Source organism: Paenibacillus sp. AGC31 (assembly GCF_057334655.1).
Window position 1 is genome coordinate 1 of sequence record NZ_JBHFJH010000005.1, and the last position, 57,671, is coordinate 57,671.

Consider the following 57,671-nt stretch of genomic DNA (forward strand, 5'->3'; position numbering starts at 1 on the left):
TTAACTCTCGTTTTAGAGACTCTCCTGAATGTTTGCCTCGTGTATCTTGTAAGCCTATAGCCCCTTGCTCGTTGTAACTGGCTCTCCATCGGTCGGCTGCGGCTTTGACCCGAGTCATTCCAATGATCTGAACGTCAAATCCACAAGTCTCAAAGATCTCTCTAGGCAGCCTTTCTTGCTGATTTAATGTAATAAAGAGTTGTTTGAACTCGTCCGTATAAGTGATTCCCTTGGTCGAAACAGACTTCACATAGGGATTTGTAGCAAGTTGCTCTAGTTCGCTTGTTGTAAATGTTTTCTTACTCATTAATCGTTCTCCGTCCTTGTCTCGTACATGGTATATAACAAAAATACCCCATAGAGAGACTTTTTTAAAGTATCTACTCTATAGGGTACAGTTTAACGAAGGGAGTAGCCTTTTTTACTGCCCAGTTATTGGGATAAACGCCATGTTGCCGAACGATATTTTTGTCAAGGAATGAAAATGGATGAATTATATTTGTTATAAAAATCCAAAATAGGCATATAGAGGTGTGCATATTGCATAAAGGCAGTTCCTCTGATATTATTTAGACATCTAATATTTAATTGTGTAGATTTTAGATGTCTAAATAATATATTCTCTTCAAGGCAAAATTGACAGCTGAATTAGATTCATCCAAATAAATCAATACGTTAGGAGCAATTCACATGGGAAAATTAGATAATAAAGTAGCCATTATTACTGGCGGAGCCTCGGGAATCGGGGAGGGCATGGTTGATCTTTTTGCGCAGGAAGGCGCCATCGTCATTGCAGCAGACATTAATGAGGAAGCACTGGAGAAAGCAAGCCAAAAAGAGAATGTGTACGGAATGAAGTTGAATGTATCTTCGGATGAGGATTGGCAGGCACTGGCGAAAGTAGTGAATGAACGTTTTGGTAAAATTGACATTCTGGTCAACAATGCAGGCATTTCTTCGGAGAAGCCATTTGAGGAAATCAATGCACAGGATTGGGAGAAAATGCTCTCCATTAATGGCTTCGGCCCATTCGCTGGCATGAAACATGTCACTCCTTATATGGCAGCCCAGAAGAAAGGTTCCATCGTCAATATCTCATCATACACCGCTTTGATTGGACAAGGCTTTAACCATTACTCGGCATCCAAAGGCGCAGTACGTGCATTATCCAAAGCCGCTGCAACCACCTTCGGACGTCAAGGTATTCGGGTGAATGCTCTTTTTCCTGGGATCATCGAAACACCAATGACCCAATCCTTGAACACCTCAAAAGAACTGCTTGAACGATTAATTCAGGCAACGCCTTTGCAGCGTCTGGGTCAGGCTATCGATATAGCCAAAGCCGCGTTGTTCTTGGCGTCGGATGATTCTTCGTACATTACAGGATCTGAACTGGTGATCGATGGTGGCTACTCAGCCCAATAGCGTGTAAAATGATGACAGCCCTTAAGTTGAATTAGGGCTGTTGTTTATTTTTTCGAGGAGGATCTAATGGAAGAACAGAACATTTTTGAGCTTATACACAACATGGATAATTTCACCAATAAATTGATCATACAATGGAATAAATCATTCAATGAGGACCTGGGTGTCTCTCATGTGCTTGTACTCAGCCATCTCCATCAAAATGGAAAAAGCCGACCTTCGGATATTGCAAAAATCTTAGGGTTCACTCCGCCTACACTCAGTTATTTATCTGACAAGATGGTAGCCAAGGAACTAGTTGTTAGAATGGTAGATGAGGCGGACCGTCGCATTATTTATTTGAACATTACAGATAAAGGTGCCGAAGTCCTCGGAAGAGCAATATTGGAGGGCCAGAAGCTGCGTAAGAATTTGTTCGAGAAATTAAACGAAGCGGATCGAGCGCAATTAGTCCATATTTTTGAGAAGATGAATCGGGAAGATTGATCAATAGCCTGGAAGGGAGACAGAAGGTGATATGGAGGAACCGCTCAAAGTATATAACACCGCAGTAGAAGCTTTTCTTGAAGTAATCGGGGGAAAGTGGAAGCCTGTTATTCTATTCCATCTTACCTTTGGCAAGAAACGTAATGGTGAGCTGATGAAACTGATCCCTGCGATCACCCAGAAAGTGCTGACCCAGCAACTTGGTGAATTAACGGAGGCGGGAGTTATTGCCCGTATTTCCCATCACCAGGTCCCACCTAAAGTGGAATATGAGTTAACAGCGTATGGATGGAGTCTTAAAGAGATTCTTCATCTGATGTGTAGGTGGGGCGATATACACGTGGAGAATGTATATGGTGATCGAGGAAAAATTCTGTTTAAGCCACCAACTACTGACCGTTGAATGACTTAAAATAAGCCGATTCTGCAATTCAGGAATCGGCTTATTATGCATTTTATTTACTTTACGGAAGGATCTTGCGATCACGTAGATTTCTGAAAATATCCATAAACATAGTCTCAGTGTCAATGAAATCATGGAATCCGAAGCGGCGAGCTTTGGAACCATCTGCGAAGAAATCGTAATCCCACGAGAAGACAAAATCACCAAATGCCCAGGAAGAGACATCATCATAAGGGGTGTTTATCAAATCATACTTTTCAATCATTGAATTCCAAAGATTTTCTTTATCTGCCATCACTGTTGCAAGTGAAAAGGGCAGTGGAGGTGCTGTTTCCAATTCGAAAAACGCAGCGATTTTGGGCCATAGTTCGTTCCAGCGAAACAGATCACCATTGGTGATATTAAATGCCTGATTGGCACATTGCGGATTGGTTGCTGCCCATACGGTTGCATGAGCCAGCAATGTCGCATCAGTCATTTCAAGAAGCGAATGATATGCTCCTGGTTTCCCAGGGAATCGAAGGGGCAAGCCAAGTTCCTTGGAGATAGCAGCATAAACGCCAATAACCATGGCAAGGTTCATTGGATTACCCAGGGCAAATCCACATACAACAGACGGGCGCAGGGCTGACCAGGTCCAGCTGCTTCCGGGTTGCCGATCCTCGAGAAACTGTTGCTGATCGACATTGAATTCAGGGGGCATATGATATGCGTCCGTTTCTTTGGCAGGTGTTTTGAATGGCCCCAGATGTGCACCGTACACTTTATAACCTTGCATTAGGCTAATATGTTGGAGGTTTGGAGCGATCGGTTCGATGGTATTCACGACATTGACGAGCATGGCCAGGTTGGGCTGTACCAATTCGGCCCAAGTTGGGCGATCCTGATACGCGGCGTAGAAAATATGCGTAACGGTCGTTAAATGACTCAGTTTGTCTTGTGTGTCTGTTTCGTTCAGTAAATCAGCTGATATATAACGTAACCCAGGGGCATCTTCCCCTCCGCGGCGAGATGCACCAATGACATTCCATTGTGGAAGTGTCATCAGATAATCAATAAGGTTCCTTCCAATGACGCCTCCAGCACCAATGACAAGTGCGGTGTGACGGGTAACGGATTGTTCGGGTTTCAATGGACATGCTCCTCTCTTCTTCTACTCCTATTGTGGGTCAGAAAAAGAGGGATGAGAAGTACGCACCTCAAAGTCATATACGTACTTTAAAGTAATATATGAGCCTGGTACAGGATATGAGCGTTATAATTGGCACTTTAATGGATGTTAGTTGCCTATAACCACAAGAAGCTGTAAAAGGAACAATCGTCCTTTCACAGCTTAGATGTGTCTGTATATTCGTGCAATAGATCTGTTGTAAATATCGTTTATGCCGGGAACCCGCCACCTGGAGGCGGCCATGCGCCGTAGAAGCGACGCAGCAGAACAATCTCACCCAAATGGTACGAGTTATGGGATGCGATATTGCGCAGAAGTCCTGCCTTGGTTTCACCCGGGAAATAGAGCAGTGGATCATCTAATTGTGCAGACTCTGCAATGGCTGCGGCTTGATCAACCCCATCCAGGAATGCCTGAATATCTGCCTTCCACGTGGCTTCGTCTTGTGGACCCTTCTCTTCAGGCCAGCTCTCACTCACGTTAGCAGGGAGCTGTGGCTTGCGTTCTTCCAAGTGTTCGAGCATGAATTGCTGCCAATAATGCATATGCTTCACCAACTGATAGATCGTATATGGCATAGCATCGTGTGTACGAGCAGCAAGTGTGACATCGATATCGGGTAGAGCACGGGCGATGCGGATATGACCGCGTTCCCCCACTAATGATTTGACAAGGGCTTGCCCAAAGCTTTGATTAGCATCTGACATATGGTACCTTCCTCTCTTCCAAGACCGGATCTGATAACCTGTCTTCTATTTAGTATTATACAATTAAATTGCTGAAAATTAAAAATGGATAACCAAGAACGCTAAATACTTAAAATGCCTATGATATAATAGTGGAAATAAATCTCAAGGCCTCAGGGTCGAGGAGGAAGCTCCTGTGAAAGTGATATTGGTTGACGACGAACGTCTAGCGTTGATAGGCCTTCAAAAATCACTAGAAAAAGAAGTAAGCGGCATTGAAATTATCGCTACATATATGAATCCAACAGAGGCTGTGGCGGGTATTGTGGAGCACCGTCCTGATGTTGTATTTCTGGATATTCATATGCCGGAGATGGATGGTATGGATCTGGGAAGACAGATTCAGGCGGCAACACCGGGCACCGAAATTATATTTGTGACCAGTTACGATCAATATGCGGTGCATGCTTTCGAATTACAGGCTTTGGACTATGTGATGAAGCCCATCCAAAAGGATCGATTGAAGCAGACGGTGAGCCGCGTAAGAGAGAAACTGAGCGTAAAACTCGAGCAGCGGTCAAAGGATACAAACGTACCTTTAATTTGCTGTTTTAATCAGATTCAGTTTAAGCTTCCAGGCAGGGATGTTCAGGTGGCCAAATGGCGTACAAGCAAGGCGCAGGAGCTGTTTGCATACTTGCTTCACCACCGGAACCAGGTCATCCATCGCAGTGTTCTGCTGGAGCTTCTGTGGCCGGGAATGGAAGAGGAGAAGACGACACATCAACTCTACACTGCAATGTATCATGTCCGCCAAACCCTGAAAACTTGCAATATGGATATGATCACGATTCAGAGCGGGCACCTGGAGGCAGGCTATCGACTCGAATTGGGTGAGGCTCAGTTGGATAGTGAGCAGTGGGAACGGGAAATCAGGCAATGGAAAGTCATAGACGCAAGTACCGTTCATGCCTATGAGCAAGCGCTTCATCTATATAAGGGTACCTATCTTGGCAATTATGAATACATGTGGGCTGAACCTGAGCGGGAAAGATTACGCTATCTGTGGCTATATCATATGAGACAACTAAGTCTGTATTACCAGCAGCATGGGCTGGCGGAGAAAGTGGTCGAGAGTACACAACGTATCCAGCATATGCTTCCGGATGAAGAAGAAAGTTATTTTATGCTAATGAAGTTATATGATGAAATGCACAACGATCTCGGTGTGGAGGAGCAGTATCGTCTCTTAACCACCAGAATGGAGCAAGATTTGGAGATACCGATCAGTGAGGACATTACCGAATGGTATCAGGACTGGAAGCTCGGTTTAACCAAAGTCATGAAAAAATAATTAATGAAATTATCTCAAACGAAACGTATGGACCATTACAAATATTTGTTCATCATGCTAATCATTTTTGGAGTGTTAATTGGCATGCGCTCGGTATGGACTGAGCTATTCCACACAGTAGATGAGCATCGCGCCGTTAACGGGGTGCTTGATTTGAGAAATGTGGATCTGGATCAGTCCCCTGTCATGTACTTGAATGGGGAATGGGAACTTTACCCGGATGAGTTGCTGACCCAACAAGATATTGCGAAGAAGAATGGCGGTGCGAAGAGTGTTCAGGTCCCAGGAGACTGGGGGAGTGCTCAGAATCAGGAACAAGAGAGTTCGTACGGTTACGGAACATATCGCTTGCGTATTTTGACAGATCCGCTTCAGACGCCTGTTACCTTCTGGTTCAAGGGAATTCGAAGTTCCTCCGAGATCGAGCTGAATGGAGACGCGGACGGGGGCATGGGTGAGGTCTCCGCGGATAGCAGTACATATATACCCCGAAGCACTTCATATACAGCGACCTATGATCAGGAAGGAACAACCTCTATTGAACTATTGGTCCGTGTAGCCAATTACGACAGCCCGTATATGGGCGGAATTAGCAAACCTGTTCGCTTTGGTTCACAGGCAGCCGTTGATTTTTCGCGTTGGTATTCTATTGGTTTTCAGATGCTCACCTTTCTGGTTCTGCTCCTCCACGGCATGTATGCCTGTATTCTTTACGCATTTAATCGACAGGAACGTTCCTTGCTGGTTGGAGCCGTATTAACTTTATCTGTGGGCATCACGGTTACGATGGGTCATGACAATATATTGATGTTATGGCTTCCAATTAATTATACCTGGGGCATTAAAATTCGATTGATCTCATTGTTGCTGCAAAATGCTTGTATCCTTCTGTTATTCCAGAGATTAACGGTGGTTCATGTACGAAAGGCATGGCTACAGTGGCATGTTGTCATGACCTTGATCTATACGGCCGTGATTGTGGTGGTGCCCATTCATATTACCTATGCCATGATCCATTACAACGTCATTAACCTATTCTTTCTTGTATCCATGATCTGGTTTCTATACATCGTCGGAACGATGATCTTCAGGAAACAGGCGGACCGGGATATTGTTTTTCTGCTGCTTACTGCAGGAGGCATTATATCCAACCTGATATGGAGTGTGGTCGAGACAGCCAAAGATGTGACAACAGTCTATTATCCCATTGACATTATCTTTGCGATTACCGGCTTCTCCGCCTATTGGTTCAAGAAATACTTCAGGAATGTCAGGGAGAATATGAAGCTGAACACAGAACTGCAGAAGGGCGACAAAATTAAAGATCAATTCTTGGCGAATACATCACATGAACTGCGGACCCCGCTGCACGGGATTATTAACATCGCTCACAACGTGATCACCCGAGAGAAAAACCGGTTGGATGAACGGAGCCTGGAGGATATGGAATTGCTGATTACGATCGGTCGACGGATGTCACATCTCCTTGGTGATCTACTGGATGTAGTCCGGCTGAAGGAGCACCGCATTGAGTTACGTCAGGGGCCTCTTTCCATACAGTCGGTTGTGCCCGGCGTAATCGCCATGCTGCAGTTCATGGCAGAACGAAAACCAGTCCGCCTTCATATGGAGATTCCGGAATCGTTCCCTCAGGTCATGGCTGATGAAGAAAGGCTTGTTCAGATTTTGTATAATCTACTGCATAACGCGCTTAAACATACAGAGGAAGGAACGATATCCGTAAGTGCCGAAATTCGTGAAGGACATGCTCTGATTCATGTGACGGATACAGGCATTGGCATGGATGAGGATACACGGATGCGCATTTTCCTCCCGTATGAACAAGGGTCGTATGGAATCAGTGATGGACAAGGCATCGGGCTTGGACTGAACATCTGCAAAGAGCTTGTAGAACTGCACGGCGGGGCACTTACGGTTCGCTCGGAACTTGGAAAGGGCTCGGTATTCAGCTTCGATCTGCCACTCGCGGATGAAGCCGCCGATCAGGGTCAGTCACAACTTCCCCTGATATGGGAACAGGCCGCCGAGATGATGGAAGATGCACCTAGCGGATTCCTGTTACCCCGCCAAGGTATGGGGGACGTGGAAGCCTTGGCGACAGCAGAGATGGCCCCGTTGTTAAAAGAGGGGAGAGCTACCATTCTGGCTGTGGATGATGATCCGGTGAATCTGGATGTGTTGGTCAGCATTCTTTCGACGGAACCATATGATATAACTACAGCAGGTTCGGGTCAGGAAGCGATGGAATTGCTCGGCACACGTCAGTGGGATCTGCTCATTACAGATGTGATGATGCCCAATATGTCCGGATATGAGTTAACCCAGAAGGTGAGGGAACAATTCTCGATGTCTGAGCTTCCTGTGTTGCTGTTGACTGCACGAAGTCAGCCGCCAGATATCTACACAGGGTTTGCATCGGGGGCCAATGATTATGTCACAAAGCCTGTAGATGCGGTGGAACTGAAATATCGGATACGTGCATTGACCATGCTAAATCAGTCTATCCAAGAGCGCCTGCGCATGGAGGCCGCTTATTTACAGGCTCAGATTCAGCCTCACTTCCTGTTTAATACGTTGAATTCACTTATGGTTTTAAGTGATATTGATACAGAGCATATGCGGAAGCTTGGCGATGCTTTTTCATCCTATTTACGGATCAGCTTCAACTATCTCAACACAGGGGAACTGGTGAAATTATCATATGAGCTGGAACTCGTTGAAGCCTATCTTTTTATTGAAAAAACACGATTTGAAGATCGATTGTCGGTGGTATTAAACGTAGAGCCGGACCTTCCGTTGCTTCTCCCGCCGCTATCCATTCAGCCTTTGATTGAAAATGCCGTCAGACACGGACTATTAAGCCGCAATGTAGGCGGTACGTTATGCCTATCCATTACTCGTCATGAGGGTTATACCCGTATTGAGGTGAAGGATAATGGCAAAGGCATCGAACCGGAGAAGGTTGCAGAACTGCTACATGCTACGCCAGGTGGAAAAGGTGGAATAGGCATTGTGAATACAAACCGCAGATTGCTGCAACGGTATGGTCAGGGATTATCGATCGTAAGTGATCCGGGTGAGGGCACGATGGTATCATTTGATATTCCGGATGAGATATAAGGAAAAGGCCGCAGAAGTGAAAACTTCCGGCCTTTTTGTTTTAATTGCGTGTTCATTCCCTAATTTTAATTATTTCTAATGCTTCTTTCATATGTTAGTATATTTAACATTAGAAGCGCGGGTTCCGGCATTGGGCGCTAAACGTTGTTATAGTGGGTGAAGAGATCGATGCGCAATTGGGTCAAAAATGAGAATGTGCAGATGACGGCCATTGCCTTTACCACTGCGGTAGGGGCACAATTCAAGATAAATCCGTTCCGGGAAGATTACTTCCGAATCGGGCTGGGGGTTAGCATCCTTTTATTTCTGCTGATGATCATGCCACACTTGTCTTATGTGAAGACAGGAATCCTGACAGGCATCGCGAATTTGCTGTTTCAGTCAGCAGATCTCATCAATCATGTACAGAGCGTGTCCATACTGGAAAGCATGCGGGACAATCTGGGGGCAGGTGTGTATTATGTGGTCTTTGCCTATGGGCTTAGCAAGTTCAAGCATCGATTCCATGAGATGCAGCCTCTTCTGCTCGGCGGGTTAATCACATGTATCGATTTCTCCTCTAATCTTGTTGAGCTGCTTTTTCGCGGAATGTTAAGCGGGACCAATATCTTTTATATGAAGGAATGGTTGTATCTTCTTGTGGTAGGTGGTCTGCGAAGTTACTTTGTGATTGGGCTATATAACAGCATTGCGGTGAGGCAGATGAGGCTCTTACATGCAGAGCAGGAGAAGCGGATGGAGCAGATGCTGAGTGTGAACTCAGGTCTGTATGGCGAGGTCTTTTACCTGAAGAAAGCGATGAATACGATCGAAGGCATTACAGCTGACAGCTATGATCTATATCGCGATCTCCGGGAGCAGGACATGAATCAATACAGTCAGCGCACCCTGGGCATCGCTCAGCAGATTCATGAAGTGAAGAAGGATTCACAACGCATTCTGGCAGGTCTGCTGAAGCTGTATGATAATGAAAAAGCAGTCAACATGAGCCTGTCTGAAGTGCTGAACTTTGCCAGTAAAGCAAACCGAAAATATAGCGAAATGCTGCATAAGCAGGTCGAGATCGATATTGAGCAACAGTATGATTGTGAGTCTCCGTATTACATTCCTCTTCTCACGGTGATGAATAACCTGATTGCCAATGCGGTAGAAGCGATTGAGCATGATGGGACGATTCGAATTCGTATATATGAGCAGGAAGAAAACGTGCATTTCGTTGTGATGGATTCTGGAAAAGGCGTACCCGAAGCCAAACGGGATATCATCTTTGAACCGGGCTACACAACGAAGTTCAATGAAGTTGGTATTGCCGCGACAGGCATTGGCCTGTCCCATGTACGTGATATCGTTCAGTCGTTGACGGGACAGATCACAGTGGAATCGGCGCCTCTGGGAGTGAGAGGGACTACATTTCGTATAGCTATTCCCAAGATGAATTTAATAAAGGGGGCCGATGTCGATGACACTTTCTATCATGATCGTGGATGATGATGTGGTAAGTCGGAGCATGATGCATGATATCATTGAATCCTGTGGTATCGGCGAGCTTGCGGGCATGGCTGAGGGTGGCATAGAAGGCGCACGGATGATCATGGATCTGCGTCCTGATGTGGTGTTGATTGATCTGCTGATGCCGGATCAGGATGGAATTGAGACGGTAGCGAAGCTGAAGCAATGCGGTTATACCGGTAAATTCATCATGATCTCTCAGGTGGAGAACAAGGAGATGGTAGGGGAGGCCTACCAGAACGGCATTGAATTCTTCATTCATAAACCGATTAATCGGGTGGAAGTGGAGCATGTGCTCAGCAAAGTGAATGACCAGTGGAAGTATGAACGATACGTGCTGGAGATCAAGCAGTCGATGGCTCGATTGAATCTGGTGGAAGCGCCGGCCCCTGCCCAAGGTCGTACGGTGCGAGATGCGGCAAGAAGCATTCTAATGGATCTGGGGATCATCGGAGAAAGTGGTAGCAAGGACATCATTGCGCTCATGGAGTATGCGATTGATCAGAAGCAGGTCGCAGAGTGGCCGCCACTGAAGGAGTCCTATGAAGCGGTGGCCCAGACGTATAAGTCCACGCCCAAAGACGTCGAGAAAGAGAGCAAGGCGATGGAACAGCGCATTCGCAGAACGGTAATTGCCGCGTTAACAAACATGGCCTCGATTGGACTCAACGATTATAGCAACCACAAGTTTGAGCACTATGCTCCCCTGTACTTCGACTTCCAGGATGTTCGAATGAAGATGAGAGCCATGGAAGAAGATCAGGCAGGCGACAAAGGCAAGGTTAATATCAAAAAGTTCCTGCATGTGTTCTATATGGAGACGCTTGAAAAGATGAATAATTGAGGCATCATATGCCTCTGTCTGTTGGAGGATATGAAAACCCGGGAAGGTGACCATCGGCGGTGTCGAGGTCACTTTACCAAAGACGGGCAAGCCGAAGGGGTTATTATTTTAATCCAGAATGACTTCTTTATCTGGTTGTTCAAGAAATTCGAACATGATTTTAATTTGTTCCAGCGTATTTCTTTCCAATGATAATTCAGGTAAAGCGTCGATAGCAAAAAAATCAACTGCGCTGGTTTCTACACCTGTTTCCGCATGCCCTCCCACAATGTCACAGCGGATAAACATCTTATATACGTGATAAGGCTCAGGTGGGTGTCCATGGAATTTTTTGTCCAATACTGCTAACAACCGCATCGGCACAACATCAAAACCGGATTCTTCTTTAATTTCTTTCACAGCTACTTCTGATGGTGATAGGCCGATGTCACTCCATCCCCCTGGTAATGCCCATGCGCCATCTATTTTCTCTCGAACCAAAAGCACTTTGTTTTCCCTGAAAACAACACCGCGAATATCGACTTTAGGCGTTGCGTAACCTGAATCACTTGCAAATGTAAGTGATATTTTCTCTTTGTTAACAGAAGTATAGTTACTTAAGATATCAATACTAATGCGCCTCAATTCCTCATATCGCTCGATATCATAAACATCCTTGGCATAGGTTAAACCTGTTTGTGAGATAGCTTGAATCTGTTTTGCCCATTCTAGCCACTTTGTGTCCATGGACACCTCTTTTCTTCGCAAGTCACGAGATTTAGTTTAGTTAGGAAATAACCCCATTATATCATATGAATTACAGTCTATAACTACTAAGAAAGGACAACTCGAAGTTAATTAATCACGCTAATGATTGAACGCACTCTACGATTATTGCTTTTTATTATAAAACTACGAGATATTATAAAGAAACGATGTTCAGAGGAGGAGAAAGTGAAATGAACATAACCATTGATCAGCAAGGCAATTCCAAGGTCGCCATTATTGAAAGTGATGGCATCGTCATCAACAATGCTCAAGATGCACTGGATTTGATGGCTTCGGTAAGGTATAGCGATGATGCCGATAAACTCATTATCAACAAATCCAACATCACGGAAGAGTTCTTCGAACTGAAAACCAAGCTTGCAGGTGAGATTTTGCAGAAATACGTAAACTATCATGTTAAGCTTGCTATTGTGGGAGATTTCGATGGGCATAACAGCAAGAGCTTGAGAGATTTTATCTATGAGTGCAACAATGGCAAGCATGTTTTCTTTTTGAAAAACAAAGAGGAAGCGCTTCAAAAGTTGCATAATATCAGTTAAGCGTACATCCGAGGCATGTAGAGAGCCTGCTTATAATCTGAGCCAAACGTAGGAGGTTTGCACCGTGATATCTAATGAGAATTTAAAGGTATATGCTCTGCCTGAGATCGGAAATCTTAAAGTGCATGGCAGAACAACTGGAGAGCGATCGCCGTTGACGTTATTTTGGACGGGGAGTGCAGTTGAACTTAATGTACGGGGCTCCGAACTATGGGTTGAGGTAGAGTCGCAGTATGACATGTATGAGTCATGGATCAGCATTCTGATCAACGGTGTTCCGGTGAGCAGACAGATGTTAACGGCGGGAAGGTACTGGGTCTGTGTATTCCGAGGTATGAACGCAGATGTGGTGAAGAATGTACGGATCGTCAAAGATGTTCAAGCGATGAGTGGTGACCCGGGTTGTGCCTTGCAGATTCATGCGTTGAAATCGGATGGAGCGTTCCTGCCTGTGCAGGAACAACCGTACAAGATCGAGTTCATTGGTGACAGTATTACATCTGGCGAAGGTGCGATTGGAGCGAAAGCGGAGGAAGATTGGATTCCGATGTGGTTCAGCGCCATACATAATTATACGTTTATGACAGCAGAGGCATTGAATGCGGAGTATCGGGTCATCTCGCAAAGTGGCTGGGGTGTGCTGACAAGTTGGGATAACAATCCAAAAGGGAACATCCCCGAGTATTACGAAAAGGTCTGTGGCTTGCTTACTGGTGAACGTAACGATGCGCTAGGCGCAGGAGATCAGCATGATTTTAGTTCCTGGCAGCCGGATGTGGTAGTCGTGAATCTGGGTAGCAATGATGGGGGCGCCTTTCAGTCACCTGAGTGGAAAGACCCCGACACGGGCAAGGTGTACAAGCAGCGTTTGAACGAAGATGGTACGTATCATGAAGAAGATCTGGCTGCTTTTGAGAAAGCGGTGGAACAGTTCCTGTTCAAACTTCGGAAAAACAATCCGGATGCACAACTCGTATGGGCTTATGGCATGCTTGGTTTTCCCATGATGCCTGCCATCTACCGCGCGGTTGATGCGTATACAAAGGGGACAGGGGATCGTAAGGTTACGATTATCCAGCTTCCCGATACAACCGAAGAGACGGTAGGGGGGCGCACCCATCCAGGCGAGTTATCTCACCGTAGGACGGCAGAGGTGTTAGCGGAATATGTACGAGGACTGATAGGATAACTTGAAACAGGGTAATGGAAAGACCACTCTTTCATGAAATTTACCCCAATGGTTAGATTGTGTCTAACTTGATGAGGTCCCTTCATCATAAGAATGGTCTTTTCCCTTTCTACTTATCTAGACATTCGAAATTGTGTCCGCTGGGCCGCTGTTCTGTACCTCATAACGAATCGAAATGATCTGTCCGAGCGTCTGGGTCCGGACCATTTTGAATTGGCTGAGCACAGTGCCTGTCGGGAATAAGGGGATGCCTTCGCCAAGAATCTTGGGAATGATGGCGACTTCAATCTCGTCCAGTAATTTTTTTGCTAACACAGCTTGAACCAATATGCCGCCACCCACAATCCACACATCTCCATCGGAAGTTTGTTTTAACCGGGGAATGAGCGTATCTACCGTCTCGGTTGTAAACTGTACATGCGGAGCGGGCGGCTGTTCCGAGCGAGAAAGCACATATGTTAGCCGATCCGCATAGGGAAATTCTTCGGAAAGTGTGAGCACCTCTTCATACGTATAACGTCCCATAACAACGCTACCGATCGTTTCATAAAAGGCAGCATACCCGTTGTCTCCACCATCACCCTCCACATCAAATAACCAATCGACCGAACCATCCAGTCTTGCGATATATCCATCCAAACTCATAGCAATGTACAAAATTGTTTTGTTATCAGACATGTTCATCGCTCCCTTCTACAATGTATGATACACTTTAACTATGACAAAAGTTGACGTAGTTAGGATGTTGAATAAATGAATCATCGGAAACTGGCTATCATGCGCCTGATGGATTCCAGACAGAAGTTCACTGCACGGGAACTGGCAGAACGGTTCGACGTTTCGGTTCGTACGATCCAGCGCGATCTGGATGCATTGCAGGCGCTGGGTTTTCCCTTGTACACAGAAGTTGGCGTGAACGGAGGATATCAGGTGTTGCCCAATCGGATTTTGCCACCCCTTCAACTGACACAGCAGGAGGCATTAGGGCTGTTTATGATGCTGGAATATCTACAGCAAGTACCGGATTTTCCATATGGATCAATGCGTGAGCATCTGGCTGAGCAATACTTCTCTACTTTACCCAAAGATGTACAGGATCTCATTATGCGAATGAGAGAGCATATCACCTTTGTCCAGCACCCCGGTGGGCATTCCGAGCCTTTAACAACAGCGATATTGGGTGCAGCGGTAGAAAAGAGAGAAATGGAATTTATGTATCATGCCCGCAGTGGTCCTAAAAAAGTACAGGTCTTTCCCTATGGCATCTACTATGAGCAGGGACATTGGTACATGCCAGCCCGGAATAAGGATCGTGTATTGTTGTATCGGGTGGATCGCATGCAGCAGTTGGTTGTTATGGAATCAGTGGATAAATCTGTTCCAAGTCTAAAGGCATGGCTAGCTGCCAAAGAAGATAGAGCAAGCGTAGAAGTGGTGCTGCAATTCACGGAATTTGGAGCAAGGATTGCTGCGTCAGATGTGTTGTTCAAGTCAGTTGAAGGCCATGAGTGGCGCGGACTGATTCCGCCTGAAGAGTTTTCTTTTACAGCACGAAAGTTACTCTCCTATGGGCCGGAAGTGAAGGTGGTGTCTCCGCTCGAACTGCAGCAGCAGGTTAGAGGGATGCTGGAACGGAGTTTAAGCCAGTATGGTGGGGGATAAGAGCTTTCAAACGCTGGATATTAGGGTATCAAGGAAGAGATAAGAAAGGTGTGTAGACAAATGAGCGAAGTTTGGACTAAAGACATCATCCCGACTGTATCCGATAAAGTAGTGATTGTGACAGGTTCGAACGGCGGGTTAGGGTATGAAACGGCATTAGCGTTAGCTGAAAAAGGCGCAAAAGTTATCCTTGCAGTTCGTAATATGGAAAAAGGTGAAAAGGCAACTAATAAAATAAAGTCGTCTGTGCATGTAGCTGGAGAGGTAATCGTTATGCAGCTCGACCTTAGCGATTTAGCTAGTATCCGTAAGTTCGCAGCCGCTTTTCTTGAGCAATACGATTCTTTGTCCATTCTCGTTAATAATGCAGGAATTATGAACCCTCCTTTCCAGTTGACGAAAGATGGCTTTGAATTACAGTTTGGTAGTAATCATCTAGGCCATTTTGCGCTTACGGGTCTACTATTGCCTCGATTGATCTCTACTCCGAAATCGAGAGTTGTCACTGTAAGTAGTATGGCAGCTCATAATGGTGCGATTGATTTTAATAATTTAGATGGCTCCAAAGGATATAATCCCATGAAGTTCTACAGTCAAAGCAAGCTAGCCAATCTGATGTTTGCGAGAGAGCTGCAGAATAAATTTAATTCCGCCCATATTGATTCCATGAGTATCGCCGCTCATCCAGGGATTTCGCATACCAATCTATTTTCCTTTGGTTCGGGGAAACAGACCAATATATTCATGCGCAGTCTTTTGAAAATCATTAGTCAACCGGCACATATGGGGGCATTACCTACCTTATATGCTGCAGCAGATCCGACGATCACGGGAGGGGAGTATATTGCTCCCAGCGGTATGGGCGGCACTAAGGGCTATCCCAAGAGCGCTAAGATCATCGAAAAATTATATGACGCTAACATTTCAAACAAGCTATGGAGCGTATCAGAAGAATTAACAGGGGTATATTACAGATTCGACGTGTAGATTTTGCCATTAGGGAAAGTAAACCTTATTATGGTATAGACAGTTAAAAGTTCTTCAGCACGAATAAGATTAACTGAATGGGGGGCTACCATGATTCGATTCATAATAAATTTAACGACCCGCTCTATGCAGAGTCCATGTGATGAACAACGGCGGTTGTTTGCATAGAGCTTGAAATTCTTTTCCGCCATATCATTGTAGTGCATATCCAATGTGTTCATTGTACGACTCTGCTGCCTTAAAGATTTTAACTTTTAAGGAGTGGAGCAACGTGAAATATATTAATGCGGATACAATCTTCCCGGAAGAATTACTCAAAGAAATACAGCGTCATATCTCTGGTGGCTTGATCTATATTCCGAGGCCCAAGGATGCCCACAAGAAGTGGGGCGAGAATTCGGGTGGCAGAAGGATTGTCAGGGAGCGGAACGACGAGATCCGCCAGCTTTTTGCTGCCGGAACAACCATCGATAAGCTTGCGGACCAATACTGTTTATCCATCGATAGCATCAAGAAAATTGTGTATTGCAAAAAGGGATGAAACTATAAAAGCCATGTTCGAGCAATCGAATGTGGCTTTTTCCTGTAAGAATAAAGAATAGTTATTAAAGCTTTTTTACATATTCGAGGTTGTTAATTACGCGTACAATTCATTTGACGGTACAAGGATATGCGTTGAGAGTTCTTGAAAATAACTCCTTAAATCATCTGGTAAGGTTGGTGAATATGAATAATATGAATATAGAAGTGAAATTAACGAATAAAGACGAGGCGTATGTGATTAAAAATATGTACCCGCTATACCTTCATGATCTATCCGGACATTATGGTCTGGGTGGAGAGCATACTCCGAACGAACATGGCATTTTTGAGCCAAGTCCTGATTATATAACTTTGCAGGATCAGTATAACGTCCAGAACATATGGTGGGAAAAACCGGAGTGTCTTTATCCGTTCCTCATGATTGTGGATGGCATACCGGCAGGTTTTGCGTTCATAGCTACTCCGCCATATTGTTCACAAGGCACGAATTTCTTTGTACATGACTTCTTTCTGATGCAGCCGTTTCGAGGTGTAGGCGTTGCTGAACACGCGGCATCGACGATCTTCGGAATGTTTATAGGAAACTGGGAGTTGTTCACCAATCCATCGGAGAAAAATAAGATTGGCCAATCTTTCTGGCGGAAAACAGTGAATAATTATACCAAAGGTAACTATCGGGAGATGTACGGGCAAACGTTCGATGGTTATAAATTGATTTTTCAATTCTCCAATATATAAAAAGAGAGACCGTCTCCCTTTGCGGAAAACGATATCTCTCTCCACTGCCTTTTATAAACTACCGTTGAAATAGTGATACTCAGAATTTACTTCAAAACCAACACTGCGGTACAGATTCAAAGCGCGTTTGTTCTCGGTAACCACAGACAGGCGGATATCTGTGTAATTTTGTTTCCTTAGGAGATCAACCAGGATGCTAAGCGCAGTGCGCCCCAGTTTCTGTCCCTGATAAGCAGGCAAGATACAGAAGTTATGAATAAATGCGGTTGTTGCATTAATGGAGTTGACCCGTACCAGCCCAACAGGCAGTTGATTCTGCCATGCAATATAGGTGACTCGGCTGGGTTCATTTGTTTGCATAAAGTACTCGCGTGTCCAGTCCTCCGAATCTCCAAAGGCTTGGGAGGAGCAAGTGACCATAAACTCCATATCCTCGGCTTCTGCCAAGGACAACGTTAGTTCAGGAGGCTCCACAACCGAAAGGACCTCATTCACAAGTTGCATCGAGTACTCCGCACGATCATAAATGGCTCCGAGGGATTGGGCAGTATGAACACCCGGAGATAATCCCTGAGGAACGCGATAACTGAGTTGGTTGATTCCCTGTGGTTGCATGTCTAGGAGGGCTCGTTTCAGTAAGTGGAGAAACACACCTTGGCGACGAAAATGCGGATGTACGATGGCATTAATATTTCCGGTTACGTCATCCGAAGGGTACCAACTGAGAAGTCCGACCAATTCACCATCACGATAACAGAGGAGTGCATGGTCCCCGTCTTTTTTGCTGATATGGTCAAGGTCCGCCTTGAGATAAATCGAATCAAGCTGTTTACATTGTTGTTCGAGCAAAATAATAGCATCAATCTGTTCCTTGGAATTATAGATCATAGGAACGACTTGATAAGTTGACATAGCTTTCACACCTTCATTGTTGAAGGAAACACGCAGTTATTGGACCCGCAGGCGCTGTCCTTCGAGAGTTGGTCCATTTGTAATTTTGATCATCATTATTATCTCCTCCAAATCACTTCCCGATGACTATAACACAATCTATGATGAAGATGACACCCAATGGATGTAATTCACTGGGTGTCTGTTCAGATGCGCCCAATAACTGGACATTATATCCTATTGAAGGGATAATTGAGAGTAATACTGACGAGAAAGGGAGGGATTAACCATGCGCAAGTTGGCATATGTGATGGGTATATTATTTCTTTCCGCCGCCATGTTAATGGGATGTACATCATCTGAACCAGCGGAAAGCACGGAACCCGTCACTCCACCAGCAACGGAACAGCCAAGTGATACGGGGGACCAGAAGGCGACTGCGGAGGAGCAGCAACAAGCGCTCGAAATGTCACTGGAGTATAAGACAACAGAACTCACTGTGGATGGCAAGGACTATGAGGATACGTTAGAGATGGAAGGGTTATTGGCCAAAGGAGAGACGATGAAGCCATTCCTGACCTCCAGGAATTATGAGGCTTACATGGCTAATCGATATATTGTCTTGCCTCTTCAGGTTGCACACATCGAACAAGCGAAGCTGCATCCTGAAAATATACAAACCAAGATCAAAGATAGCAAGAGCGACTGGATTCTGGTGGAATACACGCTTGATCTGAAATTTACGGATAAGGATGGCAAAGAGTTCAAGTCCATTCCGCTATCGGGCGATATCACCTTTTTGCAGGATCAGGGCGAATGGCGCATTCAGGATGATACGTACAACAGGGATGCATTCGCAGACATCATTAATAGTTCTTTATAGTTCATGAAGTGTCTGTGATTCTGGCACATGGGGTTGTACTTGAATTGTCCATTACGAATAAGCTCCTTCAAAAAAGTACGCACTTCAAAGTGCGTACTTTTTTGTGGGTGTGTCCAGCTAAGCGTGCGTCGTCAAAAGGGCTTCATCGTGATGATTGTTCTTGTCTCTTCCTAGAAATTTGCAGGGTACATTCTCCTGTAATGATGATATCATTTGGATAAATAAACTTACTTATTGCGCTTTTAGAGATTGGGGTTGGATTCATCATGAGGGGAATTCTCCGAGTCGGTTCTCGTAAGGTGTGGTTTTATATCGTTGTTGCCGTTATTGTTGGCTTGGTTGCAGGCTATGTCGTCCTCTCTGAGCCGGACTCTCCTAAGTTCCAAAGTGAAAAAGGTATTCTGGATTTAAGGCAGGTTCAGCTCAGTACGAATCCGCAAAAGTTAACAGGGGAGTGGTCGTTCTACTGGCAAGAGCTACTGTCGCCTGAGGACATACGGGTTCGTTCGGCAAGGGAAGGAAATCAGGACCACTGGATCAGCATCCCGAGCTCCTGGCTAGGCTATCCGTTAGAAGGTCAGCGGCTGAGTGGTACAGGCTATACAACCTATCGACTGATGATTAAACTAAGCGAGCAGGATCGAAACGAGCGGCTTACTCTGCGGCTGCCCAGCATTTTTCATGCGTACAAATTATGGGTGAATGGCGAGCTGCTGGCGGAAGTTGGTGAGGTAGGTCAGGACAAGAACCACGTGACCCCGCATCTGGAAACAAAGCTGGTGTATTTTCAGCCTGAAAGCGACACGTTAGAGCTGGTCATGCAAGTATCCAACTTCCAACATCATCGGGGCGGCATTACCAAGGATATCGAGCTGGGTGGCAGTGACGTACTAACGACCAAGACCAATCTGAATCTTGCCAGGGATATGTTCATCACGGCAAGTTTGCTAGTGATCGGTTTGTATAATCTGCTGTTGTTCATGCTGCGACGTAAGGATAAAGCTCCATTATATTTTGGCCTGTTTACTGTACTGCTTGGTATTCGATCCTTGTTCAACGGCGAACTTATCTTTACACAATGGTTGCCTCATTTTCCTTGGGAATCGCAGTTCAAGATCGAATATCTGATTCTTTGCCTCAGCGGTTATATCATCACCATGTATTTTGATTGTATTTTTCCGAATTATGTGTCGCGATGGTTTCGTCTTGGCACCCGGATCGTAACTGGTGCATTCTGTATCCTTGTAGTGGTAACCCCTGCAATTATATATACAAAATTTTTGCTGGTAATCGGTGTGATGGTAGTTCTACATATGATTTATCTGATGATCGGGCTGGTTCAGGCGGCTGTGCGACGTATGGAGGGAGCGCTGATCTTCCTGCTGGTGTCGGTGGTTACTTTGGTCACGGTTGTCAACGATTTTTTATATTACAACGGTTGGTCGCTGATCGGAAATACATCCCCGCTTGGCTTATTGATATTTACGATGGCACAGATGGTTCTGCTTTCTTCGAGATTTACGAGGACAGCATCCAATGAGGAGAAAATATCACGTGAGTTGCAGGACGTTAACGACAAGCTGATCGAAATGAATATGAATCTGGAACGGACCGTGCAGGAGCGAACTCAGGCCTTATCTACAGCTCATGATGATCTCCGCACTTCGTATGACCGGTTGCTTCACTCCGAGCAAGGGAGGAAGAAGCTTCTTGCCTACATTACGCATGATCTGCGTATGCCGCTGTCCAGCATGCTTGGATATGTAGAAGCTATACAGGACAGGGTCAAGCCGGAACGTAATGAGCAATATCTGAAGTACATCCGGGAGAACACGATAAGGATTAACCGTATGATCGAGGAGCTGACCTTCTTGTCTCATTTGGAGACCGGACAGGTCTCGTACCGAATGGAGCCGGTTCAGATGATTCCTTTCTTGCATGGTTTTTTTGAACAATATGAGTTGGTAGTGCGCGACGCAGGATTAGACTTCATACTGGATATCGGAGATACCGAGGATAGACGAACTATTTTGCCAGTTGTCGAGATGGATGCGAAAAGAATAGAGCAGGCCTTATTTAACCTAGTGTCGAACGCTATGAAGTTCACCTCCAGGGGAGGGCTGGTGCGTATTGCACTAGCTGTGGAAGAGATAAATCATACTCGCCATGCGATCATTAGCATACAGGATTCTGGCATGGGTATTCCTCCGGATCAGCTTGAGCAAATCTTCGAACGTAATTACAGATACGATCGGCCGGGCTTGGGGAATGGAATAGAAGGCAGTGGGCTAGGGCTAGCGATTTGCAGAGAAATCGTACTCGCACAAGGAGGGACAGTTCGAGCGGAGAGCGACGGTAAGATGGGGGCGACTTTCTATGTAACGCTTCCTTGTATCGGCAATGAAGGAAGGGGATGATGGGATGGACACTCACAAAATAATGATCGTCGATGATGATCCTCATATATGCGAGATTGTTCAGGTGTATTGCGAACGGGAGGGGTTTATCTCCACCTGCAGTCATAGCGGGACAGAAGCGATGGAACTGCTTGCATCGTTCGAGCCCGATTTGATTGTACTGGATATATTGCTGGCTAATGAAAACGGCATTGACTGGTGCAGGAATGCGCGTAATCTCACCAGTGCGCCGATTGTGTTTCTGAGCAGTCAAGAGGAAGACGAAATAAAAATTAGCGCATTATCCTATGGTGGCGACGATTATGTGACCAAGCCGTTCAGTCCGGGAGTGCTCATGGCCAAGATCAAGGCGCACCTTCGCAGAGTAGCAACGGGCAGAAGGGAACAACTGCTGGAGTTACCGGGTTTGACACTGGATTTCTACACGCAGTCCGTCAACATGGGGAGTATGCCTATCTCTTTATCGAAAAAAGAATTCAGTCTGCTGTCCTATATGGCACAAAACGTAAATCGTGTCGTCAGTGTCGATACGTTGTTTCAAATCATCTGGGGAATGGAAAGTCTGGAGGATACAAGAACGGTTGCTGTACATATCAGTAATTTACGCAAAAAAATTGAGTCTGACCCTGCCGACCCCGAGCGAATCATTACGGTTCGGGGGAGCGGATATATGCTGGTTTCTAACAGTACATCACAAGCATGAATATAGCAGTAAGGGTAGTCTATTATAAATGGGTAAATGGCGTTGGAGCAGTAACTGACGCTATTGGCCCATTTTTTGTTCTTTCCACTAGCTTCGTAATCGACTCAAGATATTGAATTCCTCAACACCAGTCTGCGCTTTTCCATCCTCTTCAAAATGATTTGCATTGTGAGCACGATTTTAAAGTTTTCTTTAGGTTTCTCAAATAGGCTAATCCACCATGATAAAATCACAGTGTCCAATATAACGATTACACGTGAAGAAATAGTTGTCATGCTGTCCCGCATTAGTACTTAAAGAAGGAAGTGGCTCCAATGGCACGAGTTATATGTATCACATCAGGGAAAGGTGGAGTTGGCAAGACGACGGTGACGGCTAATCTGGGGACTGCCCTTGCCTTATCGGGGAACAGGGTTTGCCTGATTGACGCTGATTTTGGATTGAGAAATCTGGATATCCCGCTTGGTTTGAGCAATAAGGTAAACTATCATATTTCCGATTTCCTGACCGGTCGTTGTGCTTTGCATCAAGTAATCGTCAAAGACAAGCGAATCAGCACTTTGTTCTTTATCTCCTGTAGTAACGACGTGATGCATCACGATGATCCGCAAGTGTTTCGCAAGGTTGTGCAGCAAATAGCCCAGGGTTATGATTATGTGCTGATCGATTCGCCGGCAGGCATTGAAAATGGATTCTGGAATACATCTTTAGCGGCAGATGAGGCTATTGTCGTTACTACGCCTCATCGTACGTCGCTTCAGGACGCGGATCGTGTAATCGGATTATTAGAAGATAGGATTCCGGCTCCTCCACAGCTCATCATTAATATGGCCGACGGACAGGAAACCCCTTCGACAACGGTAAAGATGGAGGATATCATCGATATTCTCAATATTGGTGTGATTGGCGTGATCTATAGCGATGTAGAAGTTATACGTTCCGTACATAAAGGAATCCCGATTGCGCTTGATCCCGAGCTTGAAAACGGACTGCGCTTCCGGCACATCGCCCACAATGTGGCGAAGAATCAGCAGGAGCCTTTTATCTCATTAAAATCCAAGAAGCATAGAAGTATTTTTTCGCTTTCTCAAAGACTGCGCTGGGGGGAGAGTAGTTCGATATAGTCGAATTTGGTATATGAATTGTTTAGACGCGAATCATCTAAAATGAATTACAGACTAGCATACCGAGGTTGGGCAAGGGGGAGTCTCCTATTGCCCATCCTTTTTAATATGACGGATTGTCCAGCCGAGTGAGACAGTGCTTCCATGAAGGTTTCTTGAGCAGATTCCCAGTTTAGACATTTACGAGGATGCTGGTTGATGATGTTCTCGCTTGCAAGTTGTTGCTTACTTAAAGTTTTCTTTATAATTCACAAGCGGCTCATTTAGCATGATAGAATTCGAGGAGAAAAATCGATAGAATTAGCCAATCTGCATCCATTACATTGCGGTTGTTAGCAAGAAGAGTATTGAGTTTTGCCTAACGAAAGTGTCTTTAACCATGATGAATCTGCTCTTTGTCAGGTTCTAGAAAGTCGGTTCTTTAGTTTTATACATAGAAGGGATGAATGATTGTGAAGAAAGCAACAAAACGGTTGTGGAAGTTGAGCTCACAGATTCTATTGTGGATGCTGCTTATCAGCTTAATAGTGTCTGCTGTGCCCGTATTTCCGGCGCAGTCGGCGGCAGCGGCTGAACTGCCGATGCAGCAGACAGCAGTAACCAAATCCAGTGGGTTCCAGGATGTGAGTCCGACGGACTGGTTCCACGATGCGGTCATCCAGGTGCAGGAGAAGGGGATATTTAGTGGCACGACTGCCAGCACCTTCTCGCCAAAAGGGACGATGACGCGTGCCATGTATGTGACAGCGCTCGGACGAATGGCTGGGGTAGATACAGGAGCTTATTCTACTTCTAGCTTTGCTGATGTACAAGCGGGCAGTTGGTATGCCCCATATGTCGAATGGGCAGTTAAGGAAGGAATTACCGACGGTACGGGCGGAGGAAAATACTCGCCGAATGCCACTGTATCCCGGGAGCAGATGGCAACGATGACGTTGCGATATTTCGAAAGCGAACAGATTCCTTATCAGACCGAAAATCCGGTCACGACAGAGCCGGGCGATCTCGCGGATGTATCGCCTTGGGCGGCTGGCGCGGTCATCAAGCTGTGGCAAGCCGGGGTGTTCACCGGGGATGAAAAGGGTAACTTCAACCCGCTTGTGCAAGCGACTCGCGCGGAAGCAGCGGTTCTCTTCATGCGCAACAACGCGGTTGTAGAGGCGTGGAAAAATCAGAATCAAACGCCGGTTACGCCTACACCAACACCGGCACAACCGGTGACACCAACACCGACATCGCCGGTGACATCAACGCCAACGCCGTCACCCGGCGGTAATAGTGGTGGAGGAACGCCTGGAGATAACGGGGGTAACCCCGGCACGGGTTCCACTACGTATACGCTCACGTTTGAGAGCAACGGAGGCACGGCGATTGCTGCGCAGACGGTACGAAAAGGCCAGGTGCTAAATAACCTGCCGGCTCCAACAAAAGAAGGATATATATTCCAAGGATGGTTTACAGATAGCGATTTCTCGCTCATCTTTGCAGAGGATAGTGCGATAAGTGCGGATACGAAGTTGTATGCGAAGTATACAGATAGCATAGATAATGCCGTACAGAGCACACCAAGCTATTCGGTGCTGGATGTGGCACCGGACTTCACGATTGCAGTACACGATGCATCAGGCAATCTGACAGTACCTGAGGTCCAAGCGGGTATGACGTTCACAGACACGGCGAATCCCGACTTCGCAGGTATTACCGTCACTGGCGGGAACGGGGCCTTCACGGTAGCGTCTGCAGCCGAAAACGGAAAATTCGTCGAAGGTAATACGTATCAACTTACATTGACGGATGACAAGTTGTCCTTCCAAGGACAAGACGAGACGACAAGCATCTACGTGTTTAGTGTCGCTAAGCAAGAGGTTTTAGACATTCCGCTGAACCCGAACATGATCTACCTTCCGTACACGGATGTCACGGATATGATGCTGAATGGCACAGAGGTGGGTTCACCAGCGATTTCGGTAGTTGCCACGACGGTGGGCGGTAGCGAAAATGCGCTTGCCGAGGCGAATGCGAGCAGTGGAACGTTCGTGTATTCCGGCAGCACCGTGATTCAAGTCGGCAATACAGTCGCCATCTATCAAGGGGTTCGTCCCGATCAACGCACGTTAGAAACCACCGACGCTGACGACGGCGATGTGGCCTATGTCCAGATTACGGCGGTAGACGGAAGCACCTATACCTACGATCATGCGGATATCAAGCAAGTGTTGCTCAAGGCGGATGTTCTGCCGGTGAGTGAGCAAGCGGACACAGATGGAAATCCGAACAACAACTCCATCACAGTTGAGCATACCAAGATGAACTACAGCGACAGCATGTATGAGCCTTTCGGCTTGGATGAGTTAACCACGGTGGATGTGGGTGATTTTATCGGGTTCTATAAAGGTGAATTCGGCGCCGAAACAGGTTTTGAGACCGTTGGGTACGGACGTATCACTTCGATTACGCCTGAAGCTGAGATGGACGTCATCGAATATACTGACGCCACGATTGAAGATATTGAGAATGTCTTCAACATCTATCAGAAGCAAGCAATTGACGGCGAAGATCTGTTATCGGAAGAGCAGATCGCGGAGCTTGAAGAGCAGATCGAGCAGCAAGCGAGAGACAGCGGATTCGTCGATCAAGCCGCAGATTATCTATCCGATCTAGCTATGGAAACGAAGGATATCAAGGATTTGAAAGAAATTCAGCAGATCAAGGCTCAGTCTTCCCTGGCTTCGGGCAAAAGTAGCCGGGTGAGCGTAGAGAACCTGACGGTCGTTGCCTCACTCGGGACGAAACTGAAGAATATTAACGGCCGAAGTTCCGGCGTCAGCGCCACACTGCAAGTTGGCGCCGATATCGTCGTGAATATTAATGAAGACAGCGATCTGGTTATCCATATGACTAGTACATTCGTTCAAGAAATGAGCCTGGATCTCGGCATTAATGGTGATATGCAAGGGCATTGGCTGAAAAAGTGGGGAATCCCTTACTGGTATAGCATCGACGATTATGTGATCACTGCCAATCTGGATGCCTATAGCTATACCGGGCTTAATATTACAGCAGAGATGGCCCTCATTGAACACGATAAGTTGCAGGCTGCACTGAATAACTGGGCCGGAGAGAAAAAAGCTGGCAGGTTAGGTCAGGTACAGGACATCGCCACACAGATCAAAGCATCTATGGATGGTGTACAAGGTACCTCTGTGGATACGGAGGAATTGAAAGAACAGTACCAAGAGATGTTGGAGCAAGATACGGAATGGGTTCCTTTGGTCAAGAAAGAGCTCTTTGAAAAAAGTGTGCGCGTGGCTTACGGGATTGTAGAAGTCAAATTTGAAGCAGAGTTTGTAGTCAGTGCTCAGGTTAACTTAACGATGGGTGCAGATTTCTACTACAAGATGGCGAAGCGCTACTCGGTGACCTTGCGTGTGTTAAGTTTTAGTGGTACGAGCAATACGGTCAGCTTGCCGGGAGACGGCGATTACCAGTTCACCTTCTATGTGATGGGGACGCTCGGGTTGCGAGCCGGCATTCATATGGAGGTCAAAGCGGGGATTGGCAGTGTCAAATTAAATAGTATTGGACTTGCCGTAGAACCTGGTGTGTATATCAATCTATGGGGTTACTTCTACTATCAGTTGACAAATACAAACGGGGTAAGATCTACAAAGTCTTTAGGTGCTCTGTTTGTTGAGATCGGTATCTATTTGGAGGTCGAACTCGGTGCCCAGTTGGGTGATGGAGCGCTCTCGGGCAGCGTGGGGCTGGTTGATGAAGAGTGGCCACTATATACGATTGGTGAACAATACAACGTCTCCGACTTCGCTTATCCGCAGGATAAGAATCTTTTGCTTGGTCTGGCAGGTGTTGCGGCATCCCTTGATGTACCGCAGTCGATGCTCTCGATGAGTATGTTCGATTTGAAAACAGGCGATACCGATACTCAAGCGTTTGGTGCTTCAAGGTTCGATATATACGTAGACAATGCGAATTTCAGGTATAACTTGGGTACGAATAAGGTCGAAGTAGTGAATACCAGCCTTCCGGTAAGTAAGGGTAATCTGGTCATCACTTGGAAAGGATCGCCGCTTTCATTCACGTCTCGTACGCTCAAGCGCACGATACCGTTGACGTGGCGCGTTACGGAGGGTGAATATATCCTCCAGTTGGATCCACGAAACGGCAACGCGACTCAGGTTCTTCCATTTGTTTATAATGCAACGGTTAATGTGCCTACTCCGGTCTATCCGGGCTATACATTTGACGGATGGTATACGGCAGCTACAGGGGGAACAAAGGTAACGATTCCGAGCCGCATGCCTAAGGATGATTACCAACTGTATGCGCACTGGACAGCGAACCAGAATACGCCATATACAGTGGAGCATTATTTGATAGACCCGAATACAAGAAAGTCGATTTCGACTACGCCGGATTATAAGGAACTGTTGACAGGAACGACCGATACGGAGATTCGCATCAACTCTGACCGATACAAGGATCGAGGTTATGCGAACGGAGAAATATACGGACGCCTGATCAAGGGGGATGGTTCGACGGTCGTAAGGGTTGAGTATTATCCGACGAGTCCGACTATCACTTTTAATTTGAGCTATCCGGGCTCTCCGCGCAGCACCTTAACCGAACCGTCCGGCCGAAATATCGAGGGGCGTATACCGGTGCCGACAAGACCGGGTTATGCGTTTGCCGGTTGGTCGCCGGAGGCGCCAAGCGTGATGCCGACTTCGAATACGGAGTATACCGCAATATGGACAGCCAAAGAAGATACGCCTTACCAAGTCGTGTATTTGAAGCAGAATATGGCGAGTGACACCTATACGGTGGCAGATACGGAAACGTATCGCGGAGCTACCGATACAGAAGCCAATCTGACGAATATAACTCCAAGGTCCTATGCTGGGTTTAAACTGGATGAAAATATTCCCGGAACGGTGTTAACAAGTCAGATAACCGGCAATGGAAAAACGGTTCTGAAGCTGTATTATAAGCGTGATGCTCATACATTGACGGTCGATTACAATGGTTCCGGCCAAGAGACCAAAGTTGTAGAAGTTCCATTTGGAGCGACGACGCAGCTCTATCTGGGCACACCGATCTGGCAGGGGCATGTCTTCACAGGATGGTCACCAACTCCTCCGACAACCATGCCTGGGGAAAGCATTATGTTCACCGCGCAGTGGACGACGAACGCTTATACGGTGAGCTTCAACAGCAATGGCGGAGCGGAAGAAGTGGAGAACCAGACGGTAGGGTATGGCAGTTTGGTCAGCACACCGGTTGAACCGACAAATGAAGGTTATGTCTTCGGCGGTTGGTACAGCGGCAGCGACCTGACGACTCTCTACGACTTCGCGGCACCGGTGACGGGTGATCTTACATTGTACGCGAAGTGGCTGCTCCGTTATACGGTGAGCTTCGAGAGTAACGAAGGCTCAATAGTAACGAGCCAGATGGTGAACGAAGGGTCTAGGGCTGAAGCTCCAGTCGCTCCGGAGCGCGAAGGTTACGTATTCAGTGGTTGGTACAGCGACATTGATCTGATCACCCCTTACGACTTCACAACAGCAGTAGTGACGACGGATCTTACGTTGTACGCAAAGTGGACGGTTTATGTGCCGAATACCTATACGGTGACTTTTGAGAGTAATGGTGGGTCGATCGTAGATGCCAAAACGGTGAACGAAGGCGCTGTGGCTTCCGCTCCTGGCGTTCCTTTACGGGGAGGCTATACGTTTAACGGTTGGTACAGCGATATAGACTTGACGATTGCTTATGGTTTTACAGCAGGAGTTATGGAAGATATAACGCTCTACGCGAAGTGGACGAAGAACAGCTATACTGTGAACTTCAGCAGTAATGGCGGATCATTGGTGAGCAGCCAGTCCGTGAACGAGGGCGATACGGTTATAGAACCTACCGCACCGATACGCGAAGGCTATGTGTTCAGCGGTTGGTACAGCGACCTTGCCGGTACGCAAGCTTACAGCTTCACAACATCGGTGACGACAAACATCACGTTGTACGCAAAATGGACAGCGATCTATACAGTGACCTTTGACAGCAATGAAGGTTCGGTGGTTGATGACCAGACGGTGGAATACAACGGAACAGCTACAGAGCCAGCCGCTCCAACAAAGGAAGGGTATATTTTTAACGGCTGGTACAGTGATGCAGGTCTGATCGAGGCTTACAGCTTCACGACACCAGTGACGAATAACTTAACATTATACGCGAAGTGGACATCCAACAAGCTCACGGTGAGCTTCGACAGCAACGGCGGGTCGGATGTAGAGAACCAAATGGTAAGCCCCGGCGGCAAAGCGATAGTACCGACTACGCCAACATGGGAGGGTTATAAGTTCGATGGTTGGTACAGCGACATTGCCGGAACGCAAGCTTATGATTTCGACACGGAAGTGACGGCATCCCTTACCTTGTACGCAAAATGGTCAGTGACACCGTGGTTCAACGTAGGTGGTTTGTTAGAAGGCAGTACAACTTATCAAGTGTTAACCGACAGTGAGGGTACGGTGTATGCTTCTTATCGATCGAATGACCTGCGCCTGGACAAATATGAAGGAGGCGTGTGGAAGAACATCTACCAAGGCACGGGTGACAAGTTGAGCTATACGCGGTTTGTCTTTGACAATGAGGACAATCTTTACCAGACTTCGTCCAGCGGCGAAGGCGTATATGTGCAGAAGTATAACGGCACGGAGTGGGAAGATATAGCCCGCAACGGATCTCTTCCGGGGGAAGGTTCAAATATTGCGTTTGACCAAAATAACGTGCTTTATCTGGTTTATAATCATTTAATTAGCAGCAATAAGTATGAAATGAGAGTGGTTAAATACGAAGGGAATAGTTGGGTTTCCGTAACTGGCGGCGATAGTCTTGGCGGGAAGGCGCTTAATCCAGTTATCCAATTTGATAGAAACAATATCCCATATGTAATGAACGATGTGTCCGAATTTATCGATAGAGGGAATCCTGCTATAAACGGACGAGGTTCACGTATCACAGTTTCGAAATATGAGAATGAAGCTTGGGAGCATATCGGCAACTTGGGTCTCGTAGAAGTAAGAGCTCTTGTGGAACCAGCAGAGTTTGCGGTTGCTCCTGATGGCGTGCCCTATGTCCTTTACTCAACGCCTGGCTCTTGGGTTCTGACGAGCTACAACGGGACGGATTGGGAAAAGGTCGGTGAGGGCAGGGTACCGACGTCCGATTATAGAAGGTTAAGACTCGCTGTTGACGACTACGGTGTTCCTTATGTTTCTTATGATGATCGATCAAATGAGAAACTGGCAACCGTAGTGAAGTACGAAAGTGCGTGGATCAAAGTTGGCGAAGAAGGTTTTTCCATAGCTAGTCCGCTCACTTTGAGTTTCGCTAGGGGTAAAGACGGCAACCTGTATATGATTTATAGAGAGGAAGTTTCAGGAAAAATAGTTGTGAGGAAACATAAGTTGCAATAGTGTAAGATGTTAATCAAAAAGTATAAGAAGAGTCTACTTCCGAAGGGAGCAGGCTCTTTTTTTTGCGTTAGCAAGGCGAGGGAAAAGCGTCGGAAAGCACAATGTAACTGAAATGTGCAAGCTGGCAAGTCTGCGGTTCGAACCAAACTTTTGACGCTTATTATGTTCCATCCAAGGTATCTTGAAGGACACGCTCCTCAATATTCGAGAGACGGGGGAATTTGTCATCAATATGGTTCCGGCTTCGTTGGTGGAGTCGATGCAGCGATCATCTGGTTCTTGGAAAAGTAGAGCATATACGGGTGAATGCAGAGGCATATGCCGGTCGTTATAAAATATCCATGGAGAGCTGGCTGGCGATTACGCGCTAATTAAATCTATATTTTCAGTCTGAGATAGGGTTACGTAATCTATATCTAAAATAGTGCAGCAGAAAGAACCGCTTCTTCAGTTGTGACTCCTGAAAAAGCGGCCTTTCTCTGAAATTTAAATTGTAGATGTAGGTGGCTAAATCCTCATCTGTAATTCATTTGTTTAGAAATTGGTTCGCCCAAACGTGGCGTCACTCTTCACCGTTGAACTGCTGGATGCATTGATGGCATCGAGTTGTAATACGTAATCATAATGCCGGATGTAATGTCCAGGCTGACTATACGATTGAAGGGATACTTTGGTGCTGTCAGCCCAACCTGGACTGCTTAGGAACGTAGCATCTCCCTTATAGGCGGAGGTGTCGGCATAAGCTTCAAGTACAATTTTATTGCTGGTGTTGCGCTTCAAAAAGTAACCCGGGAAGTTGATGGACTCCAGTGAAATTCCCGTGGAGCTGGCAAGACCCGGTACGACGCGGAACTGGGAATCCAGAACAGGGGAGACGTTGGCATCCACGCGAGCAGTGTAATTGGCATGACGGATGTATCGATCCGGAATGTTGTGTGAACTGAACCGACTGTAACCTGTGGCTTCCGGTGTTGCAGGACCCAACATTTTGACCTCGTGCAGGGTTGGGGTGTACCAGTTACCCGGATTATTCCACAAGACCGCGTTCACCATATTAATCCGTACATAACGGGCTGTGAAATGCACAGCATCTGTTGTAAAGCCATAGGTCAGATTGTTGGTGCGATCCAAGGTGGAGTAATTGACACCATCGTTGCTAATTTCAATTTTGTATTTGTAGTATCCTTCGGAACCTTTATACATAAACCAGGACGTGTCGATCTCGTTGATCGTCTTCGGTGCGCCGAAGTCCACCTGCCACCAGGCAGGCCAGCTATTGGAGGAAGCCACCCATGAAGTCTGGTAGTTGCCATCATTGACGTTGGATGCAGACGAGCCGGAGGCTGTGGAGCTGGCGGTAGCTGTTTTGCCTTGTGCATGATTGACGAGAGCAGGCGGTGTTACCGCACCCGTTACTGCGTCGATATTCCACGTTGTATACCACTCCAGTGATGCGGTTCCGTTCGAATCATTCAAGGTTAGTGGCAGCCAGATATGTTTGTGCTCTCCGAGGTTCATCGGATTCCAGCGATCCGCCATGTAGATGAAGGATGTGGTGTTGCTGCCTGTAATCGTGGCAATATCGTGAATCTGCGAACCGAAGGCAGATGGATTGCCATATGGCGTAAGCGCAGCCCATGGACCCGTCATGGAAGTTGCTGTAGCATAAGCGCCCTGATTCGGATACCAGCCAGCGGCTTGAGAGGTGAAGAGGTAGTAACGGTTTCCTTTTTTCACAACAGCAGGTGCTTCACGGTAGGCGTTCTCGAACAGCCAGCCCTCGAAGGACTGTATTCCGGTGTAACTTGCATTCATTTTAAAAATAGCCATCGTATCATTGGCACCGCCATTTTTGCGGGAAGCAGTAACCAGATAACCTGTGCCATCTGTATCAACAAAGACGGTCATGTCACGGGATTCATAATTCAGCGGGCGGAAGCTGCCCTCATAGGTGAATTTGCCATTCGGGGTATTGCTTGTTGCGACCGCTACACGCCCGAGGTTGTAGTCTGTACCGTTCTCATAGTGTGCCCAGAGCACATACTGATTGGTGGAGGCGTTATAGATGACTTTGGGGCGTTCGATCTTACTGGAGGCCAGCTCGGTTGCGGAATCTTTCGTCAGGATGGCATTGCTGAAAGTCCAGTTCTTCAGATCAGTGGAGGTGTAGACGTTCACGCTGTCAAACCTGCCGCCCACCGCATGTTCACCGTACAGATAATACGTCGAGCCTACCTGCAGAATGTTGCCACTATTCGCATGGATGGGGTTGCCTGCGGTATCGAGCCAATCGGTACCGTTGGTTATTGTGACACTTGCTGCGCTTGTCCGTTCAGGATGAAGTCCAAACAGGGTGAACGTGAGTGCAAAGACCAGAAACCAGACGGCTTTCCTGTTACCCATTACATACACCTCCCGAAAGATATCAGATTAAATGTAGCGCTTTCATTTATATTGTAGTTGGGTCAGACTCTTTTTCAAGTGAACAATCCATCCATTGCTGAACAAACCTTCATTTCATCGTGGCTGAGCGGTGAGAGCGGAGGAAATGTTCCTAAATATCAAGTACGATGATGTAGAGAGGATCAGGTACACACGTTAAAATAAAGCTAGACTGAATTCACATCATGGTTGGAGGGTGAACCGTCATGAACAAGTTTATTGTAGATGAAGACCTTCAGGTGATATTGCATAATGACGAGGATAGAACGAGCACTCCGATTAAGGGAGGCATTACTACTCAGGATTTTGAAGTCATCTCTACTTATCAAAAGGGATGGTTGACCTTCGCCTATCTACGTGATCGTCAGGGAATATGGTGGTTCAATGCCCGTAAGAACAAGGCGAGTTTGTTCAGTTGGGATACGGAAGCTTTTCGTGTGATCGATGAAGATTACTGCTGCGACTCTCAGTACGTCTATCTGGAAGATCGGGCCATGCCTGACTCTGATCCGAGCAACTTTCGGCTATTGCCGGATACGCCCTACTTTGCTCAGGACCAACGTTATTTATATGTAAAGAGCAGCACGCATTTTCATCTATTTGAGGATATCGATACGAACTCTGTGATTGCTCATCACGACTATTGCACCGACCAGGACCATCTGTTCCATCTGTCCAGCTCTCTTCGTTACGCGAATGGGGAAAAGGATGAGGTGAGGGCATGGTTGCAAGAACATCATCCCGACGTACATGGCTGGTGGCATGCGCATTATGCCCACAGTGCAGAGGGCGCTACGCAGATCACAGGGAATTGGTATGAGACAGAGTCGTCTATTTTTTATAAAACCGAATGGGGCGGTACGGCTCATCGAGAAGCAAAAGAGGTATTCAACCTTGTTCGTGGAGCAGACAGGTCTACCTGTGAACCGCTGGATGAGCAGTTTGCACGGGACCGAAAACGTGTTTATTTTCAGTGGCGTACTGTACAAGGAGCAGACCCGGATACGTTCCAGTCACTAGGTGGACCTTTTGGACGTGATGGCAAACACGTGTATTACAACGGTTACCGTGTCGACGAGGCAGATGCTCGGCAATTTGTAGCGTTTGCCGGGACGGAGCATCTTGGACTTTCCATGGATCAGCAACATGTGTATCGTGCCGAGGTTGTTCGGACAAGTCAGCCTTTCGGTCATCCAGACGATGTGCTTCAGATCATCAAGGGAGCTGATGCTGCAACGTTTGAGTTAATAACACCTTCCGGCAGTTGGGCGGTGGATGCCAATCGTGTGTATCTATGGGGTAAACCAAATAAACATATCGATCGAGCCAGCTTTACACATCTATTCGATGCTGATCCCCAGAGTTGGGCAATGGATCAGAATGGTCTATATAATGCCAATGGCAACCGCACGGTAAAGGGTGTGAGCGGTAGTACATTTGTCATGCTGAATCAATATTGGGGTAAAGATGAGCGTGTGGTGTTCAGTTTTGTGACGGGTGGGGTTTATAAGTCGGGAGATGTAGCAACGTTTCAGGTTACGGATGATATCGGGGGCGCCGAAGATGCGCTCTTTCGGTATACGGTGGAAGGCGGTACAGTGCGGAAAAAGAAGAGGTAATGAAAACAGGGATAGCAGACTTAGAAAAGAGTCCACTATCCCTGTTTGAATTTCTATTTATTTGACCGTATTTACCAAACTATTTATGACCTTTGCGAACCTTGAGCTGCATCTTTTTGATCGTTGTGTTTTGCATGAGCTCCAGTACGAGGGGGCCTTTGCCATTCAGAATCTCTACATCCGTCACATTATCCAGAATCGTAATGATCCCGATGTCGTCTGCGGTTACCCCTTCGAGCTTGGCTATGGTACCTACAAAGTCTACGGCGCGAAGTTTCTTCTTCTTGCCTCCGTTGAAGTTCAGCTTCATGATCTGTTGGTTAAGCTGTTCACGCTTGTCCTTTTTACGTTCAGGAACGATCTTCAATCGTTTCTCAAAATCTTCTCTGCGGCGATCCACAGCTTCTTCAGAAGGTGCTTTCACGACAGGGATTTCGAATCCAATATAGGATTCAATCTCAGCCAGACGTCTGCCATCTTTCGGTGTGATCAACGTAATGGCTTTACCTGTTTTGCCTGCGCGACCCGTACGGCCTGTACGGTGAACATATCCCTCTTTTTCCAAAGGAATATCGTAGTTGATGACATGGGTAATATTTGTGATATCAATACCACGTGCGGCTACATCCGTTGCGATCAGATAACGGAATTGTCCCCGTCTGAATGCGTTCATCACTTCGATCCGCTCATCCTGCTCCATACCACCATGGATACGATCTGCTGGGTAGTCAAGATCAGCCATAACCCGGAACAGTTTATCCACATTCTCCTGCGTACGGCAGAACACGATGCAGCTATCCGGATTTTCCACAATGAACAAGTCTTGAAGCAGTGCGGTTTTGTTCACCTCGGGTACGTTAATCACAGCATGTTCAATCGTGGCTGTTGTCAGTCCACTTGCCTTGATTTCGATCTCCACCGGTTTGTTCATGTATTTGCGTGACAGCTTGGCTACATCTTCAGGGAACGTAGCGGAGAACAACATCGTTACTCGCTCCTGCGGCAGTTTCTGAATGATGGACTGTACTGTCTCAATAAAGCCCATATTCAACATCTCATCCGCTTCGTCAATAACGAGATAGGCGATCCGTTCGAGTGGCAGCGTGCCGCGTTCGATATGATCCAGTACCCGACCTGGTGTACCAACAGCCACGTGGGTTCTTTGTTTTAACTCTGCTTTTTGGATATGAAAAGGGGACTGTCCGTATAGTGCGGTTGCTTTAATACGCTTAAAGCGGCCGATATTCGTAATATCTTCGTTAACCTGCAAAGCCAGTTCCCGGGTTGGTGTAAGAATCAAAGCCTGTGGCTTATTCTCATTCCAATCCACCAGCTCGCAGAGCGGAATGCCGTAGGCGGCTGTTTTACCACTGCCTGTCTGTGATTTGACCACAAGATCCTGATTCTCTAGTGCTACCGGAATAACTTTGGTTTGAACCTCGGTTGGTGTCTCATAGCCCAGACTGTCCAGTGCTTTTACGATCTCTTCACCAAGTCCATAATCTTTAAATTGTTGCTCGCTCATCGTTTACCTCTTTTGCGTTAGTTTTGAATACTCTACATACAAGCATTGCACCGTACATTTATCGTATACCTCTTCATTATACTCTATATGCAGGCAGGCTAACGGAGTAAATGCTTCAAGTGTGTAAATTGTTTTCATCATTTCCGATTTTAGTAGCAACCACCCGTTGCTGTTCGTATGTGTATCATAACGTTCCACGTGAAACGAAATGTATCGGCGTATTTTGCTTGGTGTTAATGAATGACCATTTTTACAGCTTTGGTTTGGGGAGGGTAAGATTGATCAATAACTCCATTGATCCATACTTCTGCACTTCGACCAACGAGTGTCTCATCCAAAGAGACGGTGACAATCTCTTCTTCGATGATGAGTTCGGCGTCCTTGCTGAGCGAGACCCAAATCGGTCCAGAATCAACACCGCCATCTTCTTTATTCTCGATGAGTACCTGACCTCTTTCTTCCTCAAAATCCGTAATAATTCCTCGCACATGTGGCTTCTCTTTCCCTTGTTCCTCGGATTTATCTGCGCATCCGAGCGTTAGCAGAAGCAAGATAAACGGGAATACGAATAATCTTCGTACAATGGACATCGGGTTACTCACCTCTCATCCTTTTTAATGCATCTATAACTATGGACGTTACCTGAGGTGACGAAGTTCCTGTATATCAATAAAAAAGAACCAAAATCATTCGATTCAGTCTGGTACTGAAAATTGGAATATGTTAGCATATAGTTAACTTACTGAACGGAGGGATACGTGTGGTAAATTTTTTTCGATTGAGATAGTAGCGGAACGTTTGCTTGCGCTTGCTGTTTCACTGCCTGTGTGCAGATCATCGGGAGAAGTTTGCCTGTTTACACGTATGCCGCTAGTCGTCATGAAAGGATCACTTTTTGAAGTGGTTCTTTGATGTACTACTATTTTTTTGTGAGCATCCAGGTATGCCAACTTCCGAAATGAACTGCACAGGCGAACATGTCTGTGTTTTTTATTTTATCCAGGAAAAGGGGAGTACCTGATATGACAAAACCGAACTTAAATGAAAATTTGGCAATTCATAAGGAACTATTAACTTTAGCAAAACAGAACGGACTACTTATTGTTGAGAAATCCTTGGAGATCAACGAGTCGGGTATGGATTTTCGAGTAGCATTTGCCACGGATGAAGAAGGCCGCAGATGGGTTCTGCGCCAGCCGCGACGCGAAGACGTGTGGGAGCGAGCCGAGAATGAGCGCAAGGTGCTGGATGTGGTCCGAGGAAATATACCCGCACAAGTACCGGATTGGAGGATCTTCACGCCAGAGTTGATAGCTTATCCTTTACTTGATGGTGATCCGATCGCAGTTGTGGACCCCGCAGGGGGAGGGTATGTATGGCGATTCCCTCAGGAGAGCTTATCGGATACATTCCTGGATTCACTGGCTACGACTCTCGCCATGCTGCATAACATCGATCCCGACAAGGCGAAGAAAGGTGGAGTGCGGATCAAGACACCTATGGAAGCTCGCAAAGAATTTGCAGCCAATATAGAGGAGGTTAAGCAGAATTTTTCGGTGCCAACCGAGTTAGTTGAACGTTGGACGGTATGGCTTTCTGTAGGTAGTTATTGGCCTCAGCACTCGGCGTTCATCCATGGTGATCTGCATCCGCCGCATATTATTGTCGATGATGCCCAGCGAGTAACTGGGCTTATTGATTGGACGGAAGCGGAGATTGCAGATCCGGGTAAGGACTTTGTCATCTACTACGCACTCTTTCAGGAGGAGGGGCTGCGTGAGCTTTTGAGTCGTTATGAGAAGGCAGGGGGAAGAACATGGCCCCAGATGCTGGAGCATATTCGGGAGCAGTGGGCAGCTTATCCTGCAATTGTTGCCAAGTTTGCACTAATTACAGGAAAGGAGTCCGACATGGAGATGGCGAGAGGCATGCTTGCGAATTGGGATGTAAAGAGAGGTTGAGCATCGAAGGCATATATAATTGGTTCACCCGTTATGGCACGTACTCTCGCAAAGCAGTTACAGCGTTACTCTAACGGTTCGTTAACATAACAAAGGGCGATCCCGACCATGAGTTCCATGGGAGAATCGCCCTTTTTCTTTTTCATTAAGCGTGGTGCGTCACGAATGTGTTTATTTCATTATACTCACGTATTTCCCGTATACAAATGCTACACGTCCATCCAGCTTCACTTTTACCCAACCATACTTGTCTGTACTGATCACTTCAAGCAGGGTGCCTTTCGGTACAGCAGCAATGACCTTGGCTTTGGATGAAGCGCCGGCGCGTACGTTCAGGTAAACCGCAGTAACCTTGGCTTGTTTGCCTTTGGTGACAGTTCCTGGTTTACCTGTGTTCGGTGTTGATGGCTTGCCAGGTTTCGACGTGCCTGGAGTCGGTGTTGGTTTTGGTTTCGTTGGCGTTGTCGGCTTCTCAGGTGTAGGAGTAGTTGCTCCCTCGCCATTGCCTGCCGCTTTGCGAGCTTTATTCAGCTGTTGATAGAACGCTCCCTTGGTTTTCGCGCCTGCGAATTGTGCCGCACTCACATCTGCTTTGGCAGATAGCGTATCAATCTCTTCCTGAGTCACCGTATCCAAAATGTTAATGGAGGCAATGTTGGTGTACTTGCCATCTTCTGTTGTTGGCACAGACATAATGCCATCGTTAATTAACTCCACTACATCTGCACGCTCCGGTGCAGTCAGGTCTACGCCAGTGATTTTCCAGTTGTGTTGAATCTTCGGTTCGTAGACACCTTTCATGACATCTTTCAGATAGGCGATGGACAGGTTGCGAATTGTACCTTGAATCTCACCAAATGCCGAGGCATCCTTGGAGGACCAGAGCTGCTTGAACTTGCGCCCTTCCATGGCGCCGCCTTTGGCAATCAGGGCTTCCATTCGATAGGCGTTCATGCCAAGTTTCAACGTATCGTCTTCTTTTACTGTTGTACCGTTGCTGTACTTGAGATTTGTAATCCGACTGCCGTATGGTTTGGTCAGGTCAATCTCATACGTTACGCCGCCAAAGAAATCATCTGTGCTGTATTTGGAAGCACGTCGTTTCGGATCAAAGCTGATGGTCACATCACCCGGGCGTGTGGAGTTGAAGTATCCCGCAGACCACTCCATATAGTCCATCAGATCGCGTCCGGTCACTTCATATACGGTCACTTCACCAAAGGTGTATTGGTAGTTGAATGCAATATCCTTTTTCTTGATCGGGCCTACATCCAGCTTGGCCTTGTCGTTATCAATCTGGTGCGCGACCACATCGGCATCACTGTAATGCAACATCACTTCGGTGAAAAAGTCAGACAAAGGTGTTTCCTGGATCTGCACCGCAGGGATACCCTTAATCTCATCAGCAGGGACCAGGTTTGTTCCTTTCAGTTCAGCCACTTCAATATTGGCATCGGCACGAGCGAACTCGTGGAATGGGTGAAGTGTTTCTTCCAGCGCAGGATCGGAGACTTCATATGTTCCGTCTGCTGCTTTCACAGCGAGAGCTTGAGCTTCCTTGCTTTTCAGCACAACTTTGTCGCCGTCTTTTTCAAATGTCAGATCAATTCGAGAGATGTGTGAGCCATATTTATTCGGTTCGGAGATCAATACGCCGTTAACCGTTTGGGATTCAATCAAGGTATGCATGTGTCCGGCAAATATGGCAGCCAGCTCCGGGTTGGCATTGGCGATATCCGTCACTCCGGTTCCCGGATTTCCGTTCTCGTTGTCCAGTCCCATATGCATGAGTCCAACCATGACATCAACTTTGCCTTTCAGCTCAGCAATGGCCTTCTTGGTCTCTTCCACAGGATCTTTGACGATGATGCCGTCCAGGTGATCCGTACCTTTCTCGAACTCGGTAATCATTGGTGTGTTCATTCCGATAACACCCACTTTGATTCCGTCTTTCTCGATAATCGTATAGGCAGGCATGTAGCGGTCGCCGTTTTCTTTGAAAATATTACCCACGAGAGGTTGTCCATTGAATTGGGAAGAGATCTTCTCCAGTACGTCCAGCCCAAAGTTAAACTCATGGTTACCCATAACCCATGCGTCATATTTCATTTCGTTCATTGCCACCATCATGGGAGATTGGGGCTGATCATTGAACAACTCAGCCGAGTTATCCTGAATCATGTCGCCTGCATCGAGCAGAATCGTATTGGGATTCTCCGCACGCACTTTTTTCACAATCGTGTAGAGCTGTGTCATGCTACCGGTTGGGTTTGGACCGTCCAGAGCATAGTCCCACGGCATAAATCGACCATGAATATCGGATGTTCCCAGCAACGTGATCTTAGTCTCCTTGTCTGCCTCAGCAGCCTGAACCGGAGTGGAAGCAAAAGGGGCAAACAAAATGGAGGCACATAAGAGGAACGATAAAGGCCATCCGGCGAAACGTTTTGTTGAAATTTTGCGCATGTTGTAATCTCCCTTGTTATCTAGTGTGTGTAAAGATATGTATCATTTCATACTAGATAAACATGTGGTGAATGTAAACTCCAATGTAAGAGTTATGTTGGATTTAAGAGAGTGAATCTATAAATAGCTTCAGAAAAAGCATTTAATTCTATTTTCTTTACAATAAAATACTATAATTTGACAGGTGTTAAAAACCAAAATTATCCAGTAAAATGATGTTTGTAAGCGCTTAACAAAAAATGAATACTAAGGAGGAAAATCATTGATTAAGTCTAAGTGGTTCAAAACAGTCGGCTCATTGGCATTGGTAGGGATTCTCGCTGCTTCTGTTGCGGTTGGCAGTGTGAGTGCTGGTTTGGCGAAAGGTAGCAAATTTCTGGGCAATATTATTGCCAACCAGGTTCCTTCGAATTTTAACCCATATTGGAATCAGGTAACTCCGGAGAACTCTACCAAGTGGGATGCTATTGAAGGCACACGCAACGTAATGAATTGGGGCCAGGCGGACATGGCCTACAACTATGCTAACAATAACGGATTTCCGTTCAAATTCCATACGCTCGTATGGGGAAATCAACAGCCAAATTGGATTAACAGTCTCTCAGCCGCAGATCAGAAGGCTGAAGTGACACAATGGATTAAAGCCGCAGGACAGCGGTATTCGAAGTCTGCCTTCGTTGATGTGGTGAATGAACCTCTGCATGCGAAACCATCCTATCGCAATGCCATTGGTGGAGATGGGGCAACGGGTTGGGACTGGGTTATCTGGTCATTTCAACAGGCGAGACAAGCCTTCCCTAACTCCAAATTGTTAATTAATGAGTATGGTATTATCGGTGATCCCGCTAAAGCGGACCAATATATCCAGATTATCAACCTTTTGAAAAACAGAGGTCTAGTTGATGGTATTGGAATCCAGGCGCATTACTTCAATATGGACAACGTTTCTGTGAGCACGATGAACACGGTATTGAACAAGCTCGCAGCGACAGGGTTGCCAATCTATGTATCCGAGCTGGATATGACAGGTGACGACAATACACAATTGCAACGTTATCAGCAGAAATTCCCTGTGCTGTGGAAACACTCTGCTGTTAAAGGTGTGACGCTGTGGGGTTACAACCAGAATCAAACCTGGCAGGCTGGCTCTCACTTGGTCAATAGCAACGGTACAGAACGTCCGGCTATGCAATGGCTGAGAAATTACCTGGCGAATAATCCTTAAGCTTGCGTTTTGACGAGTCTGATCTTCTATGTAGATTGGTTGATTATATAACACCATATAGCGCCTGTTCCACATGTTAAGCATGGGAACATGGCGCTATTTGTGTTAATGCTTTGTCTCAACAGTGTTCGGCAATTCATGGTGCAGGGAAACATTTGATTTTAATCCAAACCAATACAAAAGCGATCAGTGCAAAGATCATTCCGCTCCAGATCAGTTGATGTATTCCTAGGTTCGCGATGAACCAGCCGCCGATAGCAGTACCCAGGGTAATACCTAGGTTGGAAAAGGATACATACAAGCTGTTGCCGAATTCAGGCGCGTCCTGCGCTTCAGCGGTTAACCAGGTTTGGCTTACAATTAATCCTCCTGAATGCACGGATGCCCAGAGGATGACTACAATAACCATCCACATGAAGTGAGGACCGGCCCAATAGACGAGTGCGTAAGCTGCTACATACAGCAGGGGGAAGATGAGGACAGTTCGGACCACACTCTTACGCAGAAACTGTCCAAACCCCAAATTTCCGATAATCATGACGACACCAAAGACGGTCAGCATGACGCTGATCCATGATCCGCTCATGTGGGTGACCTGTCCAAGATACTCGGCGAAATAACTGTACACGGAGAACATGGCGGCGAATATAAAAATGACTGCGGCAACATTCAGCCATAATCCAGGTTTGCGCAGAATACCGAGCTGCTTGCCATAGGACATCTTTTCCTTCACGGGCATCGAGGGTAACCAGATCCATATGCCGATCAAAGCGACCACACTGACCATCGCTCCAAACAGGAAGGCGATTTCGAGGGATAGGCGTTCAGCAAGATACGATGTGAGTGGCACGCCAAAGGCAAAGCCCGCTGTAACTCCAGTGAATACTTTGGCGACGGCCTGACTGCTTTTCTCTGCTGTTACGAGTTGGGCACTGGTGACCAGGGCTACGGAAAAAAAGACGGGATGGAATAACGCGGGAATGATACGGAAGATAAGCATGGTATCAAAGGTTGTGGCGTAGGCATATACGACGTTTGAAATGGCAAACATCAGCACAGCGGTTAAAAGGATGATTTTGCGATTAATTCCGGACGCCAGCAAGGTGAGAAAAGGGCCCGCAATGGCTACGACTAGCGCAAATATACTGACCAGCCAACCTGCCTGTGCAGCCGAGATGCCGAATTTATGCGCAACCTGAGGAAGTACCCCCACGATTCCCATTTCTGTTGTAATAATTCCGAATACCCCGAGTGCCAGCATCAAGATAAGGAGTGGATTGACCTGTTGTGATTTCATGCAAAGCGTACCTCCAATAAATTTAAATATACAGAAAAGTAGATATATCATGTCGTAATGAGCCTGCCTTGCCTCCTATAATATGATGGACATGAGAGTAAGTTCTCTGGATTACATTATATCTAGATTTATAGATTTGTAAATATAAAAGGTGAAACGTCATATCTTTAAGTCGTCTTCGGCTTGTGTTCTACAGGAGTAATCATGGTGACAATAAGCATGGTCTGGTCCATGAAAAATAGCGCCGGCTCAAGGAATTCCTGAGCTCAACGCTATTGATGTCCGCGTTTTTAACGATGTGTTGGATTAGTTATTTCGGATGAATAACCATGCTGTTGAATGAATCGGCTTCCAGCTCCATGTGTAGGGTCTGTCCTTCCTCGATGGTCAGATACAGATTTCGACGGTCTTGGAATGGATTATTAATGACAATGATGAGACTGTTATCCGGGTTGCGGAAAGCAACGGATTTACCGCTCCAGGCGCCAGACAAGCCGACTCTTCGAGCACCAGGAACAATATGATGAGCGAAGTGTTTCATCACATAATACTCAGGGTTCCGAGTAACCTCCTTATTGTCGGGATCTATCGTAATCATGGAGTTCTGCTCCCAGCCCCATGTGCTGCGGCCTTTGGGTTCCAGAACCATGTTCCAGTAGATGTACGCGTTCACTCCATTGCTGAAGTAGTGCTGGTAGAGGTTATATACATATTTGGCATAGTTCCATGAGTTGTTGCCATCACCGCATTCGTTCTCGGTCTGCATATAACGCAGCTCCGGATAACTGGCCGAGGTACGTTGAATGGCATTTTTGCCTGCCCATTGATACCCAACACCTTTGATATAGGAATAGGCCTTTGGATCACTCAGGACAAGCCCGGCATACTCATCGAAGTCGTTTGTTTTTTTCTTGATCAATTCTTCCCATGGATCAGGGGCATTGATCGTTCCGAGCCAGATTTCCGTATCCAGACCGTGTTGGTCAAAAGCCGGGCCCAGATAATCGGCGATAAACTCACGAAGCTGCTCGCCTGTCCACATGCAAGAAGGGAATTTCTGATCTGCAATCACTTCGTTCTGCACATGCACCTGATGGATCGTAATGCCTGCTTCACGGTAGGCCTGTACAAATTTTACAAAATACAGAGCGTAGGCCTCCAGAATATCTTTCTCCCAGCGCAGTGTCCCATAGTTATAGGCTTTCGGCGACTTCATCCACGTTGGCGGACTCCATGGCGAAGCGAAGAATTGCAGGTTCGGGTTATAAGTCAGAGCTTCCTTGATGTAAGGAATCAGATATTTGAAATCACGATTGATCGAAAAATGTTCCATGGCCACGTCGCCGTCCACCTCATTGTGGCTGTACCACTGTTCTGCATAATCACTTGCGCCGATGGGCAGGCGACAGATGTTAAACTTGTGCTCACCCTCCGGATGGAAGAGAGAGTGAAATACCTCATGGCGCTGCTCCTCATTTAAGTGGGACAGAGCCATATAACCAAGCTCGTTGAAACATCCGCCAAACCCTTCCACAAGTTGGTGCTGTTCACCCGTCAGTTTTAAGTTAGCGCTTTCATTAGTCGGCACAAAAGATAGCTCTCTCCACGGGCTGTCTTGGGTTGTGGAATAACCAGTGAGCGTGAATGTCATGTGAATTTCCTCCTCGCTTGAACCTCAGTTGTCATATATATTACGTTCAGTATAACAACTCCCACGGCAAAAGAAGATATGCTAAACCGTGTGAAATTTACCCTAATCCAAGATGAAGCATCATGAGTTCGTATCCGCACAGACAGATGGTATAGTGTGTTTGCTTGTGATCGGCGATGTCCATATACCATTATCCAATGTCATAACACAACACAGCGAAAATCCCCACTGATTGTTCAGACGGGGACTTGCGCTATGTTTCTCAAATTCTCTTAAGGCTGTACACTTTCACCAAGCTGTTTATTTTCAAAAATCAGAATCGTTTTGCTGCTTCCGATGTAACCAACAGAGGTATTGAATTGCTCTGAAATGAAGCGTACAGGTACAAAAGCTTTACCATTTTTCATCAGAAGAGGAGCATCATTGATCGCAAGCGTATCATTCACGGCAACTTGTTTGTTACCCACGCTCCAGCGGATGGTCTTATCATGCTGTGTGATCACGGCTTCGCGCGTACCGTTGTTCCAGTTCACACGGGCGTTTAACTGCTCCGAGACAAAACGCAGAGGCACATAGGTGCGCCCTTCATCGATAAAAGGTGCAGCATCCAGTGCATAAGCACGATCCCCGACATAGGCAGTGGTGGACCCTTCAATCAGACGTTGGAAGCTGCCCTGCGGCGTTCGTTTCTGCTCCCGCACATTCATCTGGTTCAGAAGCTGCATCGTATGACTACCACTCACAACATCCAGATAATTATTCTGCACTGTGAGTCCGGCAGGCACAACCTCTGAGACAGACGTTTGAATACCCGAGGATAACGAGGTAGACGCCGAGATATCCTGTATAACATTTGTCGCTGACTGATCACGGGTAAACGTAAAACCTGCAATCGGTGTGAGATCCCACACCCGGTTGTTGGATAATTTTAATACGTCCAGGCTGGAAAGCTGCCGTAAAGGTTCCAGATCATAAATCTGATTGGATTCTGCATTCAACTCCGTCAGCCCAGTCAGTCCCTCAAGCCCTTTGAGGTGCTGTACTTGGTTACCAGAGATATCAAGTGTCCGAAGGCGTGTCATGTGCGCCAGTGGTGTCAGATCCGTGATTTGGTTGCCTGCCACATTCAGATTCCGCAGTGTATTTGGCAATTCAGCCAGTACGTCCAGCGTCTGAACCTGGTTGTTAGCTATGTTGAGTTGTTGGAGCCGGGTTTTACCCATGAGCGGTGTCAGATCGCTAATGGTATTGTTCGAAATCTCAAGCCACTTCAGTGCATCCGCATCCGAGAGGGCCGCAAGACTGGCAATCTGGTTACCGCTGGCGTGGAACGTATGTAATCGGTTGAACCCACGTACAACCTCTATAGAAGAAATGGAATTATTGCTGATATACAGCCGTCCCAAGTCTTTCAATTCAGTAAGTGCGTCTATGGATGTAATGTAATTATTGCGAACATCGATCTCGCGAAGCTGGGTTAGGTGCTCCAGCGGTGTGAGATCCTCAATCTCATTCCCATATAATCGGAGGTGTGTCAGGTTGGTTGCATATTCGAGACCGGACAGGCTGTGAATACCTGCATTGCTCAGATCCACCACTTCAAGCTGCTCCAGATCCGTTGAAGTTAAGGGCACATCCAGAGGTTTGTTCAGGATTAGTTTCAGTCCGTCCTCCAAAGCAGGATCTTCAATGATTCCCTCGCCCAAGTTCGTGGTTGTGTAAGCCATGGCTTGCCCCGATGCCCCGAGACTCAGGATGAATACTAGAAGTAATAGCGTCATTCTTCTCATTGCATGCATTCCCTCCGATTTTTAGAATTATAAAATAATCCGAACAGATTGAGTTAATTAAGTATAGTATTTACACGATAACAGCAACCGGAAGGTTGTTCTGCCCACGGGAGTGCTCAGTGTGAATTGAATAGTTTAACATATGCAGGTTCGGCTCAAAGCACATCTATAGTTATTAACCCGTCAACAGGGAAAAGGAACAAGAAATTTCGTAATGGGTATTTCTCTACTTCTATTCTATATGAAACAAACCCTGCTCTGCACTCTTCAGAGACATGTTTATCAAAAAAAATAGAACATCTCCCACAGACCCTATTCAACCCACCCTTGAAACGGGTAATGATGAAGTAAAGATGCCATTTTGGAGGGGAAGATGTGAGTATGCGCCAAGCCATGATCATTAGTAATCCATCGTCTGGTAAGGAAGAGGCCGAGCAGTATGTGTCCCAAGTCAGAGAAATTCTGGAGTCACAGCAGTATGAGGTGGTTGTTAATGAGACGGCCGGGGAAGGTGATGCCACCAACTACTGTCTGAGCGCCTGCAAAGATGGCTGTGATCTGGTCATCTCGATTGGAGGCGACGGTACACTGCATGAGACGATTAACGGCATGATGGATCAGGATCATCGTCCCCGATTAGGCGTTATACCGCTAGGTACGGTGAATGATTTTGCGCGTGCGCTGAATATCTCGCTTGACCCGGGAGAAGCCATTAGGCAGTTACGTTCGAATCAGACCCATATCGTGGATCTGGGGAAAATCAATGATCGCCTGTTTGCCAACGTTGTGGCTGCGGGTTCTTTGGCAGAAGCTTTGTTCTCCGTATCTTCAGAAGAGAAGTCGAAGTTGGGATCATTCGCATATCTCAAAGAAGGCTTGAAAGACCTGGTGAATACACCAGCCAATCATCTAACCATCGAATATGACGGACAGATCTGGGAGGGGGAATCGCCACTTTTCCTGGCGGCGCTGACCAACTCGGTTGGAGGATTCGAGAAGTTGTCTCCGGATGCAGAGGTGGACGATGGTTTGATACATTGTTTTGTTGTTCGTAATATCAGTGTGTTCAACAGTCTGACCCTTGGCACTTCCCTTTTATTTGGCAGTCTGAAAGACCATAAGGACGTGGACTATTTTACAGCCAAAGAAGTTCATGTTCGCTCAGACGAAGCCATTCGCACCAATGTAGATGGGGAAGAAGGTCCTGCCCTGCCGATTCATATCCGTGTCCTGCCAAGGCATATTGAGGTTATCATACCGGAAGAAGTATAACTTATTCTTTTGGAACTATAGGCTGGAATGAAGAACCTATCATTTCTCCATATGAAAGTAGGATAAATCTATTGAAACCGATTGCAGATATATGTCACAATCAAAAGTAAGATACACGATAATATTCGAATATGGAGGGAAAACATCTTGAGAACGATTAAATTGGGCAGCAGTGCACTAGAAGTACCTGTAGTCGCGGTGGGCTGCATGCGGATTAATTCACTAGACGGTAAGGAAGCCGAACATTTTGTTCGTTCTGCAATGGAGGTTGGTGCGAATTTCTTTGACCATGCCGACATTTATGGCACAGGAACATGTGAGGAGATCTTCGCCGAAGCGGTACAGATGAATCCCCAAGTTCGTGAAAATATGATTCTTCAATCCAAATGTGGTATCCGCAAAGGCATGTTTGATTTCTCCAAAGAGCACATCCTGAATTCAGTCGATGGCATCCTGCAACGTCTGAAAACGGAATATCTTGACGTTCTGCTGCTGCACCGTCCAGATGCATTGGTTGAGCCAGAGGAAGTGGCTGAAGCCTTTGATCAACTGGAGCGCGAAGGTAAAGTGCGTCACTTCGGGGTATCCAACCAGAATCCGAACCAGATCGAATTGTTGAAAAAATACGTGAAACAGCCACTGGTAGCCAATCAGTTGCAGATGAGTATTACCAATACGACGATGATTGACAGTGGCATCAATGTGAACATGGAGAACGACGCTGCGGTTAACCGTGACGGCAGTATCTTGGATTATTGTCGTCTGCATGATATCACCATTCAACCTTGGTCTCCGTTCCAGTACGGATTCTTCGAAGGTGTTTTCCTGGGTAGCGACAAGTTCCCGGAATTGAATGCAAAGATCGACGAGATTGCTGCGAAGTATGATGTGAGCAATACAACGATTGCAATCGCATGGTTGCTTCGTCACCCTGCGCAGATGCAACCTGTGACAGGCACGATGAATATTGAACGTCTGCAAGACTGTGTAAAAGCAGGAGATGTTCATCTTACTCGTCCAGAGTGGTATGAAATTTACCGTGCGGCAGGTAATATACTGCCTTAAATTCAAGTTATAGTGAGTATGCTGACTGCTGAGTCAGTTGAGAACACGAGCCCGTGGCTGGCTCGTGTTTTTTGCCTATTTTCAGGTTTGATGCCAGGTGCCTTTCCGATATAAAATAAGGATAGGATTGTCCCTTTTAAAAAAAGGATTAAAATGGTTTTAATACAAATTAGTTGAAATTATTATATTGACCGATACTTTCTAATTACATATAATTACTTTTGCATACCGATAATCCCGTTTATGTTTTTTATTTTGGAGGGTGGTGTTCGTTTGGAGTCGACAACCACGATACGCGATCACTTGGAAAGTTATCTGAAGCGTGAACAGATGTCCATTAGTCATTTTTCGGAAACGTCAGGGATTAATTCGGGTACGCTCAGCAATATTTTGAATAAAAATCGGCCTATTGCGATGCAGCAGCTGGATCGCATTACTTCCGCCATGAGACTGGAAGAAGGTTACTTCTATGAGTTATACATAGATGAGTGTTTTGTACACGCGACCCCAGACTGGCGAAGACTGGGACCCTTCCTTCATCGCTGTGCCGAGTTGGACAAGTTGGACTGTATTGAAGAGGTTATTCGTCTGATGATGGATAATCTATCTTATATTCCTTTGTTATTTGATGTGGCTGAAGAATTCTACCAAGCGGGTAAATTCAAACCGGCCATTCTTCTATATGAGAACATTGCTGAAAGCGAGAAAATGCAACATTCCGAGCGGCTTGCGCTCTGTCAGTATCGACTGTTCCGGTTGGGACTGACCAATGATCAGCACCGGAATCTGATTATCGCATCTCGGTTCGAATATTATGTGGATCGGCTGGATGAACGCTACCAGTTGGATGCGCTTAACGAACTGATTAATGCTTTTGGAGCATTGCATAGATGGGACAAGGTTCAGGAGTTATCTGAAAAATTGAAAATAAAAGCGTCCATCCATTATGAGATGAATGGCCGAAGGAAACAAGAAGAGACAAAAAGACCAATTGTTTTCTATATTCTATACTCCGATCTAGCTGCAGGAAGTGCCTGTTATCATTTGAAGGACTACACTGGGGCACTTAAATATGTTTCTTTATATTCGGATAATCGCTGGGTGAGGAACCCGGATAAAGATGAAATCATCGTTATGAATCAATTTCAAGAATGGGCTGAAGCTAATCGATATATATATCATTTAATGGGTGGACAGTTTGAGGTATTACCAGATTACCTGGCGTATATCTCGACGAAGGAAAATGAGATATTCCCAGCGCTTTGTGATATTGTAACGGCGGCTAATCGCTATGATAAGGATATTGATCATGTACTCAAACAGTATGAATCCTACTTCACTTATCAGGAACAGAGTAACCGAATTGGTAAAGTAAGCAGACAAGTTACGGATGATCGATATTTACGACTTTTAGCAGACTTGGGCGCATATTATCTTAAGAAAGACGAGTATCATTTAGGTATAGAATTTGTGCTGGATAGTTTAAAATTTTCTATTGAAATTAGTAGTGGACGAGGTATGCTTAGAGGTGTCGGACTGTTTGAGCAATACCGGGAATTTGCATCTGAGACGGCGAAACAGCAATACAAAATGATAATTAGTGAGGTGCAGAAACTCAATGAAGAGAAAGTTGGCTTTGCTGATAGCTACCTGTAGTATCGTTGTATTCATCGTAGCCCCTGCTACGGAACCTGTCCCAGGCAAGGAAATCCCGAACCCCGAAATTATGAGACCCGCTGATCATGGATTTGGAACTTAATAAAGTGAAGAACGCTTCTGATTTATTCAGAAGCGTTCTTTTTTTGTGTGTCAAAGTGGAAGAATAAGTATGTCGTATCTCACATGCGCTTTTGATTGGCATAATACACTAAAATATGACAAAAAGGAGGGATACTATGGATCGCCTGGATTTGATATCACGGATCGAAGATGCCAGACAGTTGTTATATCGCATGCATATGGAATACGGCAGTTTGCTTCATCCGGAAGTGATCCAGCAATCCGTAGTCCTGGACGGGCTTATTAATCAATACAACAGAGCTAAGGTAGGAAAAGCGATGAATTAAGTTCGCCTATTTACATTTACGTCTTTGTATACTATAGTTAGTTACATGAGTAACTAACCGACTAACTGACTAATGAATACGTATGAAAGTTGGAAGCACATGAAATCGACTTTGGATGAATCTCAGCCTATTTTTCATCAGATTGCCACGATGATTATGGACGATATTGTGGAAGGCAGATTGAAGGTGGAAGAACAGGTTCCCTCAACCAATGAACTGTCACGCTTCTACAATATCAATCCGGCTACAGCCCGCAAAGGACTGCAGGAACTCGTGGACAAGGGGATTATATACAAACAGCGAGGTGTTGGAATGTTTGTTGCAAAGGGAGCAAGAGAAGCATTGCTCGTTGAACGGAAGCAAGATTTTTATGAAGAATACATCAAGCCTTTACTTGAAGAAGCCAGACGGATTCACATGAATGAAGACATGATCATTGATCTGATTCGCGGCAAGAAGGATAAGGAGAGTGAGTTATGATTCATATGGAGCAGGTCAACTACAGCTACCAGAAGACGCCCGTTCTGAATCAGGTTACGCTACATGAGAGTGAGCCAATCATTAGTGCGATCTGGGGAAGAAATGGAGCGGGGAAAACAACACTGATGAGTTTACTTGCAGGGCATAACCGCCCGGACAGTGGAACCGTTCAGATCATGGGTCAAGACCCCTATAATAATCTGGCCGCCCAAGAGCATCTGTGCTACATCCAGGAGAATCATCCCCTGGGGAAAAACTGGACAGTTAGTGATATGGTTCAAATGGGACAATTTTTTCATCCGCAGTGGAATCAGGAGTTGGCGGAACGTTTAATCGATGTGTTCGAACTACCGGCGAAGAAAAAGATCATTAAATTTTCGAAAGGCATGAAGACTGCTGCCCAGATTATATTGGGTCTTGCCAGTAATGCAAAGATAACCATTCTGGATGAACCTACCAATGGACTCGATGCTGAGAAGCGTAAATTCTTCTACAATGCGCTACTGGAAAGTTATGAAGATAACCCGCGTCTGATTCTCATATCCAGCCATCATATTGAGGAGATTCAGCCTTTATGTGAGTCCCTTATCGTTTTGCAAGCCGGAGAGGTGTTGTTAAATCAATCGATGGAAGAGATGCGCGAAAAAGGAGTTCTTCTAACAGGGGGAATTGATGATATTAACCGAGTTACAACAGGTGTTAAAGTTATAGAGTCTTCCCAGATGGGATCGACTGTGAAAGTGATGATTGATGAGCCCTACTCGAAAATGTGGAAGGATATCGCTCATTCACAGGGGCTTTCCATTGAGAAAGCGACATTACAAGATTATTTGGTTAACAGAACCCGTAATCAAGAGGGGGTTAAACCATGAACGCAGTAAAAGGTACAAACCGACTGATTCGCGATGATATGCGTTTGTATCTGGGCATATTTTCATCCATCGCTCTAATGCTCGCCGTTGTATATCTGGCCATTGGCTTCATATTTGATGTCTCGTATACTACGCAACTGTTTGGTCCCATGTACGGAGGGATATGTACGTTTGCAATCGGGGGAATTATAACACTGTTTCCGGTTGCGATTGGTATGGGCAGTACACGAATTCAATTCATGAAATCCTTCTATATGAACTCGGTATGGATGGTTGCAGGCACCATGATCATTCTGCATGTGGCGTATTTCCTCATACACCTGCTTCAGGGAAAAGGAATTGTTGACGTAACCCTTTATCAACCAGGCATGTTGTATTCAAACGAGTATCATTTCTTATCCTACCTGTGGATCGATCTGATGTGCGGCTTTCTCGTACTGGGAATCTCTGTTTTCCCAACGGTTTGTTGGATGCGCTTAGGGATGCGTAACTTCTTCATTATGTTCTTTGGGGTAGGCTTGGTCATTACGCTGATAATTACATTGGGCGATCTTGGTGAGTTTATGTTGTGGATTGCTGGGATCAATCGCATGACATTGTTCACCGTTCTGGGATTCATTGGTGGTGCACTACTACTCTCTACGTACCCGATGATGAAGAATGCGCCGCTTATCATGAAATCCAAAAAAGACTGACAGGAAACAGTTATAAAGGAACTGGGCAAGGAATCTAAGCGAAACTTCCTGTAAATATGAAAAACACGAGTGCGAACACGCCTCGTGTTTTTTTGTATCATATTAAATCACTGAATATACCTATTCAACAATCTTTGTGCGGAATTCCAAACTGAAATGTGTATGAGTTAAGCCTGAGCCTGCGGTTTGAATCCTTCGTCTTTGAGGTACTCGCCGGCTTCGCTACGCGTTTCAAAAGCCATATCCAGGTTATCACCGGAATATACATACCACATGTCATCTTCGTATTTTAAAGTCAGCGTATGTCCATCTTCATCGATCCACGTTCCGCCACCCGTAGAGGTTGTAGACAATGCAGGAGCAGCAGCTTTTACTTGTTCTGGCTCTTGGAATTCAGCTGCGTTGGGATTGTGAGACATCGCTTGGATCGTTTGATCTAACAATGTGCGCAGATCTGTTTCGGAGTAATCACGAATATTGACGAATCCTTTAGCATCGGTCTCATAGTTAGGCAGTAGTCCTGCATAGATATAACCGTTTCCGTTAGGGTGAATATGGAGAGCAACAATTTTTTTATCATACGCACTATCCTCGTAGTGGAAATTAACTCGACCGAGAGAAACATCTTTGCGTTGCAGTTGGGGATACGATTGTAACACTTCAAGCTTTTGTTCCACGTTAAGCATAATTGCCTCCTGTAAATGTTCAATAGAGGTGATTATAACATGCCCTCCTGTTAATTTCCCGATAAAATGTTTCTCGCCAGTTCTTTCAGGTGTTCCATAACTTGCAGATAGGGATAAGGCCCATAGCTTACACGTGCTACACCCAGTGTGGCAAGCTGTTTTGGTGAAGGCTCAGGAGACGTAACCATGACGTTAATTGGCAGCGGTGAACGCTCACACAATTCCTGAATCAGTTGGTGATCCTGCAAACCGGGTACAAACAGACCACTGGCTCCTGCATCTGCATAATGGCTCGAACGTATAAGTGCTTCCTCCAGGAGAGAGTGGTTATGGTGTTCAGGTTCATGTTGCAGAAAAATATCTGTGCGAGCGTTAATGAACAACGGTATGCCTGCCTGCTCCGCAGCTTCCCGGGCGGCGGACAATCTCGGGCATTGCTCCTCCACGGTGTACAATCCCAAGCCAGCGGGAAGTTGATCTTCCATGTTGATTCCTACAGCACCATGATCGATGACTTGCAGGATATTTCGCTTCACTTCTGACACAAACCTCCCATACCCTCCCTCTATATCGATCGTTACAGGCAGATCCACGCTTGCTGTAATCCGTGCGAGATTGGCAAGCACCAGATGGAATGGCATGGCTTCACCATCGCGTTCACCATGGGCCGCAGCAACGGACCAGCTTCCGGTTGCAATGGCCGTTGCTCCAGCGGATTGAATGGCTTGTGCACTTCCGGCATCCCACACATTGACCAGAACAAGTGGTTTTCCTTTCACATGGTATTGTTGGAACAACGCTGCTTTTTCTTCTAAGGTACTCATATTATGTTGACTCTCCTTTGTTATATCATGCATTTCTTTGGACATTTGATGCGTACTTCATTAATTCATTACTTCATTCTGTTTTTCAGCTACCCTGTTTTTGTTTCTCGTGAGTCAAAAGCCAGTTTTTGCGAGTTAATCCCCCGCCGTATCCGCCCAGCTCACCACTGGCATTGATTACACGGTGGCATGGAATCACAATCGCAAGCTGATTGGCTCCATTCGCCTGTGCCACAGCTCGGCAAGCAGTCGGTTTCCCCAGTGCATTTGCAATCTCCTGATAAGACCTCGTTTCACCAGCCGGAATGGCCAGCAACTCGTCCCACACACGCTTTTGGAATGGTGTTCCTAAACAGAACAACGGTGTGTCGAATGCTGTCCGAATACCTTGAAAGTACTCGTTTAGTTCACGCTCAATGGACTGGATGGGAGGTGTAGAGCCGGGTACAATCGCTGATTTGGTTCGTTTGCGCAGACGCTCAACTTCGCGTTCCAGACCTCTGCGGTCCACAAATTCCAGTAAATATAGCGACTCCTCATCAGCAATAGCCATCATCGGGCCGAGGCGGGTGTCAATCCAGGACGCTTTTAGGATATGTCCTTCATCGACTTGTGTAGGGGCAGCACCCATGATCCGTGAAAAGGCATCGCGGAAGCCGCTGCTTGATTCATATCCGGTAGATAATTGGCTATCAATCACGGTGCGTCCGGAGCGAATATTTTTCAGGGCAAGTCCCATGCGGCGAGCGCGAGCATATTCTACAAAGGTCATGCCGAACCGCTTCTTGAATTGTCGGCGAGCAGTGGATTCGTCGATGGAGAGGGCCTTGAAATCCTGTTCTTTCCAGCGTTTCTCCGGATTTTTCTCCACAGCTTCCACTAATATGCGAACGACATCGGATACTTGGTTAGGGTGAGAGAGCGGACGACAGCGCTGGCAAGGGCGATAAGAGGCCAGAAGTGCCTGCTGAGCCGTCTCATAGAATTCGCAGTTTTCGAATTTTGGCTTTCGCGCCGGGCATGTGGGACGACAGAACACACCCGTGGTTCGGACCCCAACATAGAATAAACCCTCGTATTCCGAATCCTTGGCCACAAGCGCCTCGTAATATTGTTCCTTTAGATCAGCAGAAATCATGGGGCACGTCCTTACTCATTAGAATCTTTATCTATAACCTATTATAGAAAAACGTTACAGCAAGCATCGCCGAAAATCAGGCATGAATATTGGATAGATTAAATCGGATATAACATTGAATTTCGGTTGTTCAGAATTTGTTTAGAGTGAACTGGTAGTATAGACCTATCAGGGTAGGGATACTTAGGCAAAGATACCTATACAGTGAAAAAGTGAATTATTGATCATTCATTGTTATAGGAAAAATACATAGGTAAACATGAATTAAAGATTAGCGGAATGAAAGTCTGGAGGTCGACTAGAATGAGATATTCTACGTACAAAAGTATTTATGAGTCCGTTTATACCAAAACGTCCGAGTCTCGCACCGTGTATGTTAAAGATCAATTCATGCAGCGTGTGAAGGCGCCATCTTGGCTAATGAAGATCGTCACTATAACTCTAATTATAATCATAGGGTGTAGTGCTGTATTCACTGCATTTGCCGGGGATGAGCAATTATTATCGGGTGACCAGATCATTGTATCTCAGGGAGATACACTGTGGGGCATTTCATTGGCATATAAACCTCAGCAGATGGACACTCGTGTGTATGTAGAAGCAATCAAGAAAGTGAACAAAATCGAGCATAATGCCATCCAGATTGGACAAGTGTTGGTCTTGCCTGGGTTTGATCGATAAATTAAACAGTGCATGACGTCATGAACAGAGTTCTTTTTTTACTCATCGAGGTGCAGTTACATACTGAATTTATTAATCATTTACATATAATGGAGCTTCATGTGGGACGATATGGTGTAGTGATTAGTAAGTAGTATGTTGGATATACGTGCTGTAGATAGATGAAGGGAGAATTAGATGATGAAAATAAATATAAAGAAATCTGCACTTTGCATGTCTGTGCTATGTATTTCGTTATTAGTCACTGCCTGTGGCACTAGTGGAGAATCGGTTCAGGAGCACGCCTATCCGCAATCGAAGCAACCCGTAGAGGAAGCTGGGGAAAACTCTGTTCCGAATGCGGATGCGAAGAATAACAATGATCAAGGTAGTGCCAGTGGTGATGAGGGCAAGCCTACGGCTCAATCGGAATCCACTGAACCGTCTGAGCAGATTGATATCGTCATTGACCAGTCGGAGAAACCGAGTGAGGGTAACAGCTTTGATTTTGGATTCAAGCAGGTTCCGAAAGGGTATACACTAACGGAGATGCGATGGACGTCTAACACGGTGACGATTGTGAATTCACTACAGGAAGCCATTGAACATGGTGGAAATGGTGAAGAGGGGTTCTACTTTAGCGGCAATGGACAATTCTCCGGCTTTATCTATTCGGATGAGATGAAGGGTGAGCGGGGCAAAGCCACATTTGTCTTCACAAATGATGAGGGGAACGAAATCATGTCCGAAAAAGAAATTACGTTGAAGTAGCAGGCACATCATGAAGGCTCCGACTGGAGCCTGTTGAACAGGAAAAGCAGCCACTTGGGCTGCTTTTTTTGACATACATAATTACAAGCTCGCCGATCTATCCGTTCTGTTGCTACATAAAGTCAAAGAAATAACGGACCACGTGGAACATAACCGGCGAGGTATAGGTCAGGCTGTCGACCCGGCTCAGGTAGCTTTTTTTGA

The 57,671-nt window shown here is 46.1% G+C and carries 48 protein-coding genes (1 of these 48 running past the window's edge); 31 read left to right on the forward strand and 17 right to left on the reverse strand.

Annotated elements, in window-relative coordinates; all coding sequences use genetic code 11:
* A partial coding sequence (locus tag ACE04G_RS03825; RefSeq protein ID WP_449003630.1) for an HTH domain-containing protein occupies nt 1-307 on the reverse strand: 307 nt, incomplete at its 3' end.
* A 383-nt stretch (nt 308-690) separates the two neighbouring features.
* On the opposite strand from ACE04G_RS03825, the gene ACE04G_RS03830 reads away from it, so the two are divergent.
* The 3 genes from ACE04G_RS03830 to ACE04G_RS03840 all read left to right on the forward strand — a co-directional run bounded on the left by ACE04G_RS03830 (nt 691) and on the right by ACE04G_RS03840 (nt 2,314).
* A complete protein-coding gene (locus tag ACE04G_RS03830) occupies nt 691-1,425 on the forward strand; it encodes an SDR family NAD(P)-dependent oxidoreductase (RefSeq protein ID WP_221820132.1) in 735 nt (244 codons plus the stop codon).
* 66 nt (nt 1,426-1,491) lie between these two features.
* Nucleotides 1,492-1,911 carry a MarR family winged helix-turn-helix transcriptional regulator gene (locus ACE04G_RS03835; RefSeq protein WP_076320261.1) on the forward strand — a complete coding sequence of 140 codons (420 nt, stop codon included), beginning with the start codon at nt 1,492-1,494 and terminating at the stop codon, nt 1,909-1,911.
* A gap of 31 nt (nt 1,912-1,942) precedes the next feature.
* Nucleotides 1,943-2,314 (forward strand): winged helix-turn-helix transcriptional regulator, encoded by a 372-nt coding sequence (locus ACE04G_RS03840; RefSeq protein ID WP_221820131.1) that lies wholly within the window; start codon nt 1,943-1,945, stop codon nt 2,312-2,314.
* Between the two features lie 61 nt (nt 2,315-2,375).
* On the opposite strand, the gene ACE04G_RS03845 is transcribed toward ACE04G_RS03840, so the two are convergent.
* Both ACE04G_RS03845 and ACE04G_RS03850 read right to left on the reverse strand, forming a co-directional pair.
* Nucleotides 2,376-3,446 carry an SDR family oxidoreductase gene (locus ACE04G_RS03845; protein ID WP_221820130.1) on the reverse strand — a complete coding sequence of 357 codons (1,071 nt, stop codon included), beginning with the start codon at nt 3,444-3,446 and terminating at the stop codon, nt 2,376-2,378.
* Nucleotides 3,447-3,694: 248 nt separating this feature from the next.
* Nucleotides 3,695-4,192, reverse strand: coding sequence for a DinB family protein (locus tag ACE04G_RS03850; protein ID WP_339306249.1), 498 nt, complete (start codon nt 4,190-4,192; stop codon nt 3,695-3,697).
* A gap of 175 nt (nt 4,193-4,367) precedes the next feature.
* On the opposite strand from ACE04G_RS03850, the gene ACE04G_RS03855 reads away from it, so the two are divergent.
* From ACE04G_RS03855 to ACE04G_RS03870, 4 genes are all read left to right on the forward strand, one after another.
* Nucleotides 4,368-5,525, forward strand: coding sequence for a response regulator (locus ACE04G_RS03855; protein WP_449003631.1), 1,158 nt, complete (start codon nt 4,368-4,370; stop codon nt 5,523-5,525).
* 3 nt (nt 5,526-5,528) lie between these two features.
* Nucleotides 5,529-8,666: a hybrid sensor histidine kinase/response regulator gene (locus ACE04G_RS03860; RefSeq protein WP_339306245.1), complete on the forward strand. Its 3,138-nt coding sequence runs from the start codon at nt 5,529-5,531 to the stop codon at nt 8,664-8,666.
* A 168-nt stretch (nt 8,667-8,834) separates the two neighbouring features.
* Nucleotides 8,835-10,154: an ATP-binding protein gene (locus ACE04G_RS03865; protein WP_339306243.1), complete on the forward strand. Its 1,320-nt coding sequence runs from the start codon at nt 8,835-8,837 to the stop codon at nt 10,152-10,154.
* Nucleotides 10,126-11,019 carry a response regulator gene (locus ACE04G_RS03870; protein ID WP_339306241.1) on the forward strand — a complete coding sequence of 298 codons (894 nt, stop codon included), beginning with the start codon at nt 10,126-10,128 and terminating at the stop codon, nt 11,017-11,019. The genes ACE04G_RS03865 and ACE04G_RS03870 overlap by 29 nt, the downstream gene beginning before the upstream one ends.
* Nucleotides 11,020-11,127: 108 nt before the next feature.
* On the opposite strand, the gene ACE04G_RS03875 is transcribed toward ACE04G_RS03870, so the two are convergent.
* Nucleotides 11,128-11,745 carry an NUDIX hydrolase gene (locus ACE04G_RS03875; protein WP_339180703.1) on the reverse strand — a complete coding sequence of 206 codons (618 nt, stop codon included), beginning with the start codon at nt 11,743-11,745 and terminating at the stop codon, nt 11,128-11,130.
* Nucleotides 11,746-11,957: 212 nt separating this feature from the next.
* On the opposite strand from ACE04G_RS03875, the gene ACE04G_RS03880 reads away from it, so the two are divergent.
* Nucleotides 11,958-12,326, forward strand: a complete 369-nt coding sequence (locus ACE04G_RS03880; RefSeq protein ID WP_339306239.1) for a DUF4180 domain-containing protein — start codon at nt 11,958-11,960, stop codon at nt 12,324-12,326.
* Nucleotides 12,327-12,390: 64 nt separating this feature from the next.
* On the forward strand, nt 12,391-13,515 hold the full coding sequence (locus tag ACE04G_RS03885; RefSeq protein ID WP_339306237.1) for an SGNH/GDSL hydrolase family protein: 1,125 nt from the start codon (nt 12,391-12,393) through the stop codon (nt 13,513-13,515).
* 117 nt (nt 13,516-13,632) lie between these two features.
* On the opposite strand, the gene ACE04G_RS03890 is transcribed toward ACE04G_RS03885, so the two are convergent.
* Nucleotides 13,633-14,199 (reverse strand): dihydrofolate reductase family protein, encoded by a 567-nt coding sequence (locus tag ACE04G_RS03890; protein ID WP_221820122.1) that lies wholly within the window; start codon nt 14,197-14,199, stop codon nt 13,633-13,635.
* Nucleotides 14,200-14,268: 69 nt separating this feature from the next.
* Here ACE04G_RS03890 and ACE04G_RS03895 point away from each other — a divergent pair, with 69 nt between their 5' ends.
* The 4 genes from ACE04G_RS03895 to ACE04G_RS03910 all read left to right on the forward strand — a co-directional run bounded on the left by ACE04G_RS03895 (nt 14,269) and on the right by ACE04G_RS03910 (nt 17,445).
* The gene (locus ACE04G_RS03895) at nt 14,269-15,177 is read left to right on the forward strand and encodes a helix-turn-helix transcriptional regulator (RefSeq protein WP_221820121.1); all 909 of its coding nucleotides are present in this window, start codon (nt 14,269-14,271) and stop codon (nt 15,175-15,177) included.
* Between the two features lie 60 nt (nt 15,178-15,237).
* Nucleotides 15,238-16,164 (forward strand): oxidoreductase, encoded by a 927-nt coding sequence (locus ACE04G_RS03900; protein ID WP_221820119.1) that lies wholly within the window; start codon nt 15,238-15,240, stop codon nt 16,162-16,164.
* A 271-nt stretch (nt 16,165-16,435) separates the two neighbouring features.
* Entirely contained in the window at nt 16,436-16,705 is a 270-nt protein-coding gene (locus ACE04G_RS03905) for a CD3324 family protein (RefSeq protein ID WP_221820118.1), read from the forward strand.
* Nucleotides 16,706-16,890: 185 nt separating this feature from the next.
* Nucleotides 16,891-17,445, forward strand: a complete 555-nt coding sequence (locus ACE04G_RS03910) for a hypothetical protein (RefSeq protein ID WP_339180685.1) — start codon at nt 16,891-16,893, stop codon at nt 17,443-17,445.
* A gap of 51 nt (nt 17,446-17,496) precedes the next feature.
* On the opposite strand, the gene ACE04G_RS03915 is transcribed toward ACE04G_RS03910, so the two are convergent.
* Nucleotides 17,497-18,357 (reverse strand): GNAT family N-acetyltransferase, encoded by an 861-nt coding sequence (locus ACE04G_RS03915; protein WP_221820113.1) that lies wholly within the window; start codon nt 18,355-18,357, stop codon nt 17,497-17,499.
* 268 nt (nt 18,358-18,625) lie between these two features.
* Between ACE04G_RS03915 and ACE04G_RS03920 the strand changes: the two genes are divergently transcribed.
* The 6 genes from ACE04G_RS03920 to ACE04G_RS03945 all read left to right on the forward strand — a co-directional run bounded on the left by ACE04G_RS03920 (nt 18,626) and on the right by ACE04G_RS03945 (nt 31,333).
* A complete protein-coding gene (locus ACE04G_RS03920; protein ID WP_221820111.1) occupies nt 18,626-19,219 on the forward strand; it encodes a hypothetical protein in 594 nt (197 codons plus the stop codon).
* A gap of 266 nt (nt 19,220-19,485) precedes the next feature.
* The gene (locus ACE04G_RS03925) at nt 19,486-21,636 is read left to right on the forward strand and encodes a sensor histidine kinase (RefSeq protein ID WP_221820109.1); all 2,151 of its coding nucleotides are present in this window, start codon (nt 19,486-19,488) and stop codon (nt 21,634-21,636) included.
* A 4-nt stretch (nt 21,637-21,640) separates the two neighbouring features.
* The gene (locus ACE04G_RS03930) at nt 21,641-22,339 is read left to right on the forward strand and encodes a response regulator transcription factor (protein WP_221820107.1); all 699 of its coding nucleotides are present in this window, start codon (nt 21,641-21,643) and stop codon (nt 22,337-22,339) included.
* A gap of 314 nt (nt 22,340-22,653) precedes the next feature.
* Nucleotides 22,654-23,463, forward strand: a complete 810-nt coding sequence (minD, locus tag ACE04G_RS03935) for a septum site-determining protein MinD (RefSeq protein ID WP_449003632.1) — start codon at nt 22,654-22,656, stop codon at nt 23,461-23,463.
* Nucleotides 23,464-23,915: 452 nt separating this feature from the next.
* Nucleotides 23,916-30,962, forward strand: coding sequence for an InlB B-repeat-containing protein (locus tag ACE04G_RS03940; RefSeq protein ID WP_449003633.1), 7,047 nt, complete (start codon nt 23,916-23,918; stop codon nt 30,960-30,962).
* 221 nt (nt 30,963-31,183) lie between these two features.
* Entirely contained in the window at nt 31,184-31,333 is a 150-nt protein-coding gene (locus tag ACE04G_RS03945; RefSeq protein ID WP_221820092.1) for a hypothetical protein, read from the forward strand.
* Between the two features lie 163 nt (nt 31,334-31,496).
* On the opposite strand, the gene ACE04G_RS03950 is transcribed toward ACE04G_RS03945, so the two are convergent.
* Nucleotides 31,497-33,365 carry an AbfB domain-containing protein gene (locus tag ACE04G_RS03950; RefSeq protein WP_221820090.1) on the reverse strand — a complete coding sequence of 623 codons (1,869 nt, stop codon included), beginning with the start codon at nt 33,363-33,365 and terminating at the stop codon, nt 31,497-31,499.
* Between the two features lie 245 nt (nt 33,366-33,610).
* On the opposite strand from ACE04G_RS03950, the gene ACE04G_RS03955 reads away from it, so the two are divergent.
* Entirely contained in the window at nt 33,611-35,023 is a 1,413-nt protein-coding gene (locus ACE04G_RS03955; RefSeq protein ID WP_221820089.1) for a DKNYY domain-containing protein, read from the forward strand.
* A gap of 79 nt (nt 35,024-35,102) precedes the next feature.
* On the opposite strand, the gene ACE04G_RS03960 is transcribed toward ACE04G_RS03955, so the two are convergent.
* Both ACE04G_RS03960 and ACE04G_RS03965 read right to left on the reverse strand, forming a co-directional pair.
* Entirely contained in the window at nt 35,103-36,548 is a 1,446-nt protein-coding gene (locus tag ACE04G_RS03960; RefSeq protein WP_076320241.1) for a DEAD/DEAH box helicase, read from the reverse strand.
* A 233-nt stretch (nt 36,549-36,781) separates the two neighbouring features.
* Complete coding sequence (locus tag ACE04G_RS03965; RefSeq protein ID WP_221820087.1) at nt 36,782-37,138, reverse strand: YobA family protein; 357 nt, start codon at nt 37,136-37,138, stop codon at nt 36,782-36,784.
* Nucleotides 37,139-37,570: 432 nt separating this feature from the next.
* Here ACE04G_RS03965 and ACE04G_RS03970 point away from each other — a divergent pair, with 432 nt between their 5' ends.
* Entirely contained in the window at nt 37,571-38,509 is a 939-nt protein-coding gene (locus ACE04G_RS03970) for a macrolide 2'-phosphotransferase (protein ID WP_221820081.1), read from the forward strand.
* Nucleotides 38,510-38,680: 171 nt separating this feature from the next.
* Here the strand turns inward: ACE04G_RS03970 and ACE04G_RS03975 are convergent, their stop codons facing one another.
* Nucleotides 38,681-40,975 (reverse strand): 5'-nucleotidase C-terminal domain-containing protein, encoded by a 2,295-nt coding sequence (locus ACE04G_RS03975; RefSeq protein ID WP_221820080.1) that lies wholly within the window; start codon nt 40,973-40,975, stop codon nt 38,681-38,683.
* A gap of 262 nt (nt 40,976-41,237) precedes the next feature.
* Here ACE04G_RS03975 and ACE04G_RS03980 point away from each other — a divergent pair, with 262 nt between their 5' ends.
* Entirely contained in the window at nt 41,238-42,200 is a 963-nt protein-coding gene (locus tag ACE04G_RS03980; RefSeq protein ID WP_221820079.1) for an endo-1,4-beta-xylanase, read from the forward strand.
* A 136-nt stretch (nt 42,201-42,336) separates the two neighbouring features.
* Here the strand turns inward: ACE04G_RS03980 and ACE04G_RS03985 are convergent, their stop codons facing one another.
* The 3 genes from ACE04G_RS03985 to ACE04G_RS03995 form a co-directional block, all read right to left on the reverse strand.
* Complete coding sequence (locus tag ACE04G_RS03985; RefSeq protein WP_221820078.1) at nt 42,337-43,497, reverse strand: MFS transporter; 1,161 nt, start codon at nt 43,495-43,497, stop codon at nt 42,337-42,339.
* Between the two features lie 310 nt (nt 43,498-43,807).
* The gene (locus ACE04G_RS03990; RefSeq protein ID WP_221820077.1) at nt 43,808-45,148 is read right to left on the reverse strand and encodes a glycoside hydrolase family 30 protein; all 1,341 of its coding nucleotides are present in this window, start codon (nt 45,146-45,148) and stop codon (nt 43,808-43,810) included.
* Nucleotides 45,149-45,420: 272 nt separating this feature from the next.
* Nucleotides 45,421-46,938 (reverse strand): leucine-rich repeat domain-containing protein, encoded by a 1,518-nt coding sequence (locus tag ACE04G_RS03995; RefSeq protein WP_449003634.1) that lies wholly within the window; start codon nt 46,936-46,938, stop codon nt 45,421-45,423.
* A gap of 381 nt (nt 46,939-47,319) precedes the next feature.
* Between ACE04G_RS03995 and ACE04G_RS04000 the strand changes: the two genes are divergently transcribed.
* From ACE04G_RS04000 to ACE04G_RS04030, 7 genes are all read left to right on the forward strand, one after another.
* Entirely contained in the window at nt 47,320-48,210 is an 891-nt protein-coding gene (locus tag ACE04G_RS04000; protein ID WP_449003709.1) for a diacylglycerol/lipid kinase family protein, read from the forward strand.
* A 147-nt stretch (nt 48,211-48,357) separates the two neighbouring features.
* Entirely contained in the window at nt 48,358-49,275 is a 918-nt protein-coding gene (locus ACE04G_RS04005) for an aldo/keto reductase (protein WP_076213731.1), read from the forward strand.
* A 273-nt stretch (nt 49,276-49,548) separates the two neighbouring features.
* On the forward strand, nt 49,549-50,931 hold the full coding sequence (locus tag ACE04G_RS04010) for a transcriptional regulator (RefSeq protein WP_237178008.1): 1,383 nt from the start codon (nt 49,549-49,551) through the stop codon (nt 50,929-50,931).
* Nucleotides 50,932-51,170: 239 nt separating this feature from the next.
* Nucleotides 51,171-51,341, forward strand: coding sequence for an aspartyl-phosphate phosphatase Spo0E family protein (locus ACE04G_RS04015; RefSeq protein WP_017691550.1), 171 nt, complete (start codon nt 51,171-51,173; stop codon nt 51,339-51,341).
* A gap of 99 nt (nt 51,342-51,440) precedes the next feature.
* Nucleotides 51,441-51,821 carry a GntR family transcriptional regulator gene (locus ACE04G_RS04020; RefSeq protein WP_036611682.1) on the forward strand — a complete coding sequence of 127 codons (381 nt, stop codon included), beginning with the start codon at nt 51,441-51,443 and terminating at the stop codon, nt 51,819-51,821.
* Nucleotides 51,818-52,693, forward strand: a complete 876-nt coding sequence (locus ACE04G_RS04025) for an ATP-binding cassette domain-containing protein (RefSeq protein WP_449003635.1) — start codon at nt 51,818-51,820, stop codon at nt 52,691-52,693. The genes ACE04G_RS04020 and ACE04G_RS04025 overlap by 4 nt, the downstream gene beginning before the upstream one ends.
* The gene (locus tag ACE04G_RS04030; RefSeq protein WP_449003636.1) at nt 52,690-53,388 is read left to right on the forward strand and encodes a hypothetical protein; all 699 of its coding nucleotides are present in this window, start codon (nt 52,690-52,692) and stop codon (nt 53,386-53,388) included. The genes ACE04G_RS04025 and ACE04G_RS04030 overlap by 4 nt, the downstream gene beginning before the upstream one ends.
* 167 nt (nt 53,389-53,555) lie before the next feature.
* Here the strand turns inward: ACE04G_RS04030 and ACE04G_RS04035 are convergent, their stop codons facing one another.
* The 3 genes from ACE04G_RS04035 to ACE04G_RS04045 form a co-directional block, all read right to left on the reverse strand.
* Nucleotides 53,556-54,074, reverse strand: a complete 519-nt coding sequence (locus tag ACE04G_RS04035; protein WP_237178005.1) for a hypothetical protein — start codon at nt 54,072-54,074, stop codon at nt 53,556-53,558.
* A 50-nt stretch (nt 54,075-54,124) separates the two neighbouring features.
* A complete protein-coding gene (locus tag ACE04G_RS04040) occupies nt 54,125-54,898 on the reverse strand; it encodes an isocitrate lyase/PEP mutase family protein (protein WP_449003637.1) in 774 nt (257 codons plus the stop codon).
* Nucleotides 54,899-54,983: 85 nt separating this feature from the next.
* The gene (locus ACE04G_RS04045) at nt 54,984-56,036 is read right to left on the reverse strand and encodes a bifunctional transcriptional activator/DNA repair enzyme AdaA (RefSeq protein ID WP_339180647.1); all 1,053 of its coding nucleotides are present in this window, start codon (nt 56,034-56,036) and stop codon (nt 54,984-54,986) included.
* A 303-nt stretch (nt 56,037-56,339) separates the two neighbouring features.
* Between ACE04G_RS04045 and ACE04G_RS04050 the strand changes: the two genes are divergently transcribed.
* Nucleotides 56,340-56,717: a LysM peptidoglycan-binding domain-containing protein gene (locus ACE04G_RS04050; protein WP_449003638.1), complete on the forward strand. Its 378-nt coding sequence runs from the start codon at nt 56,340-56,342 to the stop codon at nt 56,715-56,717.
* Nucleotides 56,718-56,894: 177 nt separating this feature from the next.
* The gene (locus ACE04G_RS04055; protein ID WP_339306229.1) at nt 56,895-57,467 is read left to right on the forward strand and encodes a hypothetical protein; all 573 of its coding nucleotides are present in this window, start codon (nt 56,895-56,897) and stop codon (nt 57,465-57,467) included.
* A gap of 112 nt (nt 57,468-57,579) precedes the next feature.
* Here ACE04G_RS04055 and ACE04G_RS04060 read toward each other — a convergent pair whose 3' ends face one another.
* Nucleotides 57,580-57,671 carry the 3' end of a phosphatidate cytidylyltransferase gene (locus ACE04G_RS04060; RefSeq protein WP_076213755.1) on the reverse strand. 826 nt of this gene lie beyond the right edge of the window, so only the last 92 of its 918 coding nucleotides appear in the window; its start codon lies off the right edge, out of view; it ends in the stop codon at nt 57,580-57,582.

Excerpts from the sequence above, each read along its gene's own strand:
- ACE04G_RS03915 (WP_221820113.1), bottom strand. The coding sequence starts at position 18,357 with ATGTCAACTTATCAAGTCGTTCCTATGATCTATAATTCCAAGGAACAG.
- ACE04G_RS04020 (WP_036611682.1), top strand. The coding sequence starts at position 51,441 with ATGAAATCGACTTTGGATGAATCTCAGCCTATTTTTCATCAGATTGCC.
- ACE04G_RS03950 (WP_221820090.1), bottom strand. The coding sequence starts at position 33,365 with ATGGGTAACAGGAAAGCCGTCTGGTTTCTGGTCTTTGCACTCACGTTC.
- ACE04G_RS03970 (WP_221820081.1), top strand. The coding sequence starts at position 37,571 with ATGACAAAACCGAACTTAAATGAAAATTTGGCAATTCATAAGGAACTA.
- ACE04G_RS03995 (WP_449003634.1), bottom strand. The coding sequence starts at position 46,938 with ATGAGAAGAATGACGCTATTACTTCTAGTATTCATCCTGAGTCTCGGG.
- ACE04G_RS03860 (WP_339306245.1), top strand. The coding sequence starts at position 5,529 with ATGAAATTATCTCAAACGAAACGTATGGACCATTACAAATATTTGTTC.
- ACE04G_RS03835 (WP_076320261.1), top strand. The coding sequence starts at position 1,492 with ATGGAAGAACAGAACATTTTTGAGCTTATACACAACATGGATAATTTC.
- ACE04G_RS03880 (WP_339306239.1), top strand. The coding sequence starts at position 11,958 with ATGAACATAACCATTGATCAGCAAGGCAATTCCAAGGTCGCCATTATT.
- ACE04G_RS03830 (WP_221820132.1), top strand. The coding sequence starts at position 691 with ATGGGAAAATTAGATAATAAAGTAGCCATTATTACTGGCGGAGCCTCG.
- ACE04G_RS04000 (WP_449003709.1), top strand. The coding sequence starts at position 47,320 with ATGCGCCAAGCCATGATCATTAGTAATCCATCGTCTGGTAAGGAAGAG.
- ACE04G_RS04050 (WP_449003638.1), top strand. The coding sequence starts at position 56,340 with ATGAGATATTCTACGTACAAAAGTATTTATGAGTCCGTTTATACCAAA.
- ACE04G_RS03895 (WP_221820121.1), top strand. The coding sequence starts at position 14,269 with ATGAATCATCGGAAACTGGCTATCATGCGCCTGATGGATTCCAGACAG.
- ACE04G_RS03900 (WP_221820119.1), top strand. The coding sequence starts at position 15,238 with ATGAGCGAAGTTTGGACTAAAGACATCATCCCGACTGTATCCGATAAA.
- ACE04G_RS04045 (WP_339180647.1), bottom strand. The coding sequence starts at position 56,036 with ATGATTTCTGCTGATCTAAAGGAACAATATTACGAGGCGCTTGTGGCC.
- ACE04G_RS04030 (WP_449003636.1), top strand. The coding sequence starts at position 52,690 with ATGAACGCAGTAAAAGGTACAAACCGACTGATTCGCGATGATATGCGT.
- ACE04G_RS03870 (WP_339306241.1), top strand. The coding sequence starts at position 10,126 with ATGACACTTTCTATCATGATCGTGGATGATGATGTGGTAAGTCGGAGC.
- ACE04G_RS04015 (WP_017691550.1), top strand. The coding sequence starts at position 51,171 with ATGGATCGCCTGGATTTGATATCACGGATCGAAGATGCCAGACAGTTG.
- ACE04G_RS03850 (WP_339306249.1), bottom strand. The coding sequence starts at position 4,192 with ATGTCAGATGCTAATCAAAGCTTTGGGCAAGCCCTTGTCAAATCATTA.
- ACE04G_RS03890 (WP_221820122.1), bottom strand. The coding sequence starts at position 14,199 with ATGAACATGTCTGATAACAAAACAATTTTGTACATTGCTATGAGTTTG.
- ACE04G_RS03840 (WP_221820131.1), top strand. The coding sequence starts at position 1,943 with ATGGAGGAACCGCTCAAAGTATATAACACCGCAGTAGAAGCTTTTCTT.
- ACE04G_RS03990 (WP_221820077.1), bottom strand. The coding sequence starts at position 45,148 with ATGACATTCACGCTCACTGGTTATTCCACAACCCAAGACAGCCCGTGG.
- ACE04G_RS03920 (WP_221820111.1), top strand. The coding sequence starts at position 18,626 with ATGCGCAAGTTGGCATATGTGATGGGTATATTATTTCTTTCCGCCGCC.
- ACE04G_RS03960 (WP_076320241.1), bottom strand. The coding sequence starts at position 36,548 with ATGAGCGAGCAACAATTTAAAGATTATGGACTTGGTGAAGAGATCGTA.
- ACE04G_RS04055 (WP_339306229.1), top strand. The coding sequence starts at position 56,895 with ATGATGAAAATAAATATAAAGAAATCTGCACTTTGCATGTCTGTGCTA.
- ACE04G_RS03930 (WP_221820107.1), top strand. The coding sequence starts at position 21,641 with ATGGACACTCACAAAATAATGATCGTCGATGATGATCCTCATATATGC.
- ACE04G_RS03985 (WP_221820078.1), bottom strand. The coding sequence starts at position 43,497 with ATGAAATCACAACAGGTCAATCCACTCCTTATCTTGATGCTGGCACTC.
- minD (WP_449003632.1), top strand. The coding sequence starts at position 22,654 with ATGGCACGAGTTATATGTATCACATCAGGGAAAGGTGGAGTTGGCAAG.
- ACE04G_RS03965 (WP_221820087.1), bottom strand. The coding sequence starts at position 37,138 with ATGTCCATTGTACGAAGATTATTCGTATTCCCGTTTATCTTGCTTCTG.
- ACE04G_RS04025 (WP_449003635.1), top strand. The coding sequence starts at position 51,818 with ATGATTCATATGGAGCAGGTCAACTACAGCTACCAGAAGACGCCCGTT.
- ACE04G_RS04040 (WP_449003637.1), bottom strand. The coding sequence starts at position 54,898 with ATGAGTACCTTAGAAGAAAAAGCAGCGTTGTTCCAACAATACCATGTG.
- ACE04G_RS03865 (WP_339306243.1), top strand. The coding sequence starts at position 8,835 with ATGCGCAATTGGGTCAAAAATGAGAATGTGCAGATGACGGCCATTGCC.
- ACE04G_RS03975 (WP_221820080.1), bottom strand. The coding sequence starts at position 40,975 with ATGCGCAAAATTTCAACAAAACGTTTCGCCGGATGGCCTTTATCGTTC.
- ACE04G_RS03910 (WP_339180685.1), top strand. The coding sequence starts at position 16,891 with ATGAATAATATGAATATAGAAGTGAAATTAACGAATAAAGACGAGGCG.
- ACE04G_RS03925 (WP_221820109.1), top strand. The coding sequence starts at position 19,486 with ATGAGGGGAATTCTCCGAGTCGGTTCTCGTAAGGTGTGGTTTTATATC.
- ACE04G_RS03875 (WP_339180703.1), bottom strand. The coding sequence starts at position 11,745 with ATGGACACAAAGTGGCTAGAATGGGCAAAACAGATTCAAGCTATCTCA.
- ACE04G_RS04035 (WP_237178005.1), bottom strand. The coding sequence starts at position 54,074 with ATGCTTAACGTGGAACAAAAGCTTGAAGTGTTACAATCGTATCCCCAA.
- ACE04G_RS03955 (WP_221820089.1), top strand. The coding sequence starts at position 33,611 with ATGAACAAGTTTATTGTAGATGAAGACCTTCAGGTGATATTGCATAAT.